This window comes from Achromobacter arsenitoxydans SY8 (assembly GCF_000236785.1).
In the GTDB taxonomy this organism is placed as follows: Bacteria; Pseudomonadota; Gammaproteobacteria; order Burkholderiales; family Burkholderiaceae_B; genus Achromobacter; species Achromobacter arsenitoxydans.
Genome location: NZ_AGUF01000021.1, coordinates 1 through 56,338, shown reverse-complemented (window position 1 = coordinate 56,338; position 56,338 = coordinate 1). Strand labels below are relative to the sequence as shown.

Below are 56,338 nucleotides of genomic sequence, written 5' to 3'. Positions count from 1 at the left end.
GGATCGCCGGCGCAGTCGTGATCAACATCGGCACCCTCTCCGTTCCCTGGCTGGACAGCATGGTCTTGACAGCCGAATCGGCCGGACAGGCGGGTAGGCCTTGGGTACTGGACCCGGTCGCGCATCACGCCACGGCTTTCCGCCGAGACGCCATCCAGCGGCTGCTGGACCTGAAGCCGGCAATCATCCGCGGCAACGCGTCGGAGATCATCGCGCTGGCCGGCGGCCAGAGCGCCGGGCAAGGCGTCGATGCGCGCGACGCCGTGGCGCAGGCGGAACAGTCGGCCCGCGACATCGCCGTGCGCCGTCAGACGGTGGTGGCGGTAACCGGTGAAGTCGATTTCGTGACGGATGGCGTGCGCGCCGTCCGCATCGGCGGCGGTTCACCGCTGATGCGGATGGCGTGCGCGCCGTCCGCATCGGCGGCGGTTCACCGCTGATGCCGCGCGTCACGGCGACCGGCTGCGCGCTGAGCGCCGTCGTGGGCGCCTTTGCCGCCGTGTCCAAGGACGATCCATACGCCGCCTCGGTGGCCGCCCTCTCCTGCTTCGGCATCGCGGGCCAGCGCGCCGCCGCGCAGTCCGAAGGACCGGGATCGTTCGCGTGGCGTTTCCTGGACGCCCTGGCGGCGCTGGAACCCGATAGCCTGACGCGGGAATCGCCGCTACGTTGATCCCGCCCCGCCCGTGTCACGGGTAAGTCACACTCCGTCCCCAAAATTCTTCCGTTCAACACGGAGGAAAGACGGTGAAGCCACACGTACGCAAGATTTTCGCTCTGACCGCCAGCTTCGCGCTGGTGGCCGGCCTGTCCGCCTGCGGCGGCGACGACGATGACGACGACGCCACGCCCGAGACGCCGCCCGCGGCCAGCATTCCCCAGGGAACCACGCTGGACCTGGCCATCCTGGCCACGACCGACCTGCACGCCAATGTGCTGGGCTATGACTACTACAAGCTGGCCGAGGACAAGAGCTATGGCGTGGACCGCACGGCCACGCTGATCGCCAATGCGCGCAAGCAGAACGCGAACACGCTGCTGTTCGACAACGGCGACACGATCCAGGGCACCGCGCTGTCGGACTACCAGGCGCTGGTGTCGCCGGTGCAGTGTTCCGGCATGATCGCCATCTACAAGCAGATGAAGCTGCTGTCGTACGACGCGGCGACGATGGGCAATCACGAGTTCAACTACGGCCTGCCCTTCCTGTCGCAGATCACCAATGTGGACTTCGGGCTGGCCGGCATCGGCAAGGGCACGGCACAGACCAACCCCGCCGGCGCCAAGGACTGCGCGGCGCCGGAATTCCCCTTCGTGTCCGCCAACGTCGTTTCGGCCGCCACCAAGCAGCCGATCTTCAAGCCCTGGGTAGTGCTGGACCGGACATTCAAGGCCACGGACGCCAGCGGCAATGCCATCGACGTGCCGCTCAAGGTCGGCGTGATCGGCTTCGCGCCGCCCCCCATCATGCAGTGGGACAAGGCCAATCTGGAAGGCCACGTCGAAGTGGCGGGCTGGAAGGAATCCGCGGCGCGCTATGTGCCGGAAATGAAGGCGGCGGGTGCAGACCTGGTCGTGGCGTTGGCGCACGGCGGCATCGACCTGGCGACGGCCTACAGCCCCGACATGGAGAACGGCGCGGGCTACCTGAGCCAGGTGCCCGGCATCGACGCGCTGATCACCGGCCACCAGCACCTCCTGTTCCCCGACACGAACGCCAAGTCGCAATTCGTGGGACAGCCGGGGATCGAACTTGAAAAAGGCCTGATCAATGGCGTGCCCGCGGTGCAAGCCGGTCAGTGGGGCAACAATCTGGGGCAGATCACGCTGAAGCTGGCGTACGACCAGGGCTGGCAGGTGCGCAAGGACGCCACCCAGGTGCAGCGCATCTCAACGCGCCTGACGGCGCAGAGCGGCTCCACGCCGGCTACCTACGTGGAACCGGACGCCGCCGTGCAACAGCTGGTGCAGGCCGAGCACGCCGCCACCATCGACTACGTCAAGACGCCGATCGGCCAGAGCCAGTTCGACATGGCCACCTACTACGCACTGGCGGGCGACGTATCCGCGCTGCAGGTGGTGAACATGGCGCAGATCGACTACCTGACCGACTACATCGCGAAGAACAGCCCGTCCTACGCGGGTCTGCCCATTCTGTCGGCCGCCGCGCCCTTCAAGGGCGGCCGCAACGGTCCCGGCGACTTCACCTACGTGCAGCAGGGCAACATCGCCATCAACAACGCCGCCGATCTTTACCTGTACCCCAACACCCTGCAGGTGGTGCGGGTCAGCGGCGACATTGTGCGCCAATGGCTAGAGAAGACGGCGGAACAGTTCAAGCAGATCGACCCCGCCCAGGTCGCGCCGCAGGACCTGATCGACACCAGCTTCCCGACGTTCAACTTCGACGTGCTCTATGCGGCGGGCAACGCCCTGCAGTATGAGATCGACGTGACCCAGCCCAAGGGCTCGCGGATCACGGCGCTGACATACAACGGCGCGCCGCTGGACCTGACCGCGCAATTCCTGGTCGTGACCAACAACTACCGCGCCAGCGGCGGCGGCGACTTCCCCGGCCTGGCCGGCGGCAAGGGCGACATCGTGCTGCAGGCCCCGGACGCAAGCCGCGACGTGCTGATCAGCTACATCAAGAAGAACCCCACGCTGGACCTGGCGACCTACGGCCTGGACCGGAGCTGGCGCTTCAAGCAGCTGGGCGCGCTGGCGGGCCCGGTGGTGTTCGCGTCGGTTCCAGGCACCCTGGCGATGGCCGCGGCGCATGGCGTGAACAATGTCTCGGTTTACGACGCCACGCCGGACGCCACGACGCAGTTGTCGCGCTACGCGCTCGATCTGAGCCTGTAGGGCGGCCGATCCGGCGGGGGTCCTGCAATGGGGCGCCCGCCTAGCGGTAATACACGCAGATGCGTTTGCCGCCGATCTCATGCACGTCGATCGGCAGCTCGTAAAGCTCGCTCAGCACGTCCGGCCGGATCAGCTCGGCCGGCGTGCCGTGGCGGGCGATGCGCCCCTGCCGCATCGCGACGATGCGGTCCGCGTAGCTGGACGCGAAGTTGATGTCGTGCAGCACCAGCACCACCGTCTTGCCCAGTTCGTCCGCCGCGCGGCGCAGCGTGCCCATCATCGCGACCGCGTGCTTCATGTCCAGGCTGTTCAGCGGTTCGTCCAGCAGGACGTAGCGCGTGTCCTGGCACAGCACCATGGCCACAAAGGCGCGCTGACGCTGGCCGCCGGACATCTCGTCCAGGTAGCGGTCGGCAAGCGGCTCCAGGTTCAGGTAGGCGATGGCCTGGTCGATATGCGCCTTGTCGTCCAGGATCAGGCGTCCCCCCGTGTGCGGATAGCGCCCGAACGCCACCAGGTCCTTCACCGTCAGCCGCAGCGGCAGATGGTTGTCCTGGCGCAGGATGGACAGGCGGCGCGCCAGCTCGCGGCTGTCGGCGCGCGTCACGTCCAGCCCCTCCACCAGAACCCGGCCCGCGCTCATCGGCAACAGCCGGCTGACCATGGACAGCAGCGTGGACTTGCCCGCGCCGTTGGGGCCAATGATGGCGGTGACGCCGCCCGCAGGCAGGTCGAGGCTGACGTCGTCAATCACGACCGCATCGCCGTATTGCTTGCTGACGTTCTGGATTTCTATCATCGGCGCCCCCTGCGCAGGATCAGGACGAGGAACATCACGCCGCCCACGAATTCAATCACCACGCTGACCGTGGTGTTCAGCCCCAGCAGGCGCTCCAGCAGCGTCTGGCCGCCCACCAGGAAGATGACGCTCAGCAGCGTCGCGGCCGGCACCGTGTATCTGTGCCTGTCGGAACCCATGGCGTGATACGCCAGGTTGCTGACCAGCAGGCCGAAGAAGGTGACGGGGCCGACCAGCGCCGTGGATACGGACACCAACACCGCGATAGCGGCCAGGGTCAGCATCAGCGTGCGCCGGTAGTCCACGCCCAGGTTGACGGAGATTTCCCGGCCCAGCGCCAGCACGTCGTAGCGGCGCCGCATCCGCCAAATCAGCAGCGACGCGGCGCACACCGCCGCCAGCGCGATCGGCAGCAGCCCCACGCGCACCGTATTGAAGCTGGCGAACATGCGGTCCTGAAGCACCAGGAACTCGTTCGGGTCGATCAGGCGCACCACGAAATTCGACAGGCTGCGGAACAGCAGGCCGAAGATGATGCCCACCAGCATCATCAGGTGCAGGCTGCGCACGGCGTCGGAAAACAGCCAGCGGAACAAGAGGCAGGCGAACGCCGTCATGGCGCACACCTCCAGCAGGAACGCGGCGACCGGATGGCTGTTGCTGGCCGCCGCCTGCCCGAAGCCAAACACCACCACCGCCTGGATCAGCAGGTACAGCGCGTCGAAACCCATGATGGCGGGCGTCAGGATGCGGTTGTGCGTGATGGTCTGGAACAATACGGACGACACCGCCACTGCGTAGGCCACCAGCAGCATGGCCAGGAGCTTGCCGCCCCGGAACGGAATCACGAACGACCACTGGCCGTTCGCGCCCAGCGTCATGAAGGCGGTCGCGCAGGCCAGCGCGGCAAGCGCCAGCAGGGCCAGGCGCCACGCCTGCGGCGACCGCACGGCCGGCAAGAAAAGCGATTGCTCAGCCAAGGCGGTTCCTCCGCGTGCGCAGCAGCCACAGGAACAGGATGCTGCCCAGCACGCCCACGACGGTGCCGATGGGAATTTCATACGGGTGGATGACCAGCCGGCCGATGATGTCGCAGGCCAGCACGAACACCCCGCCCAGCGCCGCCACCCAGGGAATGGCCCGGCGCATGTTGTCGCCCAGCACCAGGCTGACCGCGTTGGGCACGATCAGCCCCAGGAAGGGAATGCCGCCCGCGGTCACGACGACCACAGCGGAAATGGCGGAGACGATCAGCAGGCCCACCAGCGTCAGCCGCGCGTGGTTCAGGCCCAGGTTGGACGCAAACTCGCGGCCCATGCCGGCCACGGTATAGCGGTCGGCGGCCACATAGGCCGCGCAGGCCAGGCCGAAACCGATCCACAGCAGTTCGTAGCGGCCGCGCAGCACACCGGAAAAGTCGCCGGTGGTCCAGGCGTGCAGCGACTGCAGCAGGTCAAAGCGATACGCAAAAAACGTCGTGACGGCGTGGATCACGCCGCCCAGGATCAGCCCGATCAGCGGCACGATGAACGGCGTGCGCAGCGGCACGCGGCGCAGCAGCGCCAGGAACAGCAAGGTGCCGGCCAGGGCAAAGCCCGTGGCGGTCAGCATCTTGCCGATCACCGGCGTGTCGGGCGCCAGCAGCGTAACGACCAGGATGCCCAGCGTGGCGGATTCGACGGTGCCGGCGGTCGTGGGCTCCACAAAGCGGTTGCGCACCAGCATCTGCATGATCAGGCCCGCCACCGCCAGCGCCATGCCCGCCAGCAGCAAGGCCAGCGTCCGCGGAATGCGGCTCACCATCAGCAGGCGCCAGGCGCGCTCGGCTTCCTCGCCCCCGCTCCAGAGCGCGGACCAGGGCATTTGTCCCGCACCCACGCTGACACTGGCCGCGCACAGCAGCAGCAACAAGGCCAGCACCGCGGCCAGGCCGCCCCAACCACCGATCGTCCGCCGCCAATTCACCGGCGGCCCTTCCACGCAACCCGCATACCGCCTACTTTCCCTGCGCCAGCGCCGCGGCGATCTGATCCACGTTCTGCTGCATGGCCGTCAGCCCGGCGCTGCCCAGCAGATACCAGTTGAAGCCGTTCAGGTAGACCACGCGATTGTTCTTCCACGCCTTGGTCGGGCGCACCAGTTCGTTGTCCAGCATGCGCTGGGCCGACACGCCCTCGCGGCCGATGGCGGCATCGCGGTCGATGACGAACAGCCAGTCCGGGTCGGTCTGGGCGATGAACTCGAACGAGATCGCCTGGCCGTGATTCGACACGTTCAGGCCGGTGGCGGCAGGCTTGACGCCAAACGCGTCATGAATAACACCGAAGCGCGAGCCCGGACCATAGGCGCTCATCTTGCCGCCCGTGGTCAGCACGATCAGCGCATTGCCCGCATTGGCGGCCTTGGCCTTCAGGGACGCGATGGACGCATCCAGCGCGTCCAGCTTTTCCTTGGCCTGCGCCTGCTTGCCATAGATGGCCGCCAGCGTCTCCGTGTTGCGCTTGACGCTGCCCACCAGATCCTTGGCGTTGACGGTCAGGTCAACCGTGGGCGCCAGCTTGGACAGTTCGTCATACTTGGGCGCGGAACGGCCCGCCACGAAAATGAGCTGCGGCGCGGCGGCGTGGATCACTTCGTAGTTGGGCTCGAACATCGTGCCCGCCTTCAGGTAACGCTGATCCGCGTACTGGCTCAGCTGCGGCGGCAGCTTGGCGGCGCTGGGCACGCCCACCGGATCCACGCCCAGGGTGTGCAGCGTGTCCAGTACGGCCAGGTCCAGCACCACCGTCTTGGACGGATTGACCGGCACGGCGGTCTCGCCGCGCGCGTGCTTGACCGGCATCGTGGCCTGCGCGGCGCACACGGCGGACGCCGCGCCCAGGATCAGGGCGGCGCCGGCGCGGACCGCCCAACGACATGCTTGCTTGGAATTCGTCATTCAAATCCTCTCTGTTGCGGGCGCCCGAAGGCGCCCCGTCTTCATCAGAACTTCACGCCCACGCCCAGCCAGTAGCGGCGGCCGTCTTCGACATAGCCGAAGTCGTCGTAGGCGACCTGTTTGTCGAACAGGTTGTAAATGCCGGCATAGACCGACACCGTCTTGTTCACGGCGTACGATCCGCCCAGATCCACGAAGGTATAGGACGGCGCCACCACCGCATCCGACGACGGACCCGTGACGGGCTGGCTTTCGCGGCCGCGGAAATTGACGCGCGCCCACGCCTGCAGCGCGTCGGACGGCTGCCAGTTCACCGTGGTGGTGAACAGGTGCTTGGGCAGCTGGTTCAGCGGCTCGCCCTTGTACTGGCCGGACTTCTGCTCGGACTTGGTGAACGTATAGCTGCTGGTCATGGACCAGTCGGCCGACAGCGGCAGCTTCAGGCTGGCTTCGACGCCGCGCGACACGGCCTTGTCCACGTTCATGTACGTGGTCGGGTTCGAGCCAAATTGGTTGGGGCCGTCCGTGCACTGCGACAGCGGGCAAGCCACGCGCGTGATCTTGTCCTTGAAGTCGTTGTTGAAGAGCGTCAGGCCGGCGTTCAGGCCCGCGCCGTCGTCATAGATCAGCCCGATTTCCTGGGTGACCGACTTTTCGGGCGTCAGGTCCGGGTTGCCGTACATGTTGCCGCCGCGGCTGGTCTGCCCCCAGCCGGCCACCGTCTGGCGCAGGTCGGGCGCGCGAAAGCCCGTGGAGACGCCGCCCTTCAGGGTCCAGCGTTCGGCCATGTGCCACACGCCGTACAGGCGCGGGCTGAAGTGGTTGCCGAAGTTCTCGTCTTCGTCCATGCGCAGGCCGGCCGTGACCGCGAAGCTCTCGGCCAGGCGCCATTCGTCTTCGGCGAACAGCGCCCACTGATACCGCTCCACCTTGTTCGGGCCACCGGCAAGCTGGTTGCCGGTCTGGTCGTTCAGCCGCTGGTTGAGATAGCTGCCGCCCAGCGTCAGCATGTGCGAACCCAGCGGCAGGGACCAGGAGGTCTGCAAGTCCAGGTTCTTGATCTTCATCTGGCGCGAGCGGTTGTCGAACTCTTCCTGCTGTATATAGCTGTCCGACACGCCCCAGCCCCAGCGCCCGGTGTGCGACAGCGCCCATTTGCCGCTGCGGTAGTCGGTCTCGGACGAAGCGGGGCAGCCCGTGCGCGGGCATGACGTGCCCGGAGGCAGCGGCTCGACGGTCTTGCCCAGGGTGTCCTGGAACTTCTGGCGCATCGTCGTCGCTTCCAGCACGATGTCGTGATCGCGGTTGGGCGTCAGCGCCAGCTTGGCGGTCACGCTTTCGGCGTTGCGCTTGCGATAGCCGTTGTAGATGTTGTCTTCGTCGCGCTGCGTGGCCTGGCCGTAGATCTGCAGGCCCAGCAGGTCGTTCTTGATCGGGCCGGCCAGGTAGAAGTTGCCCTGATAGATGTCGCCCGACTTACTGCTTTCCTGGATGGTCGTATCCATGCGGATCTCGCCATGCCACTGGTCCGGGACCTTGCGCGTGATGATGTTGATCACCCCGCCCATGGCGTCCGACCCATACAGCGACGACATCGGGCCGCGCACCACTTCGATGCGCTCGATGGCCGACAGCGGCGGCGTCCAGCCGCCCTCCACGCCCGTCGAATCCGAATTGGTGCGGGTTTCGCGGGAACTCTGGCGCTTGCCGTCGATCAGGATCAGCGTGTATTTCGGGCCCATGCCGCGCAGGCTGATGTCCTGGCGGTCGCCGCCGCCCGTCACGATGACGCCCGGCACTTCCACCAGCGCGTCGTTCAGGTCGCGGTAGAACTTCTTGTCCAGGTCTTCGCGGGTGATAACGCTGATCGACGCGGGCGCATCGCGGATTTGCTGCTCGAACCCGCTTGCCGTCACCACCACGGTGTCCATCGTCCGCGTGGTGTCCGCCTGCTGCGCCCAGACAGCCGCGGGCGCCATGCCCAGACCCGCGGCGCACAAGGCGGCGGCCAATTGCGTGCGCGACGCCACGATGCGCTGGCCAGCGGCCAGATCTTTCCTGCTCATGATTCCGACTACTCCCGTCCCCGGATAGCGCCCCGCCCCACGCGCGGCGCCGCTCCGGCTTCCCATTTATTAATGAAAACTATTCTCATATTAGAATTGGGGCTGGCGGAGGCCGGCAACACGCTTTCCGCAACTTTTATCTTCTTTGCACTTCTTGACACTCCGGCTTGCGGCCTTCCGCCACACTGCCGGATGCACGAAGCCCACGACGCATGCCTTTCAATCCATCAACGGTGGCGCGCCGCATCCTGCTGATCGACGACGACGTCGAGCTGGCGCAGATGTTGCGCGAATACCTCGAACCCAATCATTGCCAGGTCACACTGGCCCATACCGGCGCCCAGGGCCAAACCCTGCTGGCGCAGGAAGATTTCGACCTGGTGCTGCTAGACCTGATGCTGCCCGACGGCAACGGACTGGACTTGCTCAAGCATTACCGGCAGCGCTCGCGCCGCCCGGTCATCATGTTCACCGCCCATGGCGGCGAAACGGATCGCGTGCTCGGGCTGGAATTCGGCGCCGACGACTACCTGGCCAAGCCCTTCAGCCCGCGCGAACTCAAAGCCCGCATCACGGCGGTGCTGCGGCGCTTCGAAGAAACGCCCGGCGCCGCCACGCCCCGGCTGAACCTGGGCGCGCTATCGCTGGACCCGTCCACCGGGCGCGCGCGCCTGGGCGCCGACGAAGTCATCCTGACCGGCGCCGAGCAGCGCATCCTGGAGATCCTGATGCGGACGCCGGGCCAGGTGATCGCGCGCGACCAGATCGGCCTGTATGCGCTGGGCCGCGCACCGGACCGCTACGACCGCAGCATCGACACGCACATCAGCAGCCTGCGCAAGAAGCTGCGCCTGGACCAGGGCGCCGACACCCTGTCCATCCGCAACCTGCGCGGCCTGGGCTACGTGCTTGCCGGCGCCGCATGATGGTCCGCCTGCCCGCCCGTTCGCTGTTCTGGCGCGCCTTCCTGACCTTCTGGGGCGCCATGGCCGTCATCCTGGTGAGCGGCATGATGCTGACCGCCGCGGTCGCCTGGTACCGCTTCAATTCGCTGGACGGCCTGAATCCCGCCAACCTGACGCGCGACGCCGCCCAGGTCGCGCGCACGCAGGGCGAGGAAGGACTGGAGCGCTGGGTCCGCGCCATGGACGACAACTACTCCGCCCTGAAGATCTACATCATGGACGCGCAGGACGCGGATATCCTGGGCCGCCGCCTGCCAACTCGCCTGCACGACTGGCTGGTGGCGTATCGCGCGGCGCCGGACAGGTCTGCGCAGTCGGACTACATACCTGCGGATCCCGCTGTCGAACGCGTATCCTGGTGGGAGCCGCAGTTGCTGACCCTGCCAGACGGATCGGAACGGCTGATGCTGTTCCTGCCCTTCGACTCGTCGCACTGGGAGGTCCTGGCGCTGTCGCCGGTGGCCCTGGCCCTGCTGCTGTTCGCGCTGGCGGTGACCGCGCCATTCTGCTGGGCGCTGACGCGCCACGTCACCGCGCCCCTGGCGCAATTGCGCGAAACCACGCAAGCCCTGGCCGCCGGACGCCTGGATACCCACACGCCCCCCAAGCTCGCGAAGCGCCGCGACGAACTGGGCATGCTGGCGCGGGACTTCGACGCCATGGCGGTGCGCCTGAAGGCCGTGGTGGACACGCGCGAACAGCTTCTGCGCAACATCGCGCACGAACTGCGTTCGCCGCTTGCGCGCTTGCAACTGGCGGCGGAACTGGCGCGACGCAACGACGAACGGCATGACCTGCAGCTCGACCGCATCGAACGCGAGTGCGAGCGTCTGGACGCGCTGGTTGGCAACACCTTGCGACTTGCGCGGGTGGGCGCGCTACCCGTGCCCACCGAACCGCTGGACCTGTCGGAAGTCGTATCCGGCGTGGTGGACGACGCGCGCTACGAAGCCGAAGGCCGCCACGTCGGCATCGCATGGGACACCCCGCCGCCGGTCTACATTGCCGGCGACCGCGACAGCCTGGCCAGCGCCATCGAAAACGTATTGCGCAACGCCTTGCGCTTCGCACCCGGCCACAGCCTGATCCGCGTGCGCCTGCTGATCAGCGCCAGCGAGGCCAGCCTGGAAATCGAAGACCGCGGCCCCGGCGTCGCCGCGCAGGACCTGGCGTCGCTGTTCGAACCCTTCTACCGCACGACGTCCGCCACAGCCGCCCCGGGCAGCGGCGCGGGCCTGGGCCTGTCCATCGCGCAGGCCGCCATCGCCGCGCACAAGGGGTCGATCTCGGCACGCAACGTTTCTCCGCATGGCCTGAGCGTGCGCATGGAGCTGCCGCTGCTGTCGGTCCCGCAGGCGTGAAAAAGCCCCGCGCGCGGCGGGGCCCATGCGAAGCGTGCCCGGCAACCGCCGGGCAGCTTTCCCATCAGAACGTAACGTTCGCCGACACCCACAGGCGGCGGCCTTCCAGGACCTGCCGGTAGGAATTGCTCCAGTTGGCGTTGGCCGCCGGCGCCGATGCGCCGACCTTGGTCGGGCCGTAGTTCACGAAGTTCTTGTCGAACAGGTTGAATACCGACGCCGACAAGGTGACGTTCTTGCTGACCACGTACGAGCCGCCCATGCTGGCCAGCCAGTACGGGTTGTAGAACACCTGCTCCTTCTCCCAGTTCATGTCGTTGAACTGCTTGGCGCGGTACTCGCCGCGGACCCAGGCGTTGAACTGGTCGTTGATGCGCCAGTTCAGGCCCAGGTTCAGCGAGTGCCGCGGCTGCGAACCCAGCGGCTGGCCGCGCTTGGCGCCCGACGTCACCTCGCTGGCGGTCAGCGTGTAATTGCCATTGAACGACAGCCCGCCATACAGCGGGATCCGGCCGCCAAGCTCGAAGCCCTGGATCGTGGCCGAGTCGATGTTCACGCGCTGCGAGAAATTGGCGACCGGAACACCGTTGCGCTCCCACACGCCCAGGTCCAGGCAGCCCGGCACGGGACCGCCGACGGCCAGGCAGTTGGGCACGTTCTGGCTGTCGATCTTGTCCTTGAACTTGGTGTGGAACGCAGTCAGGTTGCCCGACAGGCCTTCGCCGTTGTCGAACAGCACGCCCAGTTCGGACGAGGTGCTGCTTTCCGGCTTGAGCTGCGAGTTGCCCAACAGCGGCATGGTGCCCTGCGCGCCCAGGCCGATAATGCCGTCCGTCATCAGGTTGATGTCCGGCGTCTTGTAGCCCTTGCTCACGCCGCCCTTGAACGTCCACATCGGCGTCGCGTTCCAGACCAGATAGCCGCGCGGGCTCCACTTGCCGCCAAACTGTTCGTTGCGGTCATAGCGTGCGCCGGCCGTCAGCGCCAGGCTATCCACGATGCGCCATTCGTCTTCCAGGAACAGGGCCCATTGGTACTGCCGCTGGTCCAGCGGCGCGGACACCAGCGTGTCCTTGAACTGCTGCTCGCGCCACTGCCCGCCCATGGTCAGGTTGTGGCGCTCGTTGAACAGCGGCATCGTCCACTTCGTGTCGAACACCCAGTTGTCGTATTCCAGGTCGCGCTTGGCGCCGTCGGTGGGTTGGCGCGGCACGCTCATCGGGTTGGTGCGGCCGATGGTCTCGGTGGTGTCGTAGACCAGGCTGGTGTCGGAGCTGATGGAACTGCCGTAGCGGCCCAGATGGGTCAAGGCATAGCGCTGGCGGTTGAACTTCATTTCCGGCTCGTAGCCGCCGCCCTGGCGATTGCGCGCCACGCTGGAATTCAGGGTGCCCAGCTCGCCATTCGAGTTGTCGAAGGTCTGCCAGTTGCTGTCCACGTCGAACAGGATGTCGTGGTTGCGGTTGGGCGTGAGCGACAGCCGCAAGCCCACGTTCTGTTGGGTGCTGTCGCCCAGGCCGCTGAAGCTGGCGATGTCGCCGGAATAGTCGCCGCTGTTGTATTCGGCCTGGTTCAGGGGGTAGCTGCCGTTGGCGCTCAGGCGGCGGTAGTGCCCGCCGCGCAGGCTCAGGCCCAGCTTGTCCGTCTTCAGGGGGCCGCTCAGGTAGAAGGCCGCGCCGTAGGTGTTGCCGAAGCGGTTGTCGCCTTGCGCCGTGCCGTCCAGCGTGAGCTGGCCGGTCCATTCCTGGCCGACCTTGCGCGTGATGATGTTGATCACGCCGCCCATCGCGTCGGACCCGTACAGGGTAGACATGGGGCCGCGCACCACCTCGATGCGCTCGATGGCCGCCATTGGCGGGATGAAGTTGGTGTCGACGTCGCCGAATCCGTTGGCACGCGCGCCCGAGCTGTTCTGGTTCAGGCGCTTGCCGTCCACCAGCACCAGCGTGTAGTCGCTGGGCATGCCGCGGATGCTGATGTTCATGCCGCCGGCCTTGCCGCCCCGCTCCACCGACACGCCTTCCACATCGGCCACGGCGTCGGCCAGGTTATGGAACGGCCGGCTTTCCAGCTGCTCGCGCGTGATGACGGAAATGGACGCCGGCGCGTTGCGGATCTCTTGCTCAAAGCCCGACGCGGTGACCACCACCGTGTCCAGCTGAGCCACGCCCATGGTGTCTTCCAGGCCGGCGGTGCCGGTCTGCGCCTGCGCGCTGCCCGCGGCGGCTATGGCCAGGGCCAGCGGCAGCAGTCGGAAATCCGTGCGGAATGATGCTGAACCGGCTCCCCCGGAGCCGTTGATGCTTTTCTGAGTCGACATTGGGAATCAAATAAAAACCGCCTGAGACCGGCGGCGCGCGCACTGCGCTGGTTGGGTTTTTTAGCGAACGGCAATGATATGTATTCCCATTATTTGATTCAACTTTAAGTCAGCTTTTTTTAAGAAATATGAAAGATTTCAGACTAGTCCGATAAAAATGATGCATCTGCGCGACAACATACGTTATCGCGCAGCGATCAAGCGGGGTCGGATTGTCAGTCGGCGCCGGCCAGAATGGCGGCAGGCAGGCGCGGCAGGACGCGCATGGCGTTGGCGGTGGTGGCGTGCGCCACCTGCTCCGGCGTGATCCCGCGCAATTGCGCCAGCACCTGGGCGATGCGCGCCAGTTCGCCGGGACGGTTGCGGCGCTCAGGCGGGTGCAGCCAGGCGGGAGGGATATCGGGCGCGTCGGTTTCCAGCACCAGGTGCTCCAGGCCCACGTCCACCGCGTGGCGGCGGATCTGGAGCGCGCGCTCGTAGGTCATGGCGCCGCCCATGCCCAGTGCGAAGCCGTGTTCGACGAACGCCTGCGCCTGCTGGGCGCTGCCGTTGAAGGCGTGCGCGATCCCGCCGATGGGGCCATGCCGGCGCAGGTGCTTGAGCAGAATGTCCTGGGATTTGCGCACGTGCAGCAGCACGGGCAGCCGGAACTCGGCAGCCATGGCCAGTTGCGCGGCATAGAACCGTTCCTGGCGCTCGCGCGGTTCTCCGGTGGCAATTTCCGGCACGAAGAAATCCAGGCCGATTTCGCCGATGGCGACAAAGCGGGGATCGCCCAGCGATTCCCGGATCGCCACGCGCAACGCATCCAGGTCCGCGTCGTCCGCGCGCTGCACATACAGGGGATGGATGCCCAGGGCGTACGCGCCCCCGGCGATCTTGCCGGCCAGGTCGCGCACCACCGCGAAATTGGCGCGCTCGACCGCGGGAATGACGATGGATTGGACCCCGGCCTGGACGGCATGGTCCGCCACCTGCTCGCGGTCGGCGTCGAACTCCGGGGCGTCCAGATGGCAGTGGGTGTCGATAAGCATGGGCGCGTCCTCCTGGCCCGGATTATCCGCCCGTCCGGACCAGACGGGAATCAACCCGAAACCAGGCGGCCGTTTTCCATCAGCAATTGGCGGTCCGCGCGGGCAGCCAGTTCGGGATCGTGGGTCACGATGGCAAATGCCGTGCCCGACTCCTGGTTCACCCGGGTGAGCAGTTCGAACATATTGTGCGCGGTGTGCCGGTCCAGGTTGCCCGTGGGTTCGTCGGCCAGCACGCACACCGGCCGCGTGACCAGCGCGCGCGCCAGTGCGACCCGCTGCCGTTCGCCGCCGGACAGTTGCCCGGGGAAATGGCCTTCGCGGGCGGACAGGCCCACCAGCTTCAGGACCTCGTGTGCCGCCTGGCGCGCCTTGTCGCGGTTCTCGCGGCGCACGATCAGCGGCATCGCCACGTTGTCCAGCGCCGAGAACTCGGCCAGCAGGTGGTGGAACTGGTAGACGAAGCCCAGGCTGCGGTTGCGCACCGCGCTTTTCCTGGCCTCGGACAGGCCGACGGCCAGTTGTCCGTCGACGGACACCGAACCGCTGGTGGGTACGTCCAGCAGGCCCAGGATGTGCAGCAGCGTGCTCTTGCCCGAGCCCGACGCGCCCACGATGGCGACCATCTCGCCGCGCGCCACGGACAGGCTGACGTTGCTCAGGACTTCGATGCGGGCCGGACCCTCATCGTAGACCTTGATGATGTTTTCGGCCTGCAGGGCTGGCGTCAGGGTATCAGTCATGGCGCAGCACCTGTGCGGGTTGCAGGCGCGAAGCGCGCCAGCTGGGATACAAGGTCGCCAGCAGCGACAGCACCAGCGACGTCACGCCGATCGTGACGATGTCGCCCACCTGGGGATCGGACGGCAGCGCGCTGATGAAATAGATTTCGCGCGGCAGGAAATGCACGCCCAGCATGCGTTCGATGAAAGGCACGATCACGTCGACGTTGTAGGCGATGGCGATGCCGCCGGCCACGCCCAGCAGGGTGCCGATCACGCCGATCAACGCGCCTTGCACCAGGAAGATGCGCGCCACTTCGCCCGGCCCCGCACCCAGCGTGCGCAGGATGGCGATATCCGATTGCTTGTCCTTCACGGCCATGACCAGCGACGACAGCAGATTGAACGCCGCCACCGCGACGATCAGCGCCAGGATCAGGAACATCATGCGCTTTTCGGTCTGCACCGCCGCGAACCACGTGCGGTTGTTGCGCGACCAGTCGCTGGCCATCACGTACGGCGGCAGGACGTTGCGCAGTTCGGCCGCCACTTCGGGGGCCTTCTGCATGTCGGCGATCCGCAGGCGCACGCCAGCCGTGCCGCTTTCGCGGAACACGCGGGCCGCGTCTTCGTTGTCGACGAACGCCAGCGACGAATCGTATTCATAGTGGCCGGACGAAAACACGCCCACCACGGTGAACTGGCGCATGCGCGGCGCAAAGCCCGCCGGGCTGATCGAGCCCTGCGGCGCCATCATCAGCAGCGTGTCGCCCACCTTGACGCCCATGCCGTCAGCCAGTTCGTTGCCCAGCACCACGCCGAAGCCGCCGGGCTTGAGGTCGGTCAGCTTGCCCGCCACCATCTGCCGGGGCAGATCGGACACGTTGCCCTCGGTGGCCGGGTCGATGCCGCGCACCTGGGCGCCCCGCAGGGACTGTCCCCGCACCAGCATGCCCTGGGCCGCCACGAAGGGCGCGCCCGCCTTGACCTCGGGGTTGCGTTCGGCGGCGGTGGCGAACTGCTGCCACTGCTCCAGCACCCGCTCCGGCAAGGCGCCGGGTATATAGAGTTCAATGTGCGGCAGCACCGACAGCATGCGGTCGCGCACTTCCTTCTGAAACCCGTTCATGACGGACAGCACCACGATCAGGGCAGCGACGCCCAACGCGATGCCGGCCATGGAACTGGCGGCGATGAAGGAGATGAAGCGATCGCGGCGCCCGCGTCGCTGGCGGATTCGGGCCAACCCGGCATAGCGGGCGCCTATCCATAGTTCGTAGGGTATTTTCAGCACGTGCGCATTATTGCATTAACCGCCCGAAAATCTTCCCGCGGATGTGCGGTTGGAAGACCAGGCGTGACAACGTATGGCAGTCGGCCGCGCCGCTAAGTTCCCCATCTCGCCGCGGTCTACAATCGCGGCCATGCTGATCGTCATTCCGGGCGCCCTGCCCGACCTTCCCGTCGCCGCCGAACTGGCCAAGCTGCTGCCTGAGCGCGCACCCACCCTGCACGGCTGGCTACAGGCCGCCGCCGCGCGGCCCCAGGCCTACGACCTGCGCGCGCACGGCTGCACGGCGTTCGAATCCTGGCAGCTCGAACGCGCCGGTTACGTTCCCGAACCGGGCCTGCTGCAAGGCGCGGGGCTGGGTCCGCTGCTAGCCGGCGGCCCGGATGACGGACAGGCCGTGTGGCTGGCCGAGCTGGTCCATCTGGCGCTGGGCACGGACCAGGCCACCCTGCTCGATCCCGGCGCGATGGACTTGCTCGCACAGGAAACCGCCGCCCTGCTGGAAACGGCCCGCCCGCTGTTCGAAGATACCGGCTTCGCGGTCGAAGCCCTGTCGCCCGAGCGCTGGCGCCTGCGGCTGCCGGAGGGCCTGCGCCCGCAGACCGCCAGCCCGATGGCCGTGGCCGGACAGCGCCTGAACGAATGGTGGCGCCAGGATGCGGAAACACGCCCGTGGCGCCGCCTGCTCAACGAAATACAGATGGCGTGGCACAACCACCCCGTCAACGACGACCGCGCGGCGCGCGGCCTGCCCCCGGTCAACGCGCTGTGGCTGTATGGCGGCGGCACGCCCTGGAACGCCGCGCCCGCCGGGTCCGCGCAACTGCTGACCAGCCTGGACGCGCCCCAGCGCGCCGGCGACTGGGCCGCCTGGCTGGACGCCCTGGCCGAACTCGACGCGCAGCACCTGCGCCCGCTGGCCGGCGCCAAGGGCCTGCCCGCCACGCCTATGGAATTGCTGCTGCTGGGCAATGACCGCAAGGTCGCCCTGGACCTGAAACCGCGCGGGGGCCTGCTCGGCTTGCTGCCCGCGCCCAAGAAAAACTGGAGCGCCTGGTGGTCTCACCCCGCTTAACGATCCGTCCGGCCGACCTGGCCGCCTGTCACGTCCTGGAAGCCTCGGGCATCCATCCCCTGCTGGCGCGCCTGTGGGCCGCGCGCGGCGTCACGCATCCTGACCAGACCCGGCTGGCCTGGCCGTCGCTGCTGCCGCCCGCCGGCCTCACGCATTCGGCGCACGCCGCCGGCGTACTGGCCGACGCCATTCAGGCCGGCAAGAAGCTGCTGATCGTGGCCGACTACGACTGCGACGGCGCCACAGCCTGCGCCGTCGGCCTGCGCGCGCTGTCCGCCATGGGCGCCGACGTCGACTTCCTGGTGCCCAACCGCTTCGAGACCGGCTACGGCCTGTCGCCGGCCGTGGTGGACCTGGCCTGCCGGCACCGCGCCGGCAAGCCCGACATCATCATCACCGTCGACAACGGCATCGCCAGCGTCGACGGCGTGGCCGCGGCCAATGCGGCCGGCATCGGCGTGGTCATCACCGACCACCACCTGCCGGGCGACATCCTGCCCGACGCCCTCGCCATCGTGAACCCCAACCAGCCGGGCTGCGGATTCCCGTCCAAGAACCTGGCCGGCGTGGGCGTCATCTTCTACATGATGCTGGCCCTGCGCGCCGAACTGCGCCGGCGCGGGGTCTATGCCCCGGACGGCGGCCCGCGCCTGGACGCGCTGTCCGACCTGGTCGCGCTGGGCACGGTGGCCGACGTGGTCAAGCTCGACGCCAACAACCGCCTGCTCGTCACGCAGGGCCTGCAGCGCATGCGCGCCGGCCGGCTGCAGCCGGGGCTGCGCGCGCTGTTCGCCGTCGCCGGGCGCGAACCGCGCAGCGCCAACGGCTTCGACCTGGGCTTTGCGCTGGGACCGCGCATCAACGCGGCCGGCCGGCTGGCCGACATGAGCCTGGGCATCGCCTGCCTGACCACCGACGACGAGGCGCAGGCGCTTGAAATGGCGCGCGAACTCGACAACATCAACCGCGAACGCCGCACGATCGAAGCCGAAATGCGCGAACAGGCGCTGGCCGCGATGGAAGAGCCCAACGCCGCCGCGGGCGCCACCGTCTGCGTGTTCGACCCGGGCTGGCACCAGGGCGTCGTGGGTCTGGTGGCCTCGCGCCTGAAGGAAAAATTCTGGCGCCCCACCCTGGCCTTCGCGCCCGCCGGCGACGACGAGATCCGCGGATCGGGCCGCTCGATTCCCGACGTGCACCTGCGCGACGCGCTGGATCTGGTGTCCAAGCGCCATCCCAACCTGATCCGCAAGTTCGGCGGCCACGCCATGGCGGCGGGCCTGACGCTGGGCAAGGCCGACTTCGCCGCGTTCGCGCCCGCCTTCGACGCCGCCGTGCGCGAACTCACCGGCCGCGACACCTTCGAGCCCGTGATCGAAACCGACGGTTCGCTGGAATCGGGCTACGCCAACGCCGACGTGGCCGGCATGCTGCAGCAGCAGGTCTGGGGCGCGGGCTTCGCCGCGCCGCTGTTCCTGGACGAGTTCGTCGTGCGCAACCAGCGCCTGGTCGGCGAAAAACACCTGAAGCTGTCGCTGGAACGCGGCCACCAGCGCTTCGACGCCATCTGGTTCGGCCACGACCAATCCCTGCCGGAACACATCCAGGCCGCCTACCGGCTGGAACAGAACGTCTGGAACGGCATGGTGTCGGTGCAGCTGGTCATCGAACACGCCGGCTGATCGCAACCTGCAGAGGCGCCCCCTCGGGCCGCCTCTGCAGCCCGCCACAAGGCGCCTGCCCCCCTTTACTATCCCCCGGCGTTGCCTGCAACCTGAACAGGCTCTCCCCCTCTACGCGTCTACCCCAAAAAGCGATCCGTCCCCCCTCTCTTGCCATGCGCCCGCCAACTTGGCCCATCCACGGTAAAATGCCAGGTTTCGCACAAAAGTCATCAGGACAGGATCATCATGGAAGCCGAACGTCAGAACCAGCTCGCAGCCCGCCTCGCCGACTACGCGGAGCGCGAACAGGCTCTACGGAGGTATCTTTGACTACGATGCCAAAGCCGAACGCCTGCACGTTGTAAACGCCGAACTCGAAGACCCGGCCGTCTGGAACGACCCCAAGCACGCCCAGGACCTGGGCCGTGAAAAGAAGTCGCTCGAAGACGTGGTCGAAACGCTCACGAGCCTGAACGCGGGCCTTGCCGACTCGAACGAACTGTTCGAACTGGCCGCCTCCGACGACGACAGCGCCACCCTCGAATCCATCGAGCAGGACGCCGACGCCTTCCAGCAAACGCTCGAAGGCCTTGAGTTCCGCCGCATGTTCTCCAATCCGGCCGATCCCCTGAACTGCTTCCTGGACATCCAGGCCGGCGCGGGCGGCACGGAAGCGCAGGACTGGGCCTCGATGCTGCTGCGCCAGTACCTGAAGTACGCCGAGCGCAAGGGCTTCAAGGCCGAAGTCCTTGAAGAGTCCGACGGCGAAGTCGCGGGCATCAAGTCGGCCACGATCAAGATCGAAGGCGAATACGCCTTCGGTTACCTGCGCACCGAAACCGGCGTGCACCGCCTGGTCCGCAAGAGCCCCTTCGACTCCTCGGGCGGCCGCCACACGTCGTTCGCCAGCGTGTTCGTGTATCCGGAAGTCGACGACTCGTTCGAAGTCGATGTGAACCCCGCCGACCTGCGCGTGGACACCTACCGCGCATCCGGCGCGGGCGGCCAGCACATCAACAAGACCGACTCGGCGGTTCGCCTGACCCACATCCCCACCGGCATCGTCGTGCAGTGCCAGAACGACCGTTCGCAGCACCGCAACCGCGCCGAAGCCATGCAGATGCTGAAGTCCAAGCTCTACGAACTGGAAATGCGCAACCGCATGGCCGAACAGCAGAAGCTGGAAGACTCCAAGACCGATGTGGGCTGGGGCCACCAGATCCGTTCCTACGTGCTGGACCAGAGCCGCATCAAGGACCTGCGCACGAACGTCGAAATCTCAAATACGCAGAAAGTGCTGGACGGCGACCTGGATCCCTTCATCCAGGCCAGCCTGAAGCAAGGCGTCTAAGTTCCGCGATTCTTCCCCGCTCACGCACCCCGAGGTCCACGAATGTCTGACACCATCGCAATCCTGACCGGCGCATCCCGCGGCATCGGCGCCGCCATGGCGCGCGGCCTGGCCAAGCCCGGCACCCGCCTGATCACCCTGGCGCGCCGCGAAGACCCCGAGCTCGCCGCCTACGCGCGCTCGCAGGACGCGCAGCTGGAACAGCTGTCCGTGGACCTCTCGGACCTGAGCGCGGCCGAATCCGCCGCCGAACGCATCTGCGCTGCGCTCCCGCGCGACGCCAAGCGCTATCTGCTGATCAACAACGCGGGCACGGTGCACCCCGTGGCGCGCACCGACGCGCTCACCGACGCCGCGGCCATCACCGCCGCCTTCAACCTGAACGTCACCGCCGTCATGCTGCTCACCGCGCGCTTCCTGGCCGCCGTGGCGGACATCAAGGCCGACCGCCGCGTGCTGAACATCTCCTCCGGCGCGGGCCGCAACCCGAACGCCGGCTGGGGCGTGTACTGCGCCACCAAGGCCGCGCTGGACATGCATGCGCGCGTGGTCAAGCAGGAACAAGGCGAAGACGGCGCCCGCATCGTCGCGCTGGCCCCCGGCATCGTCGACACCGACATGCAGGTGGCCATCCGCGCCAGCGATCCCGCCAGCTTCCCGGCGCTGGCCAAGTTCCAGGACTTCCACGCGACCGGCAAGCTGTCCTCGCCCGCCAACGTCGCCTCCCGCATCCTCGCCTACCTGGATCGCGAAGATTTCGGCACGACCGAAATCGACGACATCCGCAATTACGACTGATCCTTCCCCACCATGACCGACCACTCGACCACTCCGGCTCCCGCCCAGGACGAAAACCGCTTGATCGCCGAACGGCGCGCCAAGCTGGCCAAACTGCGCGAAGCCGGGGTCGCGTACCCCAACGATTTCGTTCCGGACGCCCGCGCCGCCGCCCTGCATGACAAGTACGACGGCGAGGAGCAGGAAGCCCTGGCCGCCGCCGCCGTTACCGTCAAGGTCGCCGGCCGCATGATGCTCAAGCGCGTCATGGGCAAGGCCAGCTTCGCCACGCTGCAGGACAGCACCGGCCGCATCCAGATCTACCTGGACCGCGGCACGCTGGGCGAAGACAACTACGCCGCGTTCAAGCAATGGGACATCGGCGACATCATCGCGGTCGAAGGGTCGGTCTTCAAGACCAACAAGGGCGAACTGTCGGTGCACGCCGCCACGGCGCGCCTGCTGTCCAAGTCCCTGCGCCCCCTGCCGGACAAGTTCCACGGCGTGGCCGACCAGGAACTGCGCTACCGCCAGCGCTACGTCGACCTCATTATGACGGACGCCACGCGCCGCACATTCGAGGCGCGCAGCAAGGCCGTGGGCAGCATCCGCCAGTTCATGCTGAACGCGGGCTTTCTTGAAGTCGAAACCCCGATGCTCCACCCGATCCCGGGCGGCGCGGCGGCCAAGCCCTTCGTCACGCACCACAATGCGCTGGACATGGAAATGTTCCTGCGCATCGCGCCCGAGCTCTACCTCAAGCGCCTGATCGTGGGCGGCTTCGAACGCGTCTTCGAAGTCAACCGCAACTTCCGCAACGAGGGCGTCAGCCCGCGCCACAACCCCGAATTCACGATGATGGAGTTCTACGCAGCCTTCGCGGACTACCGCTGGCTCATGGACTTCACCGAAGAGCTGATCCGCCAGGCCGCCATCTCGGCCACCGGCAGCGCCGTCCTGACCTACCAGGAACGCGAGCTGGACCTGTCCAAGCCCTTCGACCGCCTGACCATCTGCGAAGCCATCCTCAAGTACACCGACGGCTACACCCAGGCGCAGCTCGACGACGCGGCCTTCGTGCGCGCCGAACTGAAGAAGCTGGGCGCGGACGCCGACGGCCCCGTGCTGTCGCGCGCCGGCCTGGGCGCGCTGCAGCTGGCGCTCTTCGAAGAGACCGCCGAAGCCAAGCTCTGGAACCCCACCTACATCATCGACTATCCGGTGGAAGTCTCGCCCCTGGCGCGCGCCTCGGATACCCGCGAAGGCATCACCGAGCGCTTCGAGCTCTTCATGACCGGCCGCGAAATCGCCAACGGCTTCTCGGAACTGAACGACCCCGAAGACCAGGCGGAACGCTTCCGCTCGCAGGTCGAAGCCAAGGACGCCGGCGACGAAGAAGCCATGTTCTATGACGCCGACTACATCCGCGCGCTGGAATACGGCATGCCCCCGACGGGCGGCTGCGGCATCGGCATCGACCGCCTGGTCATGCTGCTGACCGACAGCCCCAGCATCCGCGACGTCATCCTCTTCCCGCACCTGCGCCGTGAAGACTAAACCGCGGACGGCGTCATGATCTTCAAGATCCTGATGCTCCTGCTGGTCGTGGCGGGGCTGGTCTACTGGATCAAGCAGCCCCGCCGCATCCAGGCTGGCGCGCCCTACGCGTCCGCGCCGGCCCGCCGGCCGGCCTTCATCGCGCTGTGCGTCGCCACGGCGATCTCGCTGGTCGCCGCCATCCTGACCGCCCTGCTCTGGATGGGCAGTGTCGCCGGCGGCGTCACCGGCGGCGGCTATCACGGCGAAGCCGACTATCTCCTGCCCGTCTCCGGCTCGCTGCTGGCGCTGGCGGTCGCCTGCGCGGTGGGCGCGTTCATCAAGCGGCGCGGCTAAGATCTCGCTAACGCTCCAGCGGCCACGTCCCCACCCCCGGCGGCAGCGTGGGCAGCGACGCCTGCAGCATCGCGTCGATGAACGGGCCGGGCGCCAGCCGCCCGCCCGGCTTGTACCACTGCACCGTCAGGTTCATCGCGCCCAACACGCAGCGCTTGATGACGCGCGCGTCGCCCTGGATCAGCCCCGCATCCACAGCGGCCGCCACCACCGACTGCCACATCGCCTCGTAGCGGTCGCTAAGCACCTTCACGGCCGCCTGGCTGGGCGCGGACAGGCTGCGCCATTCGTACACCAGCGCATTCATGGCGTCGCCGCCTGCCCCATGCAGCATGCTCCACATATGGACGCGGAACAGCGCCGCCAGCCGGTCCGCCGGCGCCTGGTAGCAGGCCAGCGCCCTTTCGCCGTGGTCGATCACTTCCTGGATGCCGTTGTTCATCACCGCCACCAGGATCTCTTCCTTGCTGCGGAAATGGTGGAACAGGCTGCCCGATTGGAGCCCCACGGCCTTGGCCAGTTCGCGCACGGTCGCGCGTTCGTAGCCGTGCTTGCTGAAGAGCCTGCCGGCGGCCAGGACCAGTTCGCGGCGCCGCTCCGATTCCGCGCCGTCGTCGCGCGATGCCTCGATCCCGGTCTTGGCCATGTGGCTCACAGCCTCTGGATGATCGTCGCGGTCGCCATGCCATGGCCGATGCACATCAGCTGCATGCCCAGTTCGCCTTCGGTAGCCTCCAGCCCGGCCAGCATCTTGCCCATCAGTCCCGCCCCCGTCGCGCCCAGCGGATGGCCATGCGCGATCGCGCCGCCCCACGGATTCACGCGCGACAGATTCGCGCCCAGTTCGCGCTGCCAGGCCAGCACCACGCTGGCGAAGGCTTCGTTGATCTCGATCCAGTCGATGTCGTCCATCGCCAGCCCCGCCCGCGCGAGCGCCTGACGCGCGGCGGGGATAACGCCGGTCAATTGCATCACCGGATCGGAACCCGCCACCACGCGCGCCAGGAACCGCGCCCGCGGCCGCAGGCCGTCGGCCAGCGCCGTGTCCTTGTCTGCAAGCAGCACCGCCGCCGCGCCGTCCGCAAGCTGGCTGGCATTGGCTGCCGTCACGCCGCCCTGCCCGGGCGGCCGCATGGCCGGGGCCATGGCGGCCATGCGGGCCGCGTCCGTGGTTTCGCGGATGCCTTCGTCACGAACCGCGGCCGCCGTCGGCCCCGGCAACAGCTCCGCATGCAGCCCGGCGCTGGCCGCGGCCCAGGCGCGGGCGTGGCTCTCGCGCGCCCATTGGTCCATCTCGGCCTGCGACAGGCCCCAATGGCTGGCGATGCGTTCCGCGCTCTCGATCTGGTGGATTAGCGGATAGCGCTCCAACAGCGCGGGATTCAGGGACTCGAAGCCCCGGAACTCGCCCTGCCCCAGCGTCACGTCCAGGAACATCGGCACGCGGCTCATGCTTTCGACGCCACCCGCCACCACGTAGCGCATGTCGCCCGCGGCGATCGCCTGGGCGCCGAAATGCACCGCCTGCTGACTGGACCCGCACATGCGGTTAAGCGCCACGCCGGGCACGCTTTCCGGCAGGCCAGCCAGCATGGCGGATAGGCGGCCGATGTTGGCGCCCTGCTCTCCCGCCTGGCTGACGCAGCCGGCGATCAGGTCCTCGACCTTGTCCCCCGGCAGGCCGGCGCGCGCCAGCAGCCCCTGCACGGTTTCGGCCAGCAGCGTATCCGGGCGCGTCTGCGCCCACCAGCCGCCACGCCGGCCGAATGGCGTGCGCACGGCTTCCAGGATCACGGCTTGGTTCATGCCGTCGTCTCCTCTACGTAGAGCGTTTCGATTTCCTGCGCGTAGGTGCGATAGATGCTGGCGCGCCGGACCTTCATCGTCGCCGTCACTTCGCCGTCGTCATGGTCCAGCTCTTTGGTCAGCAGATGGAAGCGTTTGATCTGCGCCACAGGCGCCAGCCCGGCATTGGCGCGCGCGACCTCCTGCTGCACCAGTTCGCGCACCTGCGGGCATTCGGCCAGGGACCGGAAATGCGTGAACGCGATGCGGCGGGACTCCGCCCACTTGCCGACCGTGTCGAACTCAAGCTGGATCAGAGCCGACACAAACTTGCGCCCATCCGCGATCACGATGCACTCCTTCACGTAAGGGCTGCCCTTGACCGCGTTCTCGATTTCGGAGGGCGTCAGGTTCTTGCCGCCCGCAGTGATCATGATGTCCTTCAGGCGGTCCACGATGCGCACGCGGCCGGCTTCCTCGGCCACCACGTCGCCGGTGTGCAGCCAGCCCTCGCGCACGGTGTCGGCCGTGGCGTCCGGATTCTTGTAGTAGCCCTGGAAAACCATGTCGCCGCGAATCAGCAGTTCGCCCGCTTCGCCCATCCGCCATTCCACGCCCAGGATCGGCTCGCCCACGGTGCCGACCTTCACGCGGTCGGGATGCTGTCCGAAGATCATGCCGGTGGATTCCGTCAGCCCGTAGACCTCGACCAGCGGCACGCCCAGCGTGCGGAAGTAGCGCACCACGTCAGGCGGAATCGGCGCTGCGCCCGTCATCGCCACCCGCACCCGCCGCAGACCGATGAAATTCTGCAGCGCGCGCAGAACCAGCCAGTACCACAGCCAATGCGTCAGCCGCTCGCCGGGCCCGTATTGCCGGGAAGACTTTTCAAGGAACGGCGCGCACTGCGCCAGCGCCTTGCGGTACAGCCACTGCTGCAACGGTCTGGCCTCTTGCATCTTGATCGAGATCGCGGCGTGCAGCTTTTCCCAGATCCGCGGCACGCCCAGGAAAATCGTTGGAGCCACCTCGCGCAGGTCTTCCTGCACGGTACGGAGCGATTCGCCGAAATTCACCTGCGAGCCCAGGTAAATGGGCACGAAGGTGGACAGCATCTGCTCGGCCACGTGGCACAGCGGCAGATAAGACAGGTGCACGGTGGATGCATCCATGGACAGCCGTTCGGCAATGCCGGGCGCCACCCCGCGCATATTGCCGTAGCTCAGCATCGCGCCCTTGGGCTTGCCCGTGGACCCGGACGTATAGATCATGAGTCCGGTGTCGTCCAGGCGCTGGGCGTCCAGCGACGCGTTCAAGGCGGCCAGTTCCGCGGCCTCGCGCCCAAGGCCGTCGGCCTCGATTTCCGCGAACGTCGCGATGCGCGCGCGGTCCTGCGCCGCATACGAGCGCAGCCCCTTGGTCTCTATCATCACGATGCGCCGCAGCAGCGGCAGCCGGGCGGCCACCTGCAGCACTTTGTCCGTCTGCTCCTGGTCCTCGCACACCACCAGCTCGACATCGGCGTGCTCCAGCACATAGCCCATTTCCTCGGCCGGGCTGGTGGAATAGACGCCTACCGCTACGCCACCGGCCGCGCCGGCGCCCATCTGGGTCAGCAGCCATTCCACGCGGTTGTCCGAGACGATCGCCACCCGCCCGCCGGGGCTCAGGCCCAGTGCGCGCAGGCCCAGCCCGACGCGGCAGGCGCGCTGCCAGTATTCGGCCCATGTCAGGGGCTTCCAGATGCCGAAATCCTTTTGCCGGATGGCGATCGCCGACGGCTGGCGGCGCGCCTGTTCACGCAGCATCTGCGGCAGCGTCAGCGCCGGCCAGGCGCCCGGGTCGGTGTGCGCGTCCATCATGACAGCCAGCGCTTGCGGCGCTTGTAATGTTTGATATCGCGAAATCCGCGCGCCTCGCCCGATCCGCCCACGCCCAGGTAGAACTCGCGAACGTCCGGATCCGCCGCCAGCCTGTCGGCCGTGCCGTCGATCACCACCTTTCCCGTCTCCATGATGTAGCCGTAGTGCGCCACCGCCAGCGCCACCGACGCGTTCTGTTCCACCAGCAGCATCGACACGCCCTGTTCGGCGTTGATGCGCGCAATGATGGAAAAAATGTTCTCGACCAGCATCGGCGACAGCCCCAGCGACGGCTCGTCCAGCAGCATCAGCTTGGGCTGCGCGATCAGCGCCCGCCCGATGGCCAGCATCTGCTGCTCGCCGCCCGACAGGTAGCCGGCCAGGCCGCGGCGCCGTTCGAACAGGCGCGGAAAATAGCCGTAGACCAGATCGAAATCCACCCGCGCCCCGGACCTGCCTGTCAGCGCGTAGGTCGCGGCCACCAGGTTTTCCTCGACCGTCAGGTCCTCGAACACGCGGCGCCCTTCCATCACGTGGGCGAGACCCGAGCGCACCAGATTCTGGGGCTTGGCGCCCGCAGTGTCGCCGCCATCGAAAACGATGTGCCCGCGCACCAGCGCGCCGTCCTCCAGGTCCAGCAGGCCCGACACCGCCTTCAAGGTGGTGGACTTGCCAGCCCCGTTGCTGCCCAGCAGCGCTACGATGCTGCCCGCCGGCACCGACAGCGACAGGCCGCGCAACACCTGCACCGCCTTGTTGTAGACGACCTCGATATTGTTGATATCGAGCACCGCCGGCGGCGCTCCGCCGGCGGATTCTGTGCGCGTGTCATGTACCGGGTTCACGGCTGCCTCACTTGAGCACGATCCAGTCCGACGCCGGCACCATCTGCTTCTGCTTCGTGTCGGCGCGGTAAATCCGGCCCACCGGAATGGAATTGCCCTTGATGGAGATCGGCACGCCGATCAGGCCGCCCGTGTCAAAGTCCTTGATACCGTCGAGCGATGCCTTCATATTTGCGGCGGTCAGCTCCTTGCCGGCATCCAGCGTGCGCTTGGCCACTTCCGAGAACAGCATGGCGGCCAGGAAACCCTGCATGTAGCCGGTGCTCTGGTATTGCGGGCGCATTTCGCGGATCTTCTTGAGCATCGGCGCGTCCGCGGCCGTGTCGTAGTAGTAGCGGTAAGGCATCACGCCCATGAAGCCCTCGGCGTCCTCGCCCATCTGCATCACGGTGGAATTGTCCATGGTCCAGAACGTGCCCATGTAGCGCGTCTTCAGGCCCATGCGCTTGCCCTGCCCCACGAACTCGGGAATGGGCGCCAGCACGTAACCGTGGAAGATCGTGAAGTCCGGATCGGCGCGGCGCAGCTTGATGACTTCGGTGGACACGTCCACGCTGCCGGGCGGCGTCATGATTTCCGTGGCGACCTTCAACCCCAGCTTCTCGGCCACCGCGCGCGAGCTTGCAATCGGGTCGCGGCCGAATTCAGTGTCCGAATACACAAACGCCACCTTGGCGCCCGGCTGCTCCTTCGCGATGTAGCGCAGCAGGATCCCGAACATCTCGGTGTAATCGGGCCCCAGCATGAACTGGGCGGGATACTTGGCCGGATCGTTCAGCTCGGTCGCGAACGACGCGCCGGTCATCAGAATGTCGCCCGTGCGGTTCAGCTCGGCGTTGATGGTCTTAGAAAAGCCCGTCGAATCACCGTAGTAGAAGTTCACTTTGTTCTGGCTGGTGATCTTCTTGAATGCCGCCACCGACGCATCCACCTTGTAGGCCGTGTCTTCCGGCACGTAGCGCAGCTTGCGGCCCTTGATGCCGCCCTGGTCGTTGATGATCTTCACGTAGTCCGTAATGCCGGCGTGAATGCCCTGGCCGGCAAACGCGAACACCCCGCTCAGCGGGATCGACCCGCCCAGGACCAGGTCCTCGGCCGCCTGGGCCGCGGGGGCCGCCGCCAATGCCGCCGCCAGGCCCAACGGGGCCAACAACCTCGATAAACCGCTGCCTATCCGGATGCGCTTCATGGTTTGTCTCCTGGGTCTTATGGGTGGCCGCCGTCACGCCGCGCGCGGGGCGCTATGTGCGAAACGGCCATAGGTGAAAGAAACGGCGCACGCGCCGCCAGATTTCCGCGAGTCCATGCGGCTCGAAGATCAGAAAGCCCACGATCAGCAGGCCGAACACAATGGTGCGCACGGGCGAGATCAGCCGCAGCGCATCGCCGCCCACGGGCAGCCAGCCGACGAACAGCTTGAGGAACTCGGGCACCATCGTCATGAAAATGGCGCCCAGGATGGAGCCCAGTATCGAGCCCATGCCGCCCACGATGATGGCGGCCAGGAAGAAGATGGACATGATCAGCGGAAAGCTCTCGGGCGTGACCACGCGGAAGAAGTACGCCCACAGCCCGCCCGCCACGCCCGCATAGAACGACGACAGCCCGAACGACAGCAGCTTGTAGCGCAGCAGCCGAATGCCCAGCACCTCGGCGGAGATGTCGCGGTCGCGGATGGCGATGAAAGCCCGTCCGATGCGCGTGCGGAACAGGTTCGCCGCCCCAAGCACCATCAGCGCCGTCACCGGCACGATCAGCCAGTAGATCTTGAACGAAGTGTCCAGGTCCATGCCCAGCACGCGGGCCGGCGGCACCTGCAGGCCGGTGGTGCCGCCCGTAAACTGCCAGTTCGCAAAAATGAAGTGTGCGATGAAAGACGCCGCGATCGTGGAGATCGCCAGATACAGCCCCTTCACCCGCAGCGAAGGGATGCCGACCAGCAGTCCGCCCACCATTGCGACCACGCCGCCGCCCAGCAGGTTGAGCAGCACTGGCGTGCCCAAGTGCAGTTCCATGACCGCCACCGTGTACGCGCCCAGGCCCATGAACGCCGCCTGCCCCAGGCTGACCAGTCCGGTATAGCCCGTCAGGATGTTCAGCCCCGTGGCGCTGGCGACGTTGATCGCCACCAGGCAGGCCAGGTACAGCCAATAGGCGTTCGCCATGAAGGGGAAGAGAATCAGCGACGCCGCCAGCAACGCCAGCCACACATGCTGGGTGCGGGTGTCGAACAGCGCCTCGTCGGCCAGGTAGGTCTGCTTGGCGGTCGCGATACGCATGGATCAGAGCCTCTCGATTTCACGGGTGCCGAACAGGCCGTAGGGCCTGGCCATCAGCACCACGACCAGCACGACGAAGGTGGCCAGCAGCTTGTATTCGCCGCCCAGGTAGGCCCCCGCCCAGGCTTCCAGCAGACCGATGAAGATGCCGCCGACCAGCGCGCCGGCCACACTGTCCAGGCCGCCCACAATCACCACTACCAGCACCGACAGGCCAAACACGCCCATCGACGAAGAAATTCCCCCGATGGCGCCCACGATCACACCCGACACCGCGGCGATGGCGCCGGCCGTCACCCAGGCCAGCGAGAACACCCGCGGCACGTTGATGCCCATGGCATAGGCCGCGCCCTGATCGGAAGCCGTAGCGCGCAGGGCCACCCCGCCGCGCCAGTAGCGGAACACCACCAGCACCAGCAGGGCCAGCACCACCGCCACCCAGAAGCCGTAGAAGACCTTCGGCGCCACGAAGGCCTCGCCCACCATGACGGGCGCGCGCGGCATGAACTCCGGCAGGCGCCGCTGGTCGGCCGTCCAGATGAGTTCGACCGCGCCCACCAGGATCGACGCCAGCCCCACGGTAATCATGAAGACGGAGATCGGCGATTCGCCGAGCATCGGCCGTATCGTCAGCCGCTCGACCACCGCGCCCAGCGCGCCGGACACCACGACGGCGCCCACGATGGCCAGCCAGATCGGCCACGCCATGCCGGTCGCGAACGCGTAGAACACATAGGCGCCCAGCATCAGGAATTCACCGATGGCGATGTTGACCACCCGCGTCGCCTTGTAGACGATGACGAAGGCCAGCGCGGCCAGCGCATACAGGCCGCCGCTGCCCAGCCCCGCCAGGGAGACCTCCAGGAAGAACAGCCAGTCCATCACGCCGCCTCCCGCAGGCGCCGCCGCAGGTCGCCCACATCGCCCGCACCCAGGTAGGCCTTGATGACCTCCGGATTGGCCTGCACTTCGGACGGCGTGCCGTCGGCAATGACCTGCCCGAAGTTCAGCACCACGACGTGGTCGGACAGGTCCATCACCATGCCCATGTCGTGCTCCACCATCAGCACCGTCAGGCCCCACTCCGACCGCGCATCCAGGATGAAGCGCGCCATGTCGTCGGTCTCTTCGCGGTTCATGCCCGCGACCGGCTCGTCCAGCATCAGCACCTTGGGGTTCATGGCCAGCGCCCGCGCCAGCTCCACGCGCTTTTGCAGCCCATAGGACAGCGCCGCCACTGGCGCGTGGCGAATGTGGTCGATCTCCAGGAAGTCGATGATGCGCTCTTCGATGTCGGCCCGCAGCGCCATTTCCTCGCGGCGCGCGCGCCCCAAGTAAAACAGCGCTTCCAGCACATTGGTGCGCAGGTGCGCATGGCGGCCAAGCTTGATGTTGTCCAGCACGGTCATGCCGCGGAACAGCGCGATGTTCTGGAAGCTGCGCGCCAGCCCCAGCCTGGCGCGCTCCGGCGCCGGCACACGCGTGATGTCGCGGCCTTCGAAGCGGATCTGCCCGGACGCGGGCTTGTAGAAGCCAGAGATGGTGTTGAACAGCGAGGTCTTGCCAGCGCCGTTCGGGCCGATGACCGTGGTGATGGACCCGGGCGCCACGCGAAAGCCCACGCTGGTCAGCGCCTTGACCCCGCCGAACGCCAGCGTCACTCCATCCGCCTCAAGCAAGGCAGGCCTGTCGGACTGATCCACCATTTGTCTCCCCGCTTTTTATGCGAAGTTTTTTTGCCGCCTTGGGCGGACATTTTTTACGACGGTGAACCTGGCGAACCCGCTAGGCAGGAGATGCAACGAACCTGTCTTTACCTACGCCAGTACAGCGCCGGAAAATCGTTCTATGCGTTACGCTAAGCGTGCTCAAAACAAAACCAAGCAAGCGCTCGGTTCAGACCATAGCATCGCGGTTTTTGGATCGACAGTTGGTATTTACCCGAAAACGGAGACAAACCATGACCCAGGATCTTCCGGTGTTCCAGACCCTGCTGCTGCAGACAGATGGTGCGCTCGCGACCGTCACGCTGAACCGCGCGGATACGCTGAACGCCATCGACGTCGCCATGGCCCAGGACCTCCTGCGGGCCGCGCAATGGCTGGAAACGCGCGACGCCGTGCGCGTCGTTGTGCTGCGCGCGGCGGGCAAGGCGTTCTGCGCGGGCGGAGACATCGGCATGTTCACCGGCGAGCCCGCCACCGTGCGCGCCACGCTATCGGACCTGTTCACACCGCTCAACGATTTCATCGCGCGGATCGCGCGCATGGACAAGCTCTGGCTGGCGCAGGCGCACGGCGTCGCCGCGGGCGCCGGCCTGTCGCTGGTGCTGGCGTGCGACCTGGCCATCGCCGACGCAGGCACGCGCTTCATGACGGCCTACCTGAAACTCGGCGCTACGCCCGACGCCGGCATGACGCATGGACTCATGCGCACTGTCGGCCCCAAGCGCGCACTTGACCTGCTGCTGCGTCACGACGCGTTCACCGCCGCCGACGCGCTGGCATGGGGCATCATCGCGCGGACAGCGCCGGCTGGCGAACTCGCCGACGCGGCGCAGGCCTATGCGCAGGACCTCGCTCGCCACGCGCCGCACGGCATCGCGGGCGCGAAGGCCCTGCTGCGCTCGGCCGCGCACGCCTCGCTGGAGACGCAGCTCGCCGAGGAAACGGCGCAGTTCCTGCGATCCGCCGCGCGCGCGGATTTCGCCGAAGGCGTTACGGCCTTCCGCGAAAAGCGCGCGCCGCAGTTTACGGGCCGATAGCGCTAACGCGCCGCGCCGGACCAGTCCGGCGCCCGCTTCTGCACGAAGGCGCTCAGGCCTTCACGGGCCTCGGGCGTCGCGGCGGCATTGCAGAAAACCTCTACCGCCGTCGCGATCCTGCGCCGGTACTCGTTGTCGTTGCCAAACACGAATGCACGCCGCCCCAGCGCCATAACCTGCGGCGGCTTATCCGCCAGGGACCTCGCCAGGCTGCGCGCCTGCTCCAGCAGTTCGGCAGCGGGCGCCACGCGCGTCACCAGTCCCATCCCGTGCGCTTCCTGCGCGCTGAAGGTCCTGCCCGTGAACAACAGGTCGAACGCCCGATGCTTGCCGACGATGCCCGGCAGATGCACATAGTGGATAGCCGGCAGCACGCCAACGTCGATCTCGGGATACCCGAATGTGGCCGTGTCCGCGGCAATGATCATGTCGCTGGAAATGGCCACTGTCATGCCGCCGCCGCGCACCGCGCCGGACACCACCGAAATCGACGGCTTGGTCAGGTTGAATTGCGCGTCGTACAGCTTGATGTACAGCTTCGTGAGCAGCTCGTGAATTTCCCCTGGCGCGCTCTGCAGCAGCTTCTTCATGTCCAGCCCCGCGCAGAACCGCCCAGGCAAGCCGCTGGCCAGCAGCACGGCGCGCACGCCAGGATCCGCATTGGCCTGCTCGAGCGCGGCAATCAGCTCGTTCAGCACGTCCACGTCCAGCGCATTCACCGGGGCGTGGCACAACTCGATTTCCGCGATGCGGTCACGGACTTCATAACGCAGATGCTTCATGCCGCGACTCCGTTGCGGGTGTTTTCCTGGACGCTGCCATTGGCGAGCATCGCCTCGATTTCCGACGCCGAGTAGCCCAGTCCGGCCAGAACTTCGCGGCTGTGCTCGCCCAGCATCGGCGCCGGCAGCGCGGCGTGGCGCGGCTGGCGTCCGAAGCGGATCGGCAGTCCCACGTTGCGCACTTCTCCCAGCACGGGATGCTGGCTGGTCACGATGAGTTCGCGCGCCGCCACTTGCGGGTGGTCCAACGCCTGGTCCAGCGTGTGAATGGCGGAACAGGCGATGCCGGCCGGCTTGAGCGCGTCCAGCCACTGCGCCACCGTGCGCGTGGCGATACGCGACTGCACCAGGGCGACGGTCGCATCGAAATTGCGCACGCGGTCGGCGTTGGTCGCGAAATCCGGCGCATCCACGTGCTCCTGCAGGCCCGCCACCGCGCAGAAGCGCTGCCATTGCGCGTCGTTGCCGACGCCCAGCATAAGATCCCCGTCGGCGGCGCGAAACGCCTGATACGGGCACATCGCGGGATGGCCGGTCCCCATGCGGCGCGGCACCTTGCCCGTGCGCCAATAGTTCTGCGCCATGTACGACATCAGCCCCAGCGACGTATCCAGCAGCGACACATCCAGGTACTGGCCCTTGCCCGTCTGGCCGCGTTCCAGCAAGGCGGCAAGAATGCCGCTCAGCGCGAAAGAGCCCGTCCCCAGGTCCACCGGCGAAAAGCTGGCGCGCGCGAAGTTGCCGTCCGGATCGCCCATCGTGCTGATCATCCCGCTGAAGGCCTGCAGCATGACGTCGTAGCCCGGCTCCTCGCCCATGGGGCCTTCCCGGCCATAACCAGAGATCTCGCAGTAGACCAGCTTGGGATTGATGCCGCTCAGCGTCTCGTAATCCACGCCCAGGCGCGCCGCAGTCCTGCCGCCAAAGCCTTGCAGGACGACATCGGCCTGCGCCGCCAGACGGTGCACGACGGCGCGGCCCTCCTCCGTCTTCAGGTCCACCGCCAGGCTGCGCTTATTGTGGTTCACGGCAAGAAAGGTCGCGGACTGGCCGGCGTCCTGCGGCAGCCAGGCGCGCGTGTCGTCACCCGTGCCCACGGGCTCGACCTTGATCACGCGCGCGCCCAGTTCGCCCAGATACTGCCCGCAGAGCGGCCCGGCCAGGACCTTGCTCAGGTCCAGGACGGTAATGTTCTTCAAGGGGGTCATGCGATTCGCTGCCGGCATGTTCACTGTTCCGCCTTCAGGCCGATGGTGTTCGCCGCCTGCGTCCACTGCGCCGTTTCATGCTTGAAGAACTCATCAAGCTTTGCGGGCGACACCTGGAAAGCCTCGGCGCCCCGTTCCTGCATCGCCTTGCGGTAGGCATCGCTGGCCACGACCTTCGCGACGGCGGCGCGCAGTTTCTGCACCACGTCGTCCGGCGTGCCAGCCGGCGTCTGCAGGGAGAACCAAAACTTGAGATCCAGGCTCGGATAGCCCGCCTCCTTCAAGGTCGGCACGTCCGGCAGCAAGGGGGAACGCTCGGCCGACGTAATCGCCAGGGCCTTGAGCCTGCCGCCCTGCACCTGGCCAATGCTGGTGGACATGCTGTCGAACAGGAAGTCGACCTGGCCGCCGATCACATCGGTCACCGCGTTCGCGCTGCCCTTGTACGCCACGCCCACCGCCTGGAAGTTGGCAAGCTTCTGCAGCGACGCGCCATATACGTGCGGCGAGCTGCCGGGCCCGAACGTGGCGTAGCTCAGCCCGTTCGGCGCGCCGCGCCCGCGCTCGACCAGCTCGGCCAGCGTCTTGACGGGCGTGCGCTCGGGATTGACGACCAGCAGGTTGGGCATCGCGCCAGTGGTGCCGACCGGCACATAGTCCTTCAGCGGATGCATCTTCGCGCTGGGATACATCAGCGGATTGATAGCCTGCATCGCCACCGTGTTGTGCATCAGCGTGTAGCCGTCGGCCGGCCCGTTCAGCACGCTCTGGTAACCCACATTGCCGCTGGCGCCGGGCTTGTTCTGCACGATGACCTGCTGCCCCAGTTCGCGCGCAAGGGGCTCGGCCACCAGGCGGGCGATGAAGTCGGTCGGCCCGCCCGCCGAAAATGGCACGACCAGCGTGATCGGCTTGGCGGGCCAGGCGTCGGCGAACGCCGGGGTGGAAAGGGTTGCCAGGGCCAGGCACGCGGCCTGGATTCTGTTGAGCGCCATGTTGTCTCCGATGTTTTCTTTGAGGTGACGCTCATTATCGGAAGCCGCTTGATATATTAGAAATACCGTTTAAATATGCAGGTCATAATAATTTTGTTATGGCCTAAATAGCAGGAGCGCCGTCCATGACTATGTCCATTCGCGCGATGCAGTGCTTTGTCGCCGTGGTTTCCACGGGCTCGATCAGCCGCGCAGCCGCGGCGCTGCACGTTGCGCAACCCGCGCTGAGCCTGCTGATCCGGAACCTGGAAGAAGACCTGGGCGTGGTGCTGCTGCACCGCAGCGCCCGCGGCGTCGCACCCACCGCCGCCGGTACGCGCTTGCTTGCGCACGCGCGCGAGATCCTGGGCCGCATCGACGCGGCGCGCGCCGATGTGCGCGAAGACATCACCGCGCCGCGCGGCACGGTTTCGCTGGCGATGTCGATGTCCATGGCCAAGCTGCTGACCGTGCCCCTGCTGCGATTCAGCCTGGAACACTGGCCCGGCGTCTATCTGAAGATCATCGAGTCCAGCACCGGGTACATTCCCGGCTTCGTCAGTTCAGGACACGCCGACCTGGGCCTGACGTTCAGCGACGACGCTTCCGTCGACCTGCGCTTCCAGCATCTGATTGATGAAGAACTGGTGGTCGTATCGCCGCCTGCAGCAAAGGCCGCCAGAAAGGCGGCCCCAGCCCTGCACGCACTGCCGGCCATGAGCCTGCGCGCCCTGGCGGAGCTGCCGCTGGTGCTTCCCGGCAATCCGCATAGCCTGCGCCGCCTGCTGGACGAATACCAGCAGCGCCAGCGCGTTGAATTCCGCGTCATTGCCGAGGCCAATGCCATTCCGCAGCTCATCGAGCTGGCGCAGGCGGGCGTCGCGCACACCATCCTGTCGTACGAAGCCGTGCGTCAGGAAGCCAGCCGCGGCCAGGTAGTCCTGCGCCGCATCGGCAAGCCCAGATTGACGCGCCCGGTTTTTCTTTGCCGTTCGGACGTGCTCCCGCTGTCGATGGCGGCGTCAGCAGTCGCCGACCGCGCCGCCCGCATCATCGCGGACTCGCGTCCGGCCGCAACGCCCGCCTAGCAGAACGTTCAGATAGTCCGTTTTTCCACCGCCTGCGCCCAGCGCCGCGCCACCGTGGGCGACGTCGCGCATGTGGCGGACGCCGTCACAACGCGCACCGCGCGCTCCAGCAGCTGGATGTCGGCTTCGTGCTGGCGGGCCACGTGCGGGTCTTCAAAGAAGATGACGCGCTGGCATTGATGCTCAAGCACCAGTTCCGCGATCTGCGCGTCGCCGCCCAGCGGCCCGCTCAGGTAACGATGCACCCAGGGCGTGTCCTTGGGCCAGCCGCGCGACCAGGCCAGCTCGTTCAGGCGGCCGCCCGTGGTGCCCGTAGCTACGCGCCGCGCGAAGCGCGACAGGACGTCGAAGTGCTCGCTGGCGAAGGCGACCATCTCGTCTTTGAGCGCATCGTGGGCGATCAGCGCCAACGTCTGGCCGGTGAAGTTGAAGTGACGCGATACCGACGCGTCGGGCGCCAGCCCCGCATGGATACGTTCTACTTCCATCCATTCGATCGCGCCGGCCAGCGTCGAGATGAACGGGCGGCCGTGCGTGATGCACTGGCGCTTGAGCGCCAGCGCCTCGGGGAAGATCGACGACGGATCCACCGGGTCTATCAGGTAGATCGCACCGTCGAAAGGCGCCTGTCCGTCGCGCCCTTCGGTCACACGCGCCACCAGCTTCATCAGGCCGCCTTCGCGGCCATAGGGATAGCGGATCAGTCCGCCATAGCCCTGCAGCATGCCCTCGCGCACGATAGCGTCATGGGTGCGCCCCACCGTGTGCAGTTGCACGCCCAGCTCGCGTATCGTGGAAGAGCACGCGCGCAGCCAGGTGAACAGAGCGGCATCGGGGGTTTCGTGGTGCAGTCGATTGGCGGCCAGGCCAAAACGCAATTGGGCAGCGGGCATCGGTAGACTCGGGCTGATAAGGACAACGTACGGATCCCCGATGATACCGTGGCCGTCGCAACCGCGGCATGACAGCGGCGGATTCCCTGCCTGTCCGCGCCCGGCCTGCCCCAGCTCGCGCAGCGGAAATGAAAAACGCTCCACAAGGGAGCGTTCCGGGCTTCGCGTTCAGTCGGCCTCGTCGATCCAGGCCATCTGGATGGCCTCCAGGATCTTCTCGCCGCAGTGGGCGGGGTCATCGCTGAACCCCGGCAGGGCCATGACCCATTCGCGCAACTGTGTGAACCGCAAGGTCTTGGGGTCCACGTCAGGGTGCGCGTCCACCAGCGCGGCGGCGATATCGTAGGTGTCGGTCCACTTCATCAATGGCCCTCTTTCGCGTGGTTGATCGTGTACTTGGGGATCTCGACCGTCAGGTCGGCATCGGTCACCAGGGCTTGGCACGACAGGCGCGACGTCGGGGTCAGGCCCCAGGCCTTGTCCAGCAGGTCCTCTTCATCGTCCGTCGCGTCTTCCAGGGAAGAATACCCCTGCTTCACCACCACATGACAGGTCGTGCACGCGCACGAGAGCTCGCAGGCGTGCTCGATGTCGATATGGTTGTCCAGCAGCACCCGGCAGATCGACACGCCCTTGGGCGCATCTTCGATCACCGCGCCGTCCGGACAATAATCGGGATGAGGCAATACAGTCAGTTTCGGCATAGCTTTTTATCAGGCGATTTCGTCAAGTTTGCGGCCGGCCAGCGCGGCGCGGATGCTGCGGTCCATGCGGCGCGCGGCAAATTCGTCGGTGGCGGCCGACAAGGCCTGCACGGCCTCGGTGACCGTATCCACGTCCCGGGCCTCCTGGGCCGCGATCGCGGCCTGAAGGCACTCGTCGACGCGCTTGCGCTCGTCCGCATCGAGCAGGTCGCCGTCGACGGCCAGCGCCGCCTGTACGGACTCCACGAGCTGGCGCGCATCCACCTGCTGTTCCCGCAGCATGCGGGCCTTGGCGTCGGAATCGGCCTGGGCCACGCTGTCGGCCAGCATCTGCGCGATTTCATCGTCCGACAGGCCATAGGACGGCTTGACGGACACCATGGCTTCCACGCCCTGGCTTTGCTCACGCGCGGTCACGCTGAGCAAGCCGTCCGCGTCCACCTGGAAGGTCACGCGGATGCGGGCCGCCCCCGCCACCATGGGCGGGATGCCGCGCAGCTCGAAGCGCGCCAGCGAACGGGAATCCGCCACCAGGTCGCGCTCGCCCTGCACCACGTGGATGCTCATGGCCGTCTGGCCATCCTTGAATGTCGTGAATTCCTGGGCGCGCGCCACGGGAATCGTGCTGTTGCGCGGGATGATGCGCTCGACCAGCCCACCCATGGTTTCCAGGCCCAGCGACAGCGGAATCACATCCAGCAGCAGCCAGTCTTCGCCGGGAGCCCGATTGCCCGCAAGCAGGTTGGCCTGCAGGGCCGCGCCCAGCGCCACCACCTGGTCAGGGTCCAGGTCGGTCAATGGTTCGGTGCCAAACGCTTTGGCCACGGCGGCGCGTACGACAGGCATGCGCGTCGCGCCGCCCACCATGACCACGCCGCGCACGTCGGCCGCTTTCAGCGACGCGTCGCGCAATGCGCTGCGGGCGCAGACGAGCGTGCGCTCGACCAGCGGCTGGGCCAGGGTTTCGAATTCGTTGCGAGTCAGGACCAGATCGACTTCGCGGCCGCCCGAGAGGGTGAGCTTGAGCGAGGCGGTATCGGCGTCCGACAAAGCCTCGCGCGCAGCGCGCGCCGCCATCAGCAAGGCGCGGCGGTCCGCGGGCGGCAGGTCGCCGGCGCTCAGCGTGGCCACGGCGCGATCCGCGATCAAGGCGTCGAAGTCGTCGCCGCCCAGCGCGGTGTCGCCACCGGTGGAGATCACTTCGAACACGCCTTGCGTCAGCCGCAGGATGGAAATATCGAACGTGCCGCCACCCAGGTCGTACACGGCATAGACGCCTTCGGCGGCGTTATCCAGGCCGTAGGCGATTGCCGCCGCGGTCGGCTCGTTCAGCAGGCGCAGCACGTTCAGCCCGGCCAGCCGGGCCGCGTCGCGCGTCGCCTGGCGCTGGGCATCGTCGAAATAGGCGGGCACAGTGATGACCGCGCCCACCAGGTCGTCGCCCAGCACGTCTTCGGCGCGCTGGCGCAATACCGCCAGGATCTGCGCCGACACCTCGACCGGACTCAGGTCGCCCTGCGCGGTGCGAATACGCACCATGCCCGGCGCGTCCACGAATTCATACGGCGCGCGCGAGGCTCGGGCCTCTTCCAGCGAACGCCCCATGAAACGCTTGACCGACACGACGGTGTTCAGCGGATCTTCGGCCTGCTGGGCCAGCGGCTCGCGGCCGGTGGTGACCTTTCCGTCCGGGAAATAGCGCACCGCCGACGGCAGCAAGGCATGGCCTTGGGCGTCGGGCAACACTTCGGCAACGCTGCTGCGCACAGCCGCGACCAGCGAATTGGTGGTGCCCAGGTCGATCCCGACCGCCAGCTTGCGCTGGTGCGGCGCGGGCGACTCGCCGGGCTCGGATATCTGCAATAAGGCCATGATTCTATTTTTCTGGTCAATAGGCCGCGCCGTGCCGGCGTCCGCATTGCGGCCGCCCCAGCGCGCCGTTGGCTATCCAGCGGGCTGCACGTGCGCCAGCTCTTGCGCCAGCTTGTCCACGAACATCCATTCCCGCACCTTGAGCCCGGCCGCCGCGTAGTCCCGCTCTTCGTCCAGCAAGCGGGTCAACGTAGCGCGCATCTCGGTGCGCGCGTCGTCCAGTTCGGATTGCAGCGCCTGCAGGGCTCCATTGTCCTCGCGCGCATCGTCCAGCATTTCGCGCCAGGTCATCTGCTGCATGAGGAAGGCCGTGTCCATGGACGTGTTGCTTTCGGTCTGAAGATCGACGCCGGCCTGCTCACACAGGTAGCGCGCGCGCAGCAGCGGATCCTTCAACTGGCGATAAGCTTCGTTGGCGCGAGCCGCCCACTGCATGGCCACGCGGCGTTCCGCGGGGCTGGCCGTGGCAAAGCGGTCGGGATGCACCTGCGCGGCGACGGTGCGCCAAGCGCCTTCAAGCGCCTGGGCGTCCAGGTCGAAGCGCGCCGGCAAGCCGAACAGGCTGAAGTGGTCGTCACCTGCCAAGAGTTACACCGTGAACGACTCGCCGCAGCCGCAGGTCGCCTTTTCGTTGGGGTTGCGGAACTTGAAGCCTTCGTTCAGGCCCTCGCGGGCGTAGTCAAGCTCCGTGCCATCAAGATAGGCCAGGCTCTTGGGGTCGATGAAGACCTTCACGCCGAAGCTCTCGAACACGACGTCTTCCGACTCAACCTCGTCGACGTACTCCAGCTTGTAGGCCATGCCGGAGCAGCCCGTCGTCCTAACGCCGAGCCGCAAGCCGATACCCTTTCCGCGCTTCTGCAAGTAGCGGCCGATATGGGTGGCAGCCTGTTGGGTCAGGGTAACGGACATGGTCAGCCCGCCACAGCTTCGGCCGGGGCCGAGTGCTTTTCTTTGTAGTTCTGCACAGCGGCCTTGATCGCGTCTTCGGCCAGGATGGAGCAGTGAACCTTCACGGGCGGCAGGGCCAGTTCTTCGGCGATCTGCGTGTTGCGGATATTCATTGCCTGATCCAGCGTCTTGCCCTTGACCCATTCGGTCACGAGCGAGCTGGACGCGATGGCCGAGCCACAGCCGTAGGTCTTGAAACGCGCGTCTTCGATAACGCCGGCTTCATTGACCTTGATCTGCAGCTTCATGACGTCGCCACAGGCCGGCGCGCCAACCATGCCGGTGCCCACCGACTCGTCCGACTTGTCGAACGAACCAACGTTGCGCGGGTTTTCGTAGTGATCCAGGACTTTGGTGCTGTAAGACATGTTAATTCTCCACGTATTTCGAGGCGCGGGCGCTTAGTGCGCGGCCCACTGCACGGTGTTCAGGTCGATGCCTTCCTTGGCCATTTCCCAAAGCGGCGACATATCGCGCAGCTTGCCGACCCGGCTCTTGATCAGTTCAACCGCGAAATCCACTTCCTGTTCGGTCGTGAAACGACCCAGCGTGAAACGGATCGAGCTGTGCGCCAATTCGTCGTTGCGGCCCAGGGCGCGCAGCACATAGGAAGGCTCCAGGCTGGCCGAGGTGCAGGCCGAACCGCTGGAAACGGCCAGTTCCTTGATCGCCATGATCAGGGACTCGCCTTCGACGTAGTTGAAGCTCACGTTCAGGTTGTGCGGCACGCGCTGGTCCATGTCGCCGTTCAGGTAGACCTCTTCGATCTCCGACAGGCCGTTCCAGAGGCGGTCGCGCAGCATGCGGATGCGCTCGTTCTCGGTGCCCATTTCCTCGCGCGCCAGGCGGAAGGCTTCGCCCATGCCAACGATCTGGTGGGTGGCCAGGGTGCCCGAGCGGAAGCCGCGCTCATGGCCGCCGCCGTGCATCTGCGCTTCGATGCGGATGCGCGGCTTGCGGCGCACGTACAGCGCGCCGATGCCCTTGGGGCCGTAGGTCTTGTGGGCCGAGAACGACATCAGGTCGACCTTGAGCTTTTGCAGGTCGATCTCTACCTTGCCGGTCGCCTGTGCGGCGTCCACGTGGAAGATGATGCCCTTCTCGCGGCAGATCTCGCCCAGCGTTTCCACGTCCTGGATCACGCCGATTTCGTTGTTCACCATCATCACGGACACCAGCACGGTATCCGGACGCAGCGCGGCCTTGAAGACATCCAGGTCGATCAGGCCGTTGTCCTTGACGTTCAGGTAGGTGACTTCGAAGCCCTGGCGCTCCAGTTCGCGACAGGTGTCCAGGACGGCCTTGTGCTCGGTCTTGACGGTAATGATGTGCTTGCCGCGCTCGGCGTAAAAGTTCGCGGCGCCCTTGATGGCAAGGTTGTCGGACTCGGTTGCGCCGGAGGTCCAGACGATTTCGCGCGGGTCGGCGTTGACCAGCTTGGCGACTTCCTCGCGGGCGCGCTCAACGGCCTCTTCCGACTCCCAGCCGAACGCATGACTGCGCGAAGCCGGGTTGCCGAAGTTGTCATACAGCCAGGGCACCATCTTGTCCACGACGCGGGGGTCGACGGGCGTCGTGGCCGAATAATCCAGATAGATCGGGCGGGTGGTCATTTCTACAACTCCTGATACTTCTTATACGGTGGCATTGGCTGCGACGGTGGTGGTCGGGGCGTTGGCGGCATTGGCGCCTCCCACCCGGTTCACTCGCACCGCGCAAGCCTGCGCTTGATTGCTGGCTTCCTGCAATTGGCGTACGCGCTGCTGATCCACCAGATCTTGCAGGGACACCGAATCCAGGTAATCCACCATCTTGCGATTCAACGTGGCCCAGAGCTCGTGCGTCATGCACTTGCCCGGCTTGCCGTCGTTGCCGCTCGTACAGTCCCGCTTGCCGCCACAGCTGGTGGCGTCCAGGGGTTCGTCGACGGCGAAAATGATGTCGGCGACAGTCACGTTGCGCGCCAGGCGGGCAAGAGAATAACCGCCACCCGGACCGCGCACGCTGTCCACGAGTTCGTGGCGGCGCAGTTTTCCGAATAGCTGTTCCAGGTAGGAAAGCGAGATGTTCTGACGCTGGCTGATGGCCGCAAGAGTGACCGGACCGCTATGCTGCCGCATAGCCAGGTCGATCATGGCAGTCACGGCGAAACGCCCTTTGGTAGTTAGCCGCATGGTGGGTTCCCTGTGATTCGGCAATGGCCGCCGGCGAATCCAGCGCACCAATACCCGAGTAATTGGCTCAAGTATAGCCTATTCCCGACTAATTTGGTATGGCTCCTGGCTAGAAAAAACCGCGCATCTGCGCGGTTTTTCACTGCCATGTGCCCTGGGAGCCGCGCCGCGCGCGGTTCCGAACCGTGCAATCAAGCAGCCTGGTACTGGGTAGCGCGCTTACGGACCAATTCGAGCACACCCTGACAGGCGTCTTCCAGGTAGTCCAGGACCTTGCCGAAGCCATCTGCGCCGCCGTAGTACGGATCGGGCACGGTTGCCTCTTCGAACTCGTTGGCGAAGCGCATCAGCAGCATCAGCTTGTGCTGGTAGGCCTTGGGGCACTGCTGCTGCATGGCAGACAGGTTGTCCCAGTCCATGGCGAGGATCAAGTCGAAGTCGCGGAAATCTTCCGCGGTGACCTGACGCGCCTCACAGTGGGTGATCTCGTAGCCGCGCTTACGTGCTGCAGCCTGCGCCCGGGCATCAGGCGCCTCGCCAATATGAAACGCGTGCGTGCCCGCGGAGTCGATGCGCACAACATCGCCCAAACCCGCGTCATTCACCAAATGGCGAAACACGCCCTCTGCGCTCGGCGAGCGACAGATATTGCCCATGCAAACGAAAAGTACCTTGGTCATCATGAGAGCAAGTGTGCGGGAAAACCCGAGATAAGGCAAGCTTTTTTTGCGGCTGCGCAATTGATCAAAAGCAAATCTGTCCCTGCTATTTTGTCAAGTAAATCATAGACTTGGAAGGCACTTTTCAGGTAGATACTGACAGCTTCCCGACAGCAAATCCCGCGATTGCGACAGCATGATTGCAACGCAGCAGATTTGCACTAAATTCAGGAAGCCGTCAGCGAAAAGACACGTTTTGATACTTTCGCTCCGTTTACACGGCGCCATCCAGCAGCACTCTTTGCTTCAGGGCGTTCAGGGAATCGCGAGCGGCCGCGGCCTGTTCGAATTCGAGGTTCCTGGCGTGGTCCATCATCAGCTTTTCCAGGCGCTTGATCTCGCGCGCCAGGGCCTTTTCGTCCTTCAGCAATTCAGCGGGAACCGCGGCTTCCAGCGCATCGTGCTGAGCAGGCGCGACGATACCGTCGATCAGCTCGCGCACCGCCTTTTGCACGCCGCGCGCCGTAATGCCGTGATCAGCATTGAACTGAAGCTGCTTGGCGCGGCGCCGGCTGGTTTCCTCCATGGCGCGCTGCATCGAATCCGTGATGCGGTCCGCATAAAGAATGGCGTGGCCATTCAGATTGCGCGCCGCGCGTCCGATCGTCTGAATCAGACTGCGCTCGGAACGCAGGAAACCTTCCTTGTCGGCATCCAGGATCGCCACCAGGGAAACTTCGGGGATATCCAGGCCTTCGCGCAGCAGGTTGATCCCGACCAGCACGTCGAACGTGCCCAGACGCAGGTCGCGCAGGATCTCGACGCGCTCGACCGTGTCGATGTCGGAGTGCAGGTAGCGCACCTTGACGCCGTGCTCGCTCAGAAAGTCGGTCAGGTCTTCGGCCATGCGCTTGGTCAAGGTGGTGACCAGCACGCGCTCGCCCTGGGCGACGCGGACCTTGATCTGCCCAAGCAGGTCGTCTACCTGCGTGCGGGCGGGCAGCACCTCGACCACGGGATCGACCAGGCCCGTCGGACGGACCACCTGCTCCACCACATTATCGGCATGCTCTTTTTCGTAGGCGGCGGGCGTGGCCGACACAAAGACGCACTGGCGCATCCGTGCTTCGAACTCTTCAAGCTTGAGCGGGCGGTTATCCAGCGCCGACGGCAGGCGGAAGCCGTACTGGACCAGCGTTTCCTTGCGGGACCGGTCACCGCGATACATAGCGCTGAGCTGGCCGATGGTGACGTGGCTTTCGTCGATGAACATCAGCGCATCGGACGGCAGGTAGTCGATCAGCGTGGGAGGCGGATCCCCCGGCGCGGCGCCGGACAAATGGCGGGAGTAGTTTTCAATGCCCTTGCAGAAGCCGAGCTCCTGCAGCATTTCCAGGTCGAAACGGGTGCGCTGCTCCAGACGCTGGGCCTCGACCAGATGGCCGTCGTCGACGAACCGCTTGACGCGTTCGCGCAGCTCTTCCTTGATGGTTTCAATGGCCCGCAGCACGGTGTCGCGCGGCGTCACATAATGGGAGCCCGGGTACACCGTGAAACGCGGCAGCTTCTGGCGGATTCGCCCCGTCAACGGGTCGAACAGTTCCAGGGTTTCGATTTCGTCGTCGAACAGTGTCACCCGCAGCGCAAGTTCGGCGCTTTCCGCGGGGAAGATGTCGATCGTTTCGCCGCGCACGCGGAACACGCCGCGCGTGAACTCGGCGTCATTGCGCGTGTATTGCATGGCCACCAGGCGGGCAAGGATCTCGCGCCGGGCGATCTGGTCGCCCGCGCGCAGGATCAGCACCATCGCGTGATAATCGCCGGGGTTGCCGATGCCGTAGATACACGACACCGTACCCACGATGATCGTGTCGCGGCGCTCGAGCAGGCTTTTCGTGGCCGACAGCCGCATCTGCTCGATGTGCTCATTGATGGACGAGTCCTTTTCGATGAACAGGTCGCGCGTCGGCACGTAGGCCTCGGGCTGGTAGTAATCGTAGTAGGAAACGAAATACTCCACCGCGTTCTTCGGGAAGAATTCGCGCATCTCGGCGTAGAGCTGCGCCGCCAGCGTCTTATTGGGCGCCAGCACCAGCGCCGGACGCCCCATCCGCGCTATGACGTTGGCCATGGTGTAGGTCTTGCCCGACCCCGTCACACCCAGCAGCGTCTGGAACATCAGGCCGTCTTCAACACCCTGCGTCAGCCCTTCGATGGCCGTGGGCTGGTCTCCCGCGGGCGGATAGGGCTGATAAAGATGAAACGGGCTGTCTGGAAAATCGACGAATCCCGGACCTGCGGCGGGTGCCCCCGCGCTCGGGTCTATTGCGCTCTTAGGCATGCTAGACTGTTCCAGGGTAAACCCCCCATTATCCACAGCACCTCGTACTGCGTCCACCCACCTCATCAGAGTCCCATGAGCACCCTTTTCGATTCCGTCGAGCTCGCGCCGCGCGACCCCATTCTTGGTCTGAACGAACAATACAACGCGGACACCCGCCCCGGTAAAGTGAACCTGGGCGTGGGCGTGTATTACGATGATCAGGGACGGATCCCCCTGCTAGGCGCAGTACGCAAGGCTGAAACCGCCCGTATCGAAGCCGCGGCTGCCCGTGGCTACCTGCCGATCGAAGGCATCGCCGGCTACAACAGCGGCGCGCAAGCCCTGTTGCTGGGCAAGGATTCCGCACTGGCCGCCGCCGGCCGCGTGCTCACCACCCAGGCTTTGGGCGGCACCGGCGCGCTCAAGATCGGCGCCGACTTCCTGCACCAGCTGCTGCCGGGGTCCAAGGTCCTGATCAGCAACCCCAGCTGGGAAAACCACCGCGCGCTGTTCGAACGCGCCGGCTTTGAAGTCGGCACCTACGCCTACTACGACGCCAGCACCCGCGGCCTGAACTTCGAAGCCATGCTGGCCGACCTGAAGGCCGCGCCCGCCAAGACCATCGTGGTGCTGCACGCGTGCTGCCACAACCCCACGGGCGCCGATCCCACCGCTGAACAGTGGAAGCAGATCGCTGCCGTCGTGAAAGAAAACAACCTGGTCCCGTTCCTGGACATCGCCTACCAAGGGTTCGGCGACGGCCTGACGGAAGACGCGTCGGTCGTGCGCATGTTCGCCGACCTGGACATGACCATGTTCATCAGCTCGTCCTTCTCGAAGTCGTTCTCGCTGTACGGCGAGCGCGTCGGCGCGCTGACGGTCGTGGCCGGCAGCAAGGACGAAGCCACCCGCGTGCTGAGCCAGCTCAAGCGCGTCATCCGCACCAACTACTCCAACCCGCCCACGCACGGCGGCACGGTGGTATCGACGGTGCTGAACACGCCCGAGCTCTTCGCCCTCTGGGAAGAAGAACTCGCCGGCATGCGCGAGCGCATCCGTCTGATGCGCAAGCAACTGGTCGACAAGATCAAGGAACACGGCGGCAAGCAGGATTTCAGCTTCGTGCTGAAGCAGCGCGGCATGTTCTCGTACTCAGGCCTGTCCGCCGCGCAAGTGGATCGCCTGCGTGAAGAACACGGCGTCTATGCCGTTTCCAGCGGCCGCATCTGCGTGGCTGCGCTGAACAGCGGCAATATCGACAAGGTGGCTGCCGCCATCGCGGCGGTACTGTAAAGCCGCCTGCAGACGGGCCGGCATCGCCCGCCCTTCGCGCAAAACGGGACCCTCGGGTCCCGTTTTCATTTGCCGCCCCGCCGGCTTGCTTTTTTACGCTGCGTCCCCCAGAATGGCGCTGTATATATGTACAGTCCGCTCGCACCGGATCACCGCCATGGCCAGCAAACTCACTGATCGCCAACAACAAATCCTGGATCTCATCAGGCAAACCGTCACGCGCACCGGCTTTCCGCCAACGCGCGCCGAAATTGCCCAGGCGCTGGGCTTTCGTTCCCCCAACGCCGCAGAAGACCACTTGAAGGCGCTGGCCCGCAAAGGGGCCATCGAACTCACCGCCGGCGCCTCGCGCGGCATCCGCCTCAAGGACTCCGCGGCCGCCCCCGTGCAGGCCTCGCTTCCCATGCCAGCGCTGGCGCAGCTGCTGCTGCCGCTGGTGGGTCGCGTCGCTGCAGGCAGCCCCATCCTTGCGGCCGAGCACGTCGAACGCGAAGTCGGCGTCGATCCCAACCTCTTCACGCAGGCGCCCGACTACCTGCTCAAGGTGCGCGGCATGAGCATGCGCGACGCCGGCATCCTTGAAGGCGACCTCCTCGCCGTCAAGAAAGCCTCGGAAGCCCGCAATGGCCAGATCGTCGTGGCCCGCCTGGGCGACGACGTCACCGTCAAGCGCCTGCAGCGCCAGAACGGCCATATCGAGCTTCTACCCGAGAATCCGGACTTCCAGCCCATCGTGGTCGAGGCCGACCAGGATTTCGCGCTTGAAGGCATTGCGGTCGGCCTGATCCGCACCCAGCCGCTGCACTGATCTTCCGGCAATCCACAAAAAGAAAACCCCGCGCATGCGGGGTTTTCTGCTTTGGAAGCCCTCTTCCGAAGGCTTCCCTGGATTCAACACGCCATCAGTGCTTCAGGACGGGGTCAGTGGAACCCGGTTCGGCCGGCTTGGCCACCAGGGGCTCCTTGACCGCCTCTTCCTCAGCCAGCGGCTCGGGCAGGCGCTCCAGCGCCAGCTCAAGCACCTTGTCGATCCAGCGCACCGGCACGATCTCAAGATGGTTCTTGACGTTGTCCGGGATCTCCGCCAAATCCTTGACGTTTTCTTCCGGGATCAAGACCGTCTTGATGCCGCCACGGTGGGCCGCCAGCAGTTTTTCCTTCAGGCCGCCGATGGGCAGCACTTCACCACGCAGCGTAATCTCGCCGGTCATGGCGACATCGGCGCGCACCGGGATGCGCGACAAGGCCGACACCATGGCCGTGGTGATCGCGATACCCGCGGACGGACCGTCCTTGGGCGTGGCGCCTTCCGGCACGTGGACGTGCATGTCGTGCTTTTCGAACACGCTGTCGGCAAAGCCCAGACGGCGCGCACGCGAACGCACAACCGTACGCGCAGCTTCGACGGACTCCTTCATCACGTCGCCGAGCGAACCCGTGCGCTGGATGACGCCCTTGCCGGGCATGTCCGCGACTTCGATCGTCAGCAGGTCGCCGCCGACTTCCGTCCACGCCAGACCCGTCACCTGGCCGATCTGGTTTTCCTTTTCGGCCATGCCGAACGCATAGCGGCGCACGCCCAGGTAGTCGCTGAGGTTGTCGCCCGTGACATTGACCGGCTTGGCCTCGACGGTCTTGCCTTCGGCCTTGGCGCGGTCGTTCTGGGTCAGCAACTGCTTGATGACCTTGCGGCAGATCTTGCCCACTTCGCGTTCGAGCGCACGCACACCGGCTTCGCGGGTGTAGTAGCGCACGATATCGCGCAGCGCGCTGTCGTCCACGGTCAGCTCGGCATCCTTCACGCCGTTGTTCTTCATCAGCTTAGGCAGCAGATGGTCACGGGCGATGTGGATCTTTTCTTCCTCGGTGTAACCCGACAGGCGGATCACTTCCATGCGGTCGAGCAGCGCCGGCGGAATATTCAGCGTGTTGCTGGTGGCCACGAACATGACGTCGGACAAGTCGAAGTCGACTTCGATGTAGTGGTCCTGGAACGTGTGGTTTTGTTCCGGGTCCAGCACTTCGAGCAGGGCCGACGAGGGATCGCCGCGGAAATCCATACCCAGCTTGTCGATTTCATCAAGCAGGAACAGCGGATTGCGCACGCCGACCTTGGACATGTTCTGGACGATCTTGCCCGGCATGGAGCCAATGTACGTACGACGATGGCCGCGGATTTCGGCTTCGTCGCGCACGCCGCCCAGCGCCATGCGCACGAACTTGCGGTTCGTCGCTTTGGCGATCGACTGCCCCAGCGACGTCTTGCCAACGCCCGGAGGGCCGACCAGGCACAGGATCGGGGCCTTCACCTTGTCCACGCGCTGCTGCACGGCAAGATATTCAAGGATCCGTTCCTTGACCTTTTCAAGGCCATAGTGGTCGTTGTCCAGCACCGTCTCGGCGTTGCTGATGGAGTTGTTGATCTTGCTCTTTTTTCTCCAGGGGAGATTGATGAGCGTATCAATGTAATTGCGCACCACGGTGGCTTCGGCCGACATGGGCGACATGAGCTTGAGCTTCTTGAGCTCGGCATCGGCCTTCTTGCGCGCCTCTTTGGGCATGTGGGCAGCGATGATCTTCTTTTCGAGCTCTTCGATGTCGGCGCCCTCTTCGCCTTCGCCCAGCTCTTTCTGAATGGCCTTGACCTGCTCATTCAGGTAGTAGTCGCGCTGGCTCTTTTCCATCTGCTTCTTCACGCGGCCGCGAATCCGCTTCTCGACCTGGAGGATGTCGATTTCGGTTTCGAGCTGGGTGAGCAGGCCTTCGAGGCGTTCGGAGGTGCCGACGATCTCGAGCATCTTCTGCTTCTGCTCGAGCTTCAGGGGAAGATGCGCGGCGATCGTGTCGGCCAGGCGCCCGGCATCGTCGATGCCAGCCAGCGAGGTCAGGATTTCCGGGGGAATCTTCTTGTTGAGCTTTACGTATTGCTCGAATTGAGCAACGATCGCGCGGCGCAGGGCTTCTGTTTCGGAGCCCTGGATGGCGTCCGGTTCGATCGGCGACACCTGGCAGGTGAAGTGCGAATCGGCGTCTTCAATGGTGTTGATGCGGGCGCGCTGGGTACCTTCGACCAGCACCTTGACGGTGCCGTCGGGCAGCTTGAGCATCTGCAGGATGCCGGCGACGCAGCCGATTTCATAGACGTCTTCGGGCGTGGGGTCATCCTTGCCGGCGGACTTCTGGGCCACCAGCATGATGCTTTTACCCGCTTCCATCGCAACCTCGAGCGCGCGGATGGAGCGCGGACGGCCGACGAACAGCGGGATGACCATGTGCGGGAACACGACGACGTCGCGCAGCGGCAGCAGGGGAAGGTCGATCGGGTCGGAAGGCAGGGTCTGGCTGGCAGACATATGGGGTTCCTCTGTATGACTCGGCGTATCGGGGACGGGGTACCCGGGAATACCCGAGCAAACTCGTCAATTACGTCTGTTATGGGAACAATAGCCGAAAATTCAAGATCTCGGCGCCTGGATAACCAAAAGGCCAAAAAAAGCCCTGAATGCGCTTTCAGTATGCGGCCGCAGCCGCCGCGAGAAAAGCGCGTTTTGGTGGATGCAGCGCCCTAAGGCAAAAAAACCCGTTACGAGAACGGGCTTTTTTGAAATATCAGGCTGCCGCGTCGCGGACTTCGCCGCGATCCGGCTTTTCCGGTGTCGCGTTTTCGTCGGCGTAGATCAGCAAGGGCTTGCCCTCGCCTTCGATGGCGCCCTCGTCGAGCACCACGCGCTTGACGTTGCCTTGGGAAGGCAGGTCATACATGGTGTCGAGCAGCGCCTGCTCGATGATGGACCGCAGGCCGCGGGCCCCCGTCTTGCGCTTGAGCGCCTTGCGGGCGATGGCCTTCAGGGCGGCGGGCCGCACGTCGAGCTCGGCGCCTTCCATGGCGAACAGCTTCTGGAACTGCTTGAGCAAGGCGTTCTTGGGCTCGGTCAGGATCTGGACCAGGGCGGCTTCGTCGAGCTCGTCCAGGGTGGCGACCACCGGCAGGCGGCCGACGAGCTCGGGGATGAGGCCGAACTTGATCAGGTCTTCCGGTTCAACTTCCGAGAACAGCTCGCCCACGCCGCGTTCCGACTTGGCGCGCACCGAGGCCGAGAAGCCGATGCCGGATTTTTCGGTGCGGTCGCGGATGACCTTTTCCAGTCCGTCGAAGGCGCCGCCGACGATGAAGAGGATGTTGGTCGTGTCCACCTGGACGAAGTCCTGGTTGGGATGCTTGCGGCCGCCCTGCGGGGGCACCGACGCGACCGTGCCTTCGATCAGCTTGAGCAAGGCCTGCTGCACGCCCTCGCCCGACACGTCGCGGGTGATGGACGGGTTGTCGGACTTGCGGGAAATCTTGTCGATTTCGTCGATGTAGATAATGGCGCGCTGCGCCTTCTCCACTTCGTAGTTGCAGTTCTGCAGCAACTTCTGAATGATGTTTTCGACGTCTTCGCCCACGTAGCCCGCTTCGGTCAGCGTGGTGGCGTCGGCCATGACGAAGGGCACGTTCAGCATGCGAGCCAGCGTCTGGGCCAGGAGCGTCTTGCCGGAGCCGGTGGGGCCGATCAGCATGATGTTGCTCTTGGAGAGCTCGACTTCGTCGCCCTTGATCTCGCCGTGGCGGATGCGCTTGTAGTGGTTGTAGACGGCCACGGCCAGCATGCGCTTGGGCGAGGTCTGCCCAATGACGTACTGGTCGAGGAAAGTCTTGATTTCAGCCGGAGTGGGCAGCTCGGAACGAATCGCCGCGCGCGCGGTTGCCTGCGCTTCCTCGCGGATGATGTCGTTGCACAGATCTATGCATTCATCGCAGATGAATACCGACGGACCCGCGATCAGCTTGCGGACTTCATGCTGGCTTTTATTGCAAAACGAGCAATGCAGCACTTTTGCGTCTGCCGATCCCTTTTTTTCAGGCATATTTCTTTCGTATCTCAGGTAAAGATGCGCCAGACCGGGTAAAGGGCCTAGCGCATGCGCTTACTCAAACATGATGGCAGCGAGTCTGGATCAACCGGGAAGTCAGCCTTCAGACCGGGAGGCCATGACCTTGTCCACCAGTCCATACGATACCGCATCTTCGGCCGACATGAAGTTGTCACGTTCCGTGTCCAGCTCGATGCGCTCCATGCTCTGCCCGGTGTTCTGGGACAGGATGCGGTTGAGACGCTCGCGCAGGTCCAGGATTTCGCGGGCCTGGATCTGGATGTCGGAGGCCTGCCCTTGGGCGCCGCCCGACGGCTGGTGGATCATGATGCGCGAGTTGGGCAGCGTGAAGCGCTTGCCCTTCTTGCCTGCCGCCAGCAGGAATGCGCCCATGCTGGCCGCGAGGCCCGTGCACAGGGTGGAAACGTCCGGCTTGACGAACTGCATGGTGTCAAAGATGGCCATTCCCGCGTACACCGACCCGCCGGGCGAGTTGATGTACAGGGAAATGTCCTTGTCAGGATTCTCCGATTCCAGGAACAGCAACTGAGCCACAACCAGGTTGGCCGTGGCGTCGTTGACCGGCCCAACCAGGAAAATGAGCCGTTCGCGGAGCAGGCGCGAATAGATGTCGTAGGCGCGTTCGCCGCGCCCCGACTGCTCGATCACCATGGGAATGTAGCCCAGGCCGGTGGGGGTCACCGAAGACCCGCCATTCATTGCCGCATAGAAATCGGTGAATCTCTGCATAGTGTTACGCCATCCCCATCAACTGATCGAAAGGCACCTTCTCGTCGGTGACCTTGGCCTTTTCCAACACGTGCGCGACGACGTTGTCTTCCAGCACGATAGCCTCGATTTCAGCACGACGCTGGCGGTCTGCCAGGTAATAGCTGACAACCTGGGCGGGTTGTTCGTAGTTCTGGGCGAATTCTTCGATACGCGCGCGGACCTGCTCGGGCTTGGCCTGGAGCTGGGCTTGCTTGACCAGTTCGGACACCAGCAGGCCCAGGCGGACGCGGCGCTCGGATTCGGTCGAGAAGGCTTCAGCCGGGATCGGCACGGATTCGGCGTTCGGCACGCCGCGCTGCTTGAGTTCTTCGCGGGCAGCGGCGATGCGGCTTTGCACGTCGTTGTCGATCAAGGCCTTCGGCACGTCGAACTTGCCGGCTTCGACCAGGGCGTCCATCACGCTGGACTTGGTGCGGCCTTGCGAGCGCACCTTGACTTCGCGTTCGATGTTGCTGCGGATGTCGGCCTTCAGCTTTTCGACGTCGCCTTCGGCCTGGCCGAGGGACTTGGCGAATTCGCTGTTCAGTTCGGGCAGGACGCCTTCGGCGACTTCCTTGATCGTGATGGTGAATTCGGCGGTCTTGCCGGCGACTTCAACACCTTGGTAGTCATCCGGGAACTTGAGCTGGAAAACCTTGGTTTCGCCAGCCTTCAGGCCGCGGGCGGCTTCTTCGAATTCCGGCAGCATGCGGCCTTGGCCGAGCACGAACGGGAAGTCTTCGGCCTTGCCGCCTTCGAAGGGCACGCCGTCGATGGTGCCGGCGAAGTCCAGGGTCACGCGGTCGCCGTCGGCGCTGGCACGGCCTTCGCGGGCTTCAAACGTGGCGCGCTGCTTGCGCAGCACGTCCAGGGTCTGCTGCACTTCGGCGTCGGTGACGGCGGTGTCGAAGCGGGTGACGGCCAGGGCCGACAGATCCGGCACGGCGACTTCAGGGTAGACCTCGAACGTGGCGGTGAACGCCAGCGTATCGTCGGAAACGCCTTCAGTCTTGGGTTCGAGGTTCGGGGCGCCAGCGACGCGCAGCTTGGCGCCGTCGATGGCTTGTTCGAAGGCACGGCCAACTTGGCTATTGATCACGTCGTAGCGGATGCTCGGGCCATGGCTGCGCTCGAGCATGGCGAGCGGCGCCTTGCCCGGACGGAAGCCGGGCACCTTGGCGGTGCGGGCCACGCGCTTCAATTGCGCCTGGACTTCCTTTTCGACGTCGGCCACCGAGACGGCCAGATCAACACGGCGCTCCAGGCCGGAGAGGGTTTCAACCACAGGCTGCATTAAAAGACCTATTTTCCGAGAGATGAGATTACGGGCGGATAAACGCGGCATTTTACCGGAAACTTCCGGATCCCTGACGCAAAGGGGCGCGAGCCCCGGATTTGCCCGGATGCTCGCGCCCCATTTATCGCCCCAAAAGAGGAGCGAAGACGCCTGCCAATGGCTTTATTTGGCCTTGGCGATGCGGTCTTCGATGTGCTGGGCGCGTTTGGCCGAAGACGGGTGAGAGCTCATCATATCGCTCTTGCCGCCGTCCAGCTCCGCCAGCTTCTGGAATGCCGTCACCAGGCCGCGGGTATTGAGCTTCTTGGCCTGCAGTTGATCGAACGAATAATCGTCCGCGGCGGTCTCCTGCGATTGCGAGAATTGCGCGTTGATGAATTTTTCGGTCAGGTCGCCCAGTTGGGACGCGTTCAGGGCCGCGACGGTCGCACCGCCCGCCGCGCCGGCGGCGTCGCGCGCGGCCGATACGGTGTAGGCAGTCTGCATCGCCTTCTTGGAATGACCCAGCGCCACGTGGCCGATTTCGTGGCCGACGACGCCCAGCACTTCGTCATCCGTCATCATGTCCATCAGGCCGCTGTAGACGCGAATGCAGCCGTTGGCCATGGCCCAGGCGTTGACGTCCTTCGTGAGGTAGACCTTGTAGCTCGCTTTCTGGCCATTGACCGTGCCGCCCAACGACTTGGCGATCTTCTGCAGGCGGGCGTCGTACTTGCTGCCCGGCGCAGCAATCTTTTCCTGCGAGTCGCTTTGCGCGCAGGCCTTGTCGGAGAGCGTCTTGATCTCGGCATCGCTCAGCGTGGCGGCCTGGACCACCTTGGCGCCGGCGCCCACGAGCCCACCGATGTCCAGGGCGTGTGCAGCCGAGTAAGGCGCGAGCGCAACGGTCAAGGCGGCGACGGTATAGCGAACTTTCATGGGAACAAACTCCTATTGACTTGTTCTATGCAAACGAGGCGGCAATTCTATATACGGCAGCAGCTTTGGAAGTATTTCGGCACAGAGTCTCGCAATTGCGCGTTTCTCTTACATAAAAGCCGAGCAAATAAAAACCCGCCGTGCTAGGCACCTGGCTTCAGCTAACCAATTCGTGTCATCAAAAACAGCTGCCGCCCGTCGCATGGCATTGATAGAATTGCCGCCGCGCTTTTTTTTCGCAAACAACATCGGCTCGCACCCAACATGAATTCGACCCCTCCTCCCCGCCTAGGCTTGCTGCCCAGCCTGATCTTCAGTTCCCGCTGGCTGCAGTTGCCGCTCTACCTGGGCCTGATCGTGGCGCAGGGCGTATACGTCATGCTCTTCTTGAAAGAGCTCTGGCACCTGCTCACGCACGCCAACAGCTTCGGCGAAATGGAGATCATGCTTCTGGTCCTGGGCCTGATCGACGTGGTCATGATTTCGAACCTGCTGGTCATGGTGATCGTGGGCGGCTACGAGACGTTCGTGTCCCGCCTGCGCCTGCAGAACCACCCGGACCAACCGGAGTGGCTGAGCCACGTAAACGCCAGCGTGCTGAAGGTGAAGCTTGCGATGGCCATCATCGGCATCTCGTCGATCCACCTGCTGCGCACTTTCATCGAGGCGGGCACCATCGGTACGCCCAATGCACGCTTCACTGAAGCCGGCGTCATGTGGCAGACCATCATCCACGCTCTGTTCATCCTGTCGGCGCTGGGGATCGCCCTCGTGGACAAGCTGTCGACCAACGCTCCCAACAAGCACTGATACGGCGCAGCGACAAAAAAAAGCCCACCGCGTTCGTCGCGTCGGGCGGTTTTA

Annotated in this window: 52 protein-coding genes (1 of these 52 cut by a window edge); 16 read left to right on the top strand and 36 right to left on the bottom strand. The window is 65.6% G+C overall.

All coding sequences use genetic code 11. The annotated features are described in order from the left end of the window. From thiM to KYC_RS04485, 3 genes are all read left to right on the top strand, one after another. Positions 1-440, top strand: the 3' portion of a protein-coding gene (thiM, locus tag KYC_RS04490; RefSeq protein WP_337999268.1) for a hydroxyethylthiazole kinase. 190 nt of this gene lie to the left of the window's left edge; only the last 440 of its 630 coding nucleotides appear in the window; the start codon falls outside the window, past its left edge; it ends in the stop codon at positions 438-440. After that, on the top strand, positions 440-673 hold the full coding sequence (locus KYC_RS30095) for a hydroxyethylthiazole kinase (protein ID WP_337999267.1): 234 nt from the start codon (positions 440-442) through the stop codon (positions 671-673). Before thiM ends, KYC_RS30095 begins: the two co-directional genes overlap by 1 nt. Before the next feature lie 74 nt (positions 674-747). Continuing rightward, positions 748-2,865: a 5'-nucleotidase C-terminal domain-containing protein gene (locus tag KYC_RS04485; protein ID WP_008159265.1), complete on the top strand. Its 2,118-nt coding sequence runs from the start codon at positions 748-750 to the stop codon at positions 2,863-2,865. 40 nt (positions 2,866-2,905) lie between these two features. Here the strand turns inward: KYC_RS04485 and KYC_RS04480 are convergent, their stop codons facing one another. From KYC_RS04480 to KYC_RS04460, 5 genes are read right to left on the bottom strand one after another with little or no spacing between them, the layout of a single operon-like run. Then, on the bottom strand, positions 2,906-3,664 hold the full coding sequence (locus KYC_RS04480; RefSeq protein ID WP_008159262.1) for an iron ABC transporter ATP-binding protein: 759 nt from the start codon (positions 3,662-3,664) through the stop codon (positions 2,906-2,908). Then, positions 3,661-4,644, bottom strand: coding sequence for an iron chelate uptake ABC transporter family permease subunit (locus KYC_RS04475; RefSeq protein WP_008159260.1), 984 nt, complete (start codon positions 4,642-4,644; stop codon positions 3,661-3,663). The genes KYC_RS04480 and KYC_RS04475 overlap by 4 nt, the downstream gene beginning before the upstream one ends. Next, positions 4,637-5,629, bottom strand: coding sequence for an ABC transporter permease (locus KYC_RS04470; protein WP_008159258.1), 993 nt, complete (start codon positions 5,627-5,629; stop codon positions 4,637-4,639). The genes KYC_RS04475 and KYC_RS04470 overlap by 8 nt, the downstream gene beginning before the upstream one ends. A 31-nt stretch (positions 5,630-5,660) precedes the next feature. Further along, positions 5,661-6,602, bottom strand: coding sequence for a siderophore ABC transporter substrate-binding protein (locus KYC_RS04465; RefSeq protein ID WP_008159257.1), 942 nt, complete (start codon positions 6,600-6,602; stop codon positions 5,661-5,663). Between the two features lie 44 nt (positions 6,603-6,646). Next, the gene (locus tag KYC_RS04460) at positions 6,647-8,668 is read right to left on the bottom strand and encodes a ligand-gated channel protein (RefSeq protein ID WP_008159255.1); all 2,022 of its coding nucleotides are present in this window, start codon (positions 8,666-8,668) and stop codon (positions 6,647-6,649) included. Positions 8,669-8,880: 212 nt separating this feature from the next. Here KYC_RS04460 and KYC_RS04455 point away from each other — a divergent pair, with 212 nt between their 5' ends. Both KYC_RS04455 and KYC_RS04450 read left to right on the top strand, forming a co-directional pair. Then, the gene (locus KYC_RS04455; RefSeq protein WP_008159252.1) at positions 8,881-9,594 is read left to right on the top strand and encodes a response regulator transcription factor; all 714 of its coding nucleotides are present in this window, start codon (positions 8,881-8,883) and stop codon (positions 9,592-9,594) included. Next, the gene (locus tag KYC_RS04450) at positions 9,594-10,994 is read left to right on the top strand and encodes a sensor histidine kinase (RefSeq protein WP_008159250.1); all 1,401 of its coding nucleotides are present in this window, start codon (positions 9,594-9,596) and stop codon (positions 10,992-10,994) included. Before KYC_RS04455 ends, KYC_RS04450 begins: the two co-directional genes overlap by 1 nt. Before the next feature lie 64 nt (positions 10,995-11,058). Here the strand turns inward: KYC_RS04450 and KYC_RS04445 are convergent, their stop codons facing one another. The 4 genes from KYC_RS04445 to KYC_RS04430 form a co-directional block, all read right to left on the bottom strand. Further along, positions 11,059-13,314 carry a TonB-dependent receptor domain-containing protein gene (locus KYC_RS04445; RefSeq protein WP_008159248.1) on the bottom strand — a complete coding sequence of 752 codons (2,256 nt, stop codon included), beginning with the start codon at positions 13,312-13,314 and terminating at the stop codon, positions 11,059-11,061. A 215-nt stretch (positions 13,315-13,529) separates the two neighbouring features. Next, positions 13,530-14,348 (bottom strand): TatD family hydrolase, encoded by an 819-nt coding sequence (locus KYC_RS04440; RefSeq protein WP_043517561.1) that lies wholly within the window; start codon positions 14,346-14,348, stop codon positions 13,530-13,532. A gap of 50 nt (positions 14,349-14,398) precedes the next feature. Then, positions 14,399-15,088: an ABC transporter ATP-binding protein gene (locus KYC_RS04435; protein ID WP_008159243.1), complete on the bottom strand. Its 690-nt coding sequence runs from the start codon at positions 15,086-15,088 to the stop codon at positions 14,399-14,401. Further along, positions 15,081-16,313 carry a lipoprotein-releasing ABC transporter permease subunit gene (locus KYC_RS04430; protein ID WP_008159241.1) on the bottom strand — a complete coding sequence of 411 codons (1,233 nt, stop codon included), beginning with the start codon at positions 16,311-16,313 and terminating at the stop codon, positions 15,081-15,083. The genes KYC_RS04435 and KYC_RS04430 overlap by 8 nt, the downstream gene beginning before the upstream one ends. A 178-nt stretch (positions 16,314-16,491) precedes the next feature. Here KYC_RS04430 and KYC_RS04425 point away from each other — a divergent pair, with 178 nt between their 5' ends. The 6 genes from KYC_RS04425 (at position 16,492) to KYC_RS04400 (ending at position 23,118) form a co-directional block, all read left to right on the top strand. Further along, positions 16,492-17,433, top strand: coding sequence for a hypothetical protein (locus tag KYC_RS04425; protein ID WP_008159239.1), 942 nt, complete (start codon positions 16,492-16,494; stop codon positions 17,431-17,433). After that, positions 17,415-19,115, top strand: a complete 1,701-nt coding sequence (gene recJ, locus KYC_RS04420) for a single-stranded-DNA-specific exonuclease RecJ (RefSeq protein WP_008159237.1) — start codon at positions 17,415-17,417, stop codon at positions 19,113-19,115. The genes KYC_RS04425 and recJ overlap by 19 nt, the downstream gene beginning before the upstream one ends. Positions 19,116-19,343: 228 nt before the next feature. Next, positions 19,344-20,448, top strand: a protein-coding gene (gene prfB / locus KYC_RS04415) for a peptide chain release factor 2 (protein ID WP_100148253.1) whose coding sequence is annotated in 2 segments (ribosomal slippage) — positions 19,344-19,424 and positions 19,426-20,448 — 1,104 coding nt in all. Because the reading frame shifts where the segments join, the coding sequence is not laid out codon by codon here. A gap of 42 nt (positions 20,449-20,490) precedes the next feature. Continuing rightward, complete coding sequence (locus tag KYC_RS04410; RefSeq protein ID WP_008159234.1) at positions 20,491-21,246, top strand: SDR family oxidoreductase; 756 nt, start codon at positions 20,491-20,493, stop codon at positions 21,244-21,246. 12 nt (positions 21,247-21,258) lie between these two features. After that, on the top strand, positions 21,259-22,782 hold the full coding sequence (lysS, locus tag KYC_RS04405) for a lysine--tRNA ligase (RefSeq protein WP_008159231.1): 1,524 nt from the start codon (positions 21,259-21,261) through the stop codon (positions 22,780-22,782). Between the two features lie 15 nt (positions 22,783-22,797). Continuing rightward, positions 22,798-23,118, top strand: coding sequence for a hypothetical protein (locus KYC_RS04400; protein ID WP_008159230.1), 321 nt, complete (start codon positions 22,798-22,800; stop codon positions 23,116-23,118). A 7-nt stretch (positions 23,119-23,125) separates the two neighbouring features. Here KYC_RS04400 and KYC_RS04395 read toward each other — a convergent pair whose 3' ends face one another. The 8 genes from KYC_RS04395 to KYC_RS04360 all read right to left on the bottom strand — a co-directional run bounded on the left by KYC_RS04395 (position 23,126) and on the right by KYC_RS04360 (position 31,595). Then, a complete protein-coding gene (locus KYC_RS04395) occupies positions 23,126-23,764 on the bottom strand; it encodes a TetR/AcrR family transcriptional regulator (RefSeq protein WP_008159228.1) in 639 nt (212 codons plus the stop codon). 5 nt (positions 23,765-23,769) lie between these two features. Further along, positions 23,770-24,924, bottom strand: coding sequence for a thiolase family protein (locus KYC_RS04390; protein WP_008159226.1), 1,155 nt, complete (start codon positions 24,922-24,924; stop codon positions 23,770-23,772). Next, on the bottom strand, positions 24,921-26,765 hold the full coding sequence (locus KYC_RS04385) for an AMP-dependent synthetase/ligase (protein WP_008159224.1): 1,845 nt from the start codon (positions 26,763-26,765) through the stop codon (positions 24,921-24,923). Before KYC_RS04385 ends, KYC_RS04390 begins: the two co-directional genes overlap by 4 nt. Beyond that, positions 26,762-27,556 carry an ABC transporter ATP-binding protein gene (locus tag KYC_RS04380; RefSeq protein ID WP_043517555.1) on the bottom strand — a complete coding sequence of 265 codons (795 nt, stop codon included), beginning with the start codon at positions 27,554-27,556 and terminating at the stop codon, positions 26,762-26,764. Before KYC_RS04380 ends, KYC_RS04385 begins: the two co-directional genes overlap by 4 nt. 61 nt (positions 27,557-27,617) lie before the next feature. Continuing rightward, positions 27,618-28,799, bottom strand: coding sequence for an ABC transporter substrate-binding protein (locus tag KYC_RS04375; protein WP_043517526.1), 1,182 nt, complete (start codon positions 28,797-28,799; stop codon positions 27,618-27,620). Positions 28,800-28,851: 52 nt separating this feature from the next. Then, complete coding sequence (locus tag KYC_RS04370) at positions 28,852-29,889, bottom strand: branched-chain amino acid ABC transporter permease (RefSeq protein WP_008159214.1); 1,038 nt, start codon at positions 29,887-29,889, stop codon at positions 28,852-28,854. A 3-nt stretch (positions 29,890-29,892) separates the two neighbouring features. Then, positions 29,893-30,771 (bottom strand): branched-chain amino acid ABC transporter permease, encoded by an 879-nt coding sequence (locus KYC_RS04365; protein ID WP_008159212.1) that lies wholly within the window; start codon positions 30,769-30,771, stop codon positions 29,893-29,895. Continuing rightward, complete coding sequence (locus KYC_RS04360; RefSeq protein WP_008159211.1) at positions 30,771-31,595, bottom strand: ABC transporter ATP-binding protein; 825 nt, start codon at positions 31,593-31,595, stop codon at positions 30,771-30,773. Before KYC_RS04360 ends, KYC_RS04365 begins: the two co-directional genes overlap by 1 nt. Positions 31,596-31,849: 254 nt before the next feature. On the opposite strand from KYC_RS04360, the gene KYC_RS04355 reads away from it, so the two are divergent. Next, positions 31,850-32,653, top strand: a complete 804-nt coding sequence (locus KYC_RS04355) for an enoyl-CoA hydratase/isomerase family protein (protein ID WP_008159210.1) — start codon at positions 31,850-31,852, stop codon at positions 32,651-32,653. A gap of 2 nt (positions 32,654-32,655) precedes the next feature. Here the strand turns inward: KYC_RS04355 and KYC_RS04350 are convergent, their stop codons facing one another. From KYC_RS04350 to KYC_RS04340, 3 genes are read right to left on the bottom strand one after another with little or no spacing between them, the layout of a single operon-like run. Then, positions 32,656-33,435 (bottom strand): enoyl-CoA hydratase/isomerase family protein, encoded by a 780-nt coding sequence (locus KYC_RS04350; RefSeq protein ID WP_008159209.1) that lies wholly within the window; start codon positions 33,433-33,435, stop codon positions 32,656-32,658. Further along, a complete protein-coding gene (locus KYC_RS04345) occupies positions 33,432-34,661 on the bottom strand; it encodes a CaiB/BaiF CoA transferase family protein (RefSeq protein WP_008159207.1) in 1,230 nt (409 codons plus the stop codon). Before KYC_RS04345 ends, KYC_RS04350 begins: the two co-directional genes overlap by 4 nt. Positions 34,662-34,663: 2 nt before the next feature. Then, positions 34,664-35,638, bottom strand: a complete 975-nt coding sequence (locus tag KYC_RS04340) for a Bug family tripartite tricarboxylate transporter substrate binding protein (protein ID WP_008159206.1) — start codon at positions 35,636-35,638, stop codon at positions 34,664-34,666. A gap of 125 nt (positions 35,639-35,763) precedes the next feature. Between KYC_RS04340 and KYC_RS04335 the strand changes: the two genes are divergently transcribed. Beyond that, on the top strand, positions 35,764-36,705 hold the full coding sequence (locus KYC_RS04335; protein WP_043517523.1) for a LysR family transcriptional regulator: 942 nt from the start codon (positions 35,764-35,766) through the stop codon (positions 36,703-36,705). A gap of 8 nt (positions 36,706-36,713) precedes the next feature. On the opposite strand, the gene KYC_RS04330 is transcribed toward KYC_RS04335, so the two are convergent. From KYC_RS04330 to uvrB, 11 genes are all read right to left on the bottom strand, one after another. Next, on the bottom strand, positions 36,714-37,598 hold the full coding sequence (locus KYC_RS04330; RefSeq protein ID WP_008159204.1) for a methylglyoxal synthase: 885 nt from the start codon (positions 37,596-37,598) through the stop codon (positions 36,714-36,716). A 168-nt stretch (positions 37,599-37,766) separates the two neighbouring features. After that, positions 37,767-37,961, bottom strand: a complete 195-nt coding sequence (gene iscX, locus KYC_RS04325; protein ID WP_008159203.1) for a Fe-S cluster assembly protein IscX — start codon at positions 37,959-37,961, stop codon at positions 37,767-37,769. Continuing rightward, positions 37,961-38,302 (bottom strand): ISC system 2Fe-2S type ferredoxin, encoded by a 342-nt coding sequence (gene fdx, locus KYC_RS04320; protein ID WP_008159202.1) that lies wholly within the window; start codon positions 38,300-38,302, stop codon positions 37,961-37,963. Before fdx ends, iscX begins: the two co-directional genes overlap by 1 nt. Positions 38,303-38,311: 9 nt before the next feature. After that, positions 38,312-40,174 (bottom strand): Fe-S protein assembly chaperone HscA, encoded by a 1,863-nt coding sequence (gene hscA, locus KYC_RS04315; RefSeq protein ID WP_008159201.1) that lies wholly within the window; start codon positions 40,172-40,174, stop codon positions 38,312-38,314. 72 nt (positions 40,175-40,246) lie between these two features. Next, a complete protein-coding gene (gene hscB / locus KYC_RS04310; protein ID WP_008159200.1) occupies positions 40,247-40,759 on the bottom strand; it encodes a Fe-S protein assembly co-chaperone HscB in 513 nt (170 codons plus the stop codon). 3 nt (positions 40,760-40,762) lie between these two features. Beyond that, positions 40,763-41,086, bottom strand: a complete 324-nt coding sequence (gene iscA / locus KYC_RS04305) for an iron-sulfur cluster assembly protein IscA (protein ID WP_008159199.1) — start codon at positions 41,084-41,086, stop codon at positions 40,763-40,765. 2 nt (positions 41,087-41,088) lie between these two features. Then, positions 41,089-41,493 (bottom strand): Fe-S cluster assembly scaffold IscU, encoded by a 405-nt coding sequence (gene iscU / locus KYC_RS04300; RefSeq protein WP_006220174.1) that lies wholly within the window; start codon positions 41,491-41,493, stop codon positions 41,089-41,091. A gap of 33 nt (positions 41,494-41,526) precedes the next feature. Next, complete coding sequence (locus tag KYC_RS04295; RefSeq protein WP_008159196.1) at positions 41,527-42,738, bottom strand: IscS subfamily cysteine desulfurase; 1,212 nt, start codon at positions 42,736-42,738, stop codon at positions 41,527-41,529. Between the two features lie 21 nt (positions 42,739-42,759). Further along, positions 42,760-43,299 carry a Fe-S cluster assembly transcriptional regulator IscR gene (gene iscR, locus KYC_RS04290; RefSeq protein WP_043517520.1) on the bottom strand — a complete coding sequence of 180 codons (540 nt, stop codon included), beginning with the start codon at positions 43,297-43,299 and terminating at the stop codon, positions 42,760-42,762. A 191-nt stretch (positions 43,300-43,490) separates the two neighbouring features. Continuing rightward, complete coding sequence (locus KYC_RS04285; protein WP_006386176.1) at positions 43,491-43,982, bottom strand: low molecular weight protein-tyrosine-phosphatase; 492 nt, start codon at positions 43,980-43,982, stop codon at positions 43,491-43,493. A gap of 250 nt (positions 43,983-44,232) precedes the next feature. Next, complete coding sequence (uvrB, locus tag KYC_RS04280) at positions 44,233-46,299, bottom strand: excinuclease ABC subunit UvrB (RefSeq protein WP_050814834.1); 2,067 nt, start codon at positions 46,297-46,299, stop codon at positions 44,233-44,235. A 75-nt stretch (positions 46,300-46,374) separates the two neighbouring features. Here uvrB and KYC_RS04275 point away from each other — a divergent pair, with 75 nt between their 5' ends. Further along, a complete protein-coding gene (locus KYC_RS04275) occupies positions 46,375-47,574 on the top strand; it encodes an amino acid aminotransferase (protein ID WP_008159192.1) in 1,200 nt (399 codons plus the stop codon). Between the two features lie 157 nt (positions 47,575-47,731). Next, positions 47,732-48,382: a transcriptional repressor LexA gene (lexA, locus tag KYC_RS04270; RefSeq protein WP_008159191.1), complete on the top strand. Its 651-nt coding sequence runs from the start codon at positions 47,732-47,734 to the stop codon at positions 48,380-48,382. Positions 48,383-48,476: 94 nt separating this feature from the next. Here lexA and lon read toward each other — a convergent pair whose 3' ends face one another. From lon to loiP, 5 genes are all read right to left on the bottom strand, one after another. Then, the gene (lon, locus tag KYC_RS04265; RefSeq protein ID WP_008159189.1) at positions 48,477-50,927 is read right to left on the bottom strand and encodes an endopeptidase La; all 2,451 of its coding nucleotides are present in this window, start codon (positions 50,925-50,927) and stop codon (positions 48,477-48,479) included. Positions 50,928-51,183: 256 nt separating this feature from the next. Then, positions 51,184-52,482 (bottom strand): ATP-dependent Clp protease ATP-binding subunit ClpX, encoded by a 1,299-nt coding sequence (clpX, locus tag KYC_RS04260; RefSeq protein ID WP_008159187.1) that lies wholly within the window; start codon positions 52,480-52,482, stop codon positions 51,184-51,186. A gap of 102 nt (positions 52,483-52,584) precedes the next feature. Beyond that, positions 52,585-53,238: an ATP-dependent Clp endopeptidase proteolytic subunit ClpP gene (gene clpP, locus KYC_RS04255; RefSeq protein WP_008159186.1), complete on the bottom strand. Its 654-nt coding sequence runs from the start codon at positions 53,236-53,238 to the stop codon at positions 52,585-52,587. A 4-nt stretch (positions 53,239-53,242) separates the two neighbouring features. Further along, on the bottom strand, positions 53,243-54,553 hold the full coding sequence (gene tig / locus KYC_RS04250; RefSeq protein WP_008159185.1) for a trigger factor: 1,311 nt from the start codon (positions 54,551-54,553) through the stop codon (positions 53,243-53,245). A gap of 165 nt (positions 54,554-54,718) precedes the next feature. Then, positions 54,719-55,474 carry a metalloprotease LoiP gene (gene loiP, locus KYC_RS04245; protein WP_008159184.1) on the bottom strand — a complete coding sequence of 252 codons (756 nt, stop codon included), beginning with the start codon at positions 55,472-55,474 and terminating at the stop codon, positions 54,719-54,721. 264 nt (positions 55,475-55,738) lie between these two features. On the opposite strand from loiP, the gene KYC_RS04240 reads away from it, so the two are divergent. After that, positions 55,739-56,284: a TIGR00645 family protein gene (locus tag KYC_RS04240; protein WP_008159183.1), complete on the top strand. Its 546-nt coding sequence runs from the start codon at positions 55,739-55,741 to the stop codon at positions 56,282-56,284. Positions 56,285-56,338: the final 54 nt, after the last annotated feature.

What these genes read in the sequence shown, in the direction of transcription:
- KYC_RS30095 (WP_337999267.1), top strand. Translation starts at nt 440, where the DNA reads ATGCCGCGCGTCACGGCGACCGGCTGCGCGCTGAGCGCCGTCGTGGGC.
- KYC_RS04480 (WP_008159262.1), bottom strand. Translation starts at nt 3,664, where the DNA reads ATGATAGAAATCCAGAACGTCAGCAAGCAATACGGCGATGCGGTCGTG.
- KYC_RS04465 (WP_008159257.1), bottom strand. Translation starts at nt 6,602, where the DNA reads ATGACGAATTCCAAGCAAGCATGTCGTTGGGCGGTCCGCGCCGGCGCC.
- KYC_RS04460 (WP_008159255.1), bottom strand. Translation starts at nt 8,668, where the DNA reads ATGAGCAGGAAAGATCTGGCCGCTGGCCAGCGCATCGTGGCGTCGCGC.
- KYC_RS04455 (WP_008159252.1), top strand. Translation starts at nt 8,881, where the DNA reads ATGCCTTTCAATCCATCAACGGTGGCGCGCCGCATCCTGCTGATCGAC.
- KYC_RS04450 (WP_008159250.1), top strand. Translation starts at nt 9,594, where the DNA reads ATGGTCCGCCTGCCCGCCCGTTCGCTGTTCTGGCGCGCCTTCCTGACC.
- KYC_RS04445 (WP_008159248.1), bottom strand. Translation starts at nt 13,314, where the DNA reads ATGTCGACTCAGAAAAGCATCAACGGCTCCGGGGGAGCCGGTTCAGCA.
- KYC_RS04440 (WP_043517561.1), bottom strand. Translation starts at nt 14,348, where the DNA reads ATGCTTATCGACACCCACTGCCATCTGGACGCCCCGGAGTTCGACGCC.
- KYC_RS04435 (WP_008159243.1), bottom strand. Translation starts at nt 15,088, where the DNA reads ATGACTGATACCCTGACGCCAGCCCTGCAGGCCGAAAACATCATCAAG.
- KYC_RS04425 (WP_008159239.1), top strand. Translation starts at nt 16,492, where the DNA reads ATGCTGATCGTCATTCCGGGCGCCCTGCCCGACCTTCCCGTCGCCGCC.
- KYC_RS04410 (WP_008159234.1), top strand. Translation starts at nt 20,491, where the DNA reads ATGTCTGACACCATCGCAATCCTGACCGGCGCATCCCGCGGCATCGGC.
- lysS (WP_008159231.1), top strand. Translation starts at nt 21,259, where the DNA reads ATGACCGACCACTCGACCACTCCGGCTCCCGCCCAGGACGAAAACCGC.
- KYC_RS04400 (WP_008159230.1), top strand. Translation starts at nt 22,798, where the DNA reads ATGATCTTCAAGATCCTGATGCTCCTGCTGGTCGTGGCGGGGCTGGTC.
- KYC_RS04395 (WP_008159228.1), bottom strand. Translation starts at nt 23,764, where the DNA reads ATGGCCAAGACCGGGATCGAGGCATCGCGCGACGACGGCGCGGAATCG.
- KYC_RS04390 (WP_008159226.1), bottom strand. Translation starts at nt 24,924, where the DNA reads ATGAACCAAGCCGTGATCCTGGAAGCCGTGCGCACGCCATTCGGCCGG.
- KYC_RS04385 (WP_008159224.1), bottom strand. Translation starts at nt 26,765, where the DNA reads ATGATGGACGCGCACACCGACCCGGGCGCCTGGCCGGCGCTGACGCTG.
- KYC_RS04375 (WP_043517526.1), bottom strand. Translation starts at nt 28,799, where the DNA reads ATGAAGCGCATCCGGATAGGCAGCGGTTTATCGAGGTTGTTGGCCCCG.
- KYC_RS04370 (WP_008159214.1), bottom strand. Translation starts at nt 29,889, where the DNA reads ATGCGTATCGCGACCGCCAAGCAGACCTACCTGGCCGACGAGGCGCTG.
- KYC_RS04365 (WP_008159212.1), bottom strand. Translation starts at nt 30,771, where the DNA reads ATGGACTGGCTGTTCTTCCTGGAGGTCTCCCTGGCGGGGCTGGGCAGC.
- KYC_RS04360 (WP_008159211.1), bottom strand. Translation starts at nt 31,595, where the DNA reads ATGGTGGATCAGTCCGACAGGCCTGCCTTGCTTGAGGCGGATGGAGTG.
- KYC_RS04355 (WP_008159210.1), top strand. Translation starts at nt 31,850, where the DNA reads ATGACCCAGGATCTTCCGGTGTTCCAGACCCTGCTGCTGCAGACAGAT.
- KYC_RS04350 (WP_008159209.1), bottom strand. Translation starts at nt 33,435, where the DNA reads ATGAAGCATCTGCGTTATGAAGTCCGTGACCGCATCGCGGAAATCGAG.
- KYC_RS04345 (WP_008159207.1), bottom strand. Translation starts at nt 34,661, where the DNA reads ATGCCGGCAGCGAATCGCATGACCCCCTTGAAGAACATTACCGTCCTG.
- KYC_RS04340 (WP_008159206.1), bottom strand. Translation starts at nt 35,638, where the DNA reads ATGGCGCTCAACAGAATCCAGGCCGCGTGCCTGGCCCTGGCAACCCTT.
- KYC_RS04335 (WP_043517523.1), top strand. Translation starts at nt 35,764, where the DNA reads ATGACTATGTCCATTCGCGCGATGCAGTGCTTTGTCGCCGTGGTTTCC.
- KYC_RS04330 (WP_008159204.1), bottom strand. Translation starts at nt 37,598, where the DNA reads ATGCCCGCTGCCCAATTGCGTTTTGGCCTGGCCGCCAATCGACTGCAC.
- iscX (WP_008159203.1), bottom strand. Translation starts at nt 37,961, where the DNA reads ATGAAGTGGACCGACACCTACGATATCGCCGCCGCGCTGGTGGACGCG.
- fdx (WP_008159202.1), bottom strand. Translation starts at nt 38,302, where the DNA reads ATGCCGAAACTGACTGTATTGCCTCATCCCGATTATTGTCCGGACGGC.
- hscA (WP_008159201.1), bottom strand. Translation starts at nt 40,174, where the DNA reads ATGGCCTTATTGCAGATATCCGAGCCCGGCGAGTCGCCCGCGCCGCAC.
- iscA (WP_008159199.1), bottom strand. Translation starts at nt 41,086, where the DNA reads ATGTCCGTTACCCTGACCCAACAGGCTGCCACCCATATCGGCCGCTAC.
- iscU (WP_006220174.1), bottom strand. Translation starts at nt 41,493, where the DNA reads ATGTCTTACAGCACCAAAGTCCTGGATCACTACGAAAACCCGCGCAAC.
- KYC_RS04295 (WP_008159196.1), bottom strand. Translation starts at nt 42,738, where the DNA reads ATGACCACCCGCCCGATCTATCTGGATTATTCGGCCACGACGCCCGTC.
- iscR (WP_043517520.1), bottom strand. Translation starts at nt 43,299, where the DNA reads ATGCGGCTAACTACCAAAGGGCGTTTCGCCGTGACTGCCATGATCGAC.
- KYC_RS04285 (WP_006386176.1), bottom strand. Translation starts at nt 43,982, where the DNA reads ATGATGACCAAGGTACTTTTCGTTTGCATGGGCAATATCTGTCGCTCG.
- uvrB (WP_050814834.1), bottom strand. Translation starts at nt 46,299, where the DNA reads ATGCCTAAGAGCGCAATAGACCCGAGCGCGGGGGCACCCGCCGCAGGT.
- KYC_RS04275 (WP_008159192.1), top strand. Translation starts at nt 46,375, where the DNA reads ATGAGCACCCTTTTCGATTCCGTCGAGCTCGCGCCGCGCGACCCCATT.
- lexA (WP_008159191.1), top strand. Translation starts at nt 47,732, where the DNA reads ATGGCCAGCAAACTCACTGATCGCCAACAACAAATCCTGGATCTCATC.
- lon (WP_008159189.1), bottom strand. Translation starts at nt 50,927, where the DNA reads ATGTCTGCCAGCCAGACCCTGCCTTCCGACCCGATCGACCTTCCCCTG.
- clpX (WP_008159187.1), bottom strand. Translation starts at nt 52,482, where the DNA reads ATGCCTGAAAAAAAGGGATCGGCAGACGCAAAAGTGCTGCATTGCTCG.
- clpP (WP_008159186.1), bottom strand. Translation starts at nt 53,238, where the DNA reads ATGCAGAGATTCACCGATTTCTATGCGGCAATGAATGGCGGGTCTTCG.
- tig (WP_008159185.1), bottom strand. Translation starts at nt 54,553, where the DNA reads ATGCAGCCTGTGGTTGAAACCCTCTCCGGCCTGGAGCGCCGTGTTGAT.
- loiP (WP_008159184.1), bottom strand. Translation starts at nt 55,474, where the DNA reads ATGAAAGTTCGCTATACCGTCGCCGCCTTGACCGTTGCGCTCGCGCCT.
- KYC_RS04240 (WP_008159183.1), top strand. Translation starts at nt 55,739, where the DNA reads ATGAATTCGACCCCTCCTCCCCGCCTAGGCTTGCTGCCCAGCCTGATC.